The sequence below is a fragment of the Paenibacillus sp. FSL R7-269 genome (genome assembly GCF_000517865.1).
Classification (GTDB): domain Bacteria; phylum Bacillota; class Bacilli; order Paenibacillales; family Paenibacillaceae; genus Paenibacillus_AQ.
This window is the reverse complement of the sequence record NZ_ASPS01000076.1, coordinates 1-57,671: the sequence shown is the minus strand read 5'-3', so window position 1 is coordinate 57,671 and position 57,671 is coordinate 1. Positions and strand designations below refer to the sequence as shown.

The window sequence follows — 57,671 nt, the reverse complement described above, 5'->3', positions numbered from 1 at the left end:
CTTGGCAGCACCTTGAAGCCCGCCTTGCCGCCCGGCTGGCAGCCGCCTGTGAACAGCCCCGGCAGATCTCCCCAGGTTACACTGCACCCATGAAGCTGATGCACGCCTCTTGGGACAGACAGCAGCTCATACGAATATTTGAAGGAGCGCCGGAAGCCGGGAAACAGCAGCTCCTGATGGCTGCCCCCGCTCCAATAATCTGTAACAATCATCCAGGGCAGCGGGATTCTGGCGTTAAAAGAAATCTGAACCTCCACAATAGCGTCATCCCCCGCAGACAGACGCGCAGGAGCAATCGTGCGCTGGACACTAACTCTCCGGGGACCGCAGAGCTGCATCAGCAGGCCGCCGGACATGACCACTCCGCCAGCTGTCAGCAGCAGCAGGAGCGATTCTCCGCCGCGCCACATATACAGCCCTCCGGTAACCGCCATCAGGAGCAGCATTCGCCCCCACTCCTTGGCTGCGCGGCGGATGCGCTTCCGGGGGAACCCTGCAATCTCTGCATTCCCGTACCTGCCCAGCTGTGAATATACCTGTGATTTCGGATCTGTCAATGATGATGAGGACAAGGAGGACACCCTTCCATGGTCATAGACTAGCCCCCTGACAGCCCGTGGTTTCACTGGCTATACCGCTTGCTGAGGCCTGTTGCTATCTATTCTTTCCACGAAAAAGGATGCCCAGACATTCAGCAGCCGCTTTTCCCCGCTAGCTCTCCCTGTTCTCTGCTCTCCTTGCCGTTCCCTCCTCCCAACCGGATATCCGCCTTAAGCTGCGGTGACCCTGCGCTCCTCTGCATTTACAAAGGCTTCCGCACCCGGATGACCTGCCGCCTCCAGCAGCATACGCAGGGGTACCCAGAGGGAGGAGCCTTGGAGCTGTACCTGTGCCGCCTTGTACTCTGCTGTACCGTCCGGCCAGTGAATGCCCACCTCCTGCCTTTGTGAGTCTAACGTCATGCTGCGGCCGTTCCAGCTTACAGCTGCGCTGCGGGTAGCCACATCCCAGCCGACCCGTCCGCCCAGCCGTTCCACGGTGGCGCGTAGCGGAACATAGTACTGCCCGTCCTGTAGACGGTACTCTCCGGGCTTTAGCTTGGTTTCCATCCCGCCAATCTCAAGCGCAAGCGCCTTGCCTGGTGCAAACAACTCCGCATTCGGGGCAATATTGACCGATATCCAATCCTGTGACGGTTTGCCCCGATGAAGGGAGGCTGCCTTGGAAGACACCCTGAACTGTACGGGATCACTCTGCGCATCCAGAACACCGAATCCATAACCGGCTGCTCTGTAGCGTTCAATGATGGCGGGCAGCGCCTTGGCGCTCTGTTCATGGCCCGATCCGTCATGCAGCAGCAATACCACACTGGAAGAGGTCAAGTCAGCCACAGAAGCCTGTACAATCTCCGCAGCGGGCACTCCCCGGCGGCGGGAATCCCCGCTGTCCACAGTCCAGTCCATCACCCCGTAGCCTGCCTGCTTCAGCAGATTGAAATATGTACTGTCGAAATGGCCGAACGTGCCGCCCGGCGCACGGACCAGCTGCGGACGGACGCCTGTGATCTCACGTACCGTTTCCTCCGTCTGTTTGATTTGGCGCCAGAACTCCTTGAAGCCGCTATATAAATCATGATAGTTATGATTATAAGTATGGTTGCCGATAGCATGCCCTTGCTCCCAGATGGCCTTGATCAGCTCGGGACGGCCTGCGGCCTGATCCCCCAGCACGAAGAAGGTCGCCTTAACCCCCTGCTCCTGCAATATGCTAAGTACCTTGGGAGTAACTGCGCTTGGACCGTCGTCAAAAGTCAGATAGACCACCTTCTCCTTGCGGTGTCCCGCTGCCGGAGCAGCTTTTCCCGCAGCAGCGGATACTTGAGCAGGACGCTCCGCACCTGCTTTAGGGGCTGAACCGCCCGAAATGTGCAGCTGCCGTAATTCTGCGGTTGTCATTCTGGCCGCTGCCGGGCGCAAATCTTGCACCGGGACAGCCGGAGCATTATTCTTAGAGAGTAGAGGTAACGTACTGCCTGCTTCAGCCTGTAGGGAGTACTTACTCCGCGAACCGGAAGAATTCCCCTGCCCTCCATAAGCTGACACACCCAGACTTAGCACAACAGCAATAACAAGCAACCCGCAGATCATGATGCGGCGGATAGGATTTTCCCGGTTGTTCTTCATCTTCTCTACCTCCAGCATTCTATTGGCGCTTCCGCACCATTTGGTAGATTGTATGAAGACAAGCTTCAGAATAGAATTGGCGCGCAGCCTTTGGAGAGTGAAGAATTTATGGATATGCTGAAATGGATACAGGAATTGTTTGCGAGCTATGGATATAGCGTATTGTTCTTCGGGCTTTTGCTCGAATTTATCGCCCTGCCTTTTCCCGGGGAGACCACGATGGCCTTCGCAGGATTTCTCTCTTTCACGGGGAGGCTGGATTTCTTCACACTGGTGATCGTAGCCTTCTTAGGGACTACAATCGGGATGACCATCACTTATTTCATCGGACTGAAGGCCGGTCTGCCCTTTATCCAGCGGTACGGCAAATGGTTCATGTTCTCTCCCGCCAAGCTGGAAAAGACACAGCGCTGGTTCGAGAAATACGGCAGCGTGCTGATTTCCATCGGCTATTTCATCCCCGGCGTCCGACACTTCACCGGCTATTTTGCCGGGATTATCGCCCTGCCCTTCCGTAAATTCGCTATGTATGCCTATGGGGGCGCAATATTCTGGGTAGTGTTATTCCTCGGAATCGGCAAAATCTTCGGCCCGCAGTGGATGGGCATCTTCCACCTGATCGAATCCTACGCCCTTTGGATTGCGGTAGGTGTGCTGGCCATCGCCGCGCTGATTGCCGTCTACCGTTACCGGGCTGCCATTTCTCTCCGGCTGCGCCGGCGCAAGCCAGTGGCTACGCTTGAACCCAAGGTCCAAGTGAAGGTTAAAGAAACCTCCAAGACCCGTTAATCCACACCTTACCTAACGCCTGAAAGAAGGTTTTCCTGTGAAAATAGACCGTCTGCTCTCCATTGTCATTCTGCTGCTCAACCGGCCGCTGATTCAGGCCAAGGAGCTGGCCGATATGTTCGAGGTCTCCGTGCGTACGATTTACCGCGATATAGACAGCATTAACAGCGCAGGCATCCCTGTGGTCACCTATCAGGGATCAGGGGGCGGCATCGGCCTCATGCAGGGCTACCGGCTGGACCGCAACGTGTTATCGGAACGCGAGCTGGCCGATATTTTCAACGCGCTGCAAAGCGCCTCTTCCATCGGAGGAGGAGGCCATCAGCTATTGATGGAGAAAATCAGCAGTGTCGTCCCTCCCTCCCAGATCGCCGCCTTCCGCAGCCAAACCACCCGGATGATTGTCGATTTCTCCCCCTGGGAGCTGACAGGCCCGCTGGAGGAGCGGCTGAGCCTTCTTAAAGAAGCCTTGGAGAAAGAGGTTACGGTCACTTTTGAATACATAACTGCCGAAGGCAGGGTAAGTCTGCGTACGGTCGAGCCGTATACGCTGGTTCTCAAGGGACCGTTCTGGTACTTATACGGGTTCTGCCAGGACCGTCAGGATTTCCGCCTCTTCAAGCTGCTGCGGATGAAAGCGCTGGTGAAGGAGAACAGGCACTATATCCGCCAGGATATCCCGCTTACAGAATTGCCGTGGAGTAGTAGCTGGAAGGAACCGCAGAATCTCACGCCGGTCAAGCTGCGTTTCGCGCCGGAAGGCAAGCATCTCGCAGAGGAATACTTCGACTGTGAGACGCTCCAGCGGGATGATACCGGCGGATACACCCTAACGCTCCAGTACCCTGAGAATGACTGGCTATACGGCTTCCTGCTAAGCTTCGGGACCGTCCTGGAGGTGCTTGGACCGGAGCATGTCCGCCGCAGATTAGGCGAGGTGGCCCGCGGCGTCGCGGCGGCATATTCAGCAGATCTGGCGGAGACGCAATAACCGCCATGCCCGCATTCAAGCATGTACAATCTTTCTCCATCCGCATCCGAACCTGAATCCATGTTGTCAGGTTTGCCGGTATATACTCTAAGGGAGAAGCTGGTTATGGGCTGGATGGCTGGGAGGTGCAGGGCAGCGGGGCAGTTCTGCATCCTCTCCAGACGCAGGAAAGACGATCCGCTATAACCGTTAACGGTTATAGCGGATCGTCTTTTTTAAAATATAAGAATTTATCTGTTTCACACGATAAATCATCCTTCTATTTCTCGCTGAAACGGTACCGTCCCTTAAAAGGACGGTAAAGCCGTTTCCACTTGTACTGTAAACAGGATTATGCTCTCTGTGATTTCGTCAGGTTCGGCTGCGGCTGTCCGCCTTCCGCTTCTTCCGTCTTCAGGAAGTCGGGCTGCGGAGAGGTCTTGCGGATGAACAGCGCCAGCACCAGGGCAACAACAGTTACCCAGGTCGCTACAGCGAACGCATGGGTAATCCCGTTAATCGTTGCGTCCTGTGTAAGCTTGAGCATTGCAGCCTTATCGGTCTTCGACACCGCTCCGCTTACCAGCGCATCGGTAATGTTGCTCTTCGTACGGTTAGTCATCAGGCTGACGAACAGGGCCATCCCCAGTGCGCCGCCCACGGTACGCAGGGTGTTGGACATGGCTGTACCATGGGAAGCCAGACGCTGCGGCAGCTGGTTCAGACCAGCGGTGACGATAGGCATCATCAGCATCGACATCCCGAACATCCGGGCCGTATACGTCAGGATCAGGTGAGTATAGGTGGTAGTGGTGCTGATCTGGCTGAATTCCCAGGTCGTCACAGTGGTGATAGCAAGGCCGATAACCGCCAGCCATCTGGCGCCGATTTTATCAAATATAATTCCGGTGATCGGTGACATAACGCCCATCAGAATCGCACCCGGCAGCAGCATCAGTCCGGATTCCATCGGTGTGAAGCCTCGGATCGTCTGCAGATAGATCGGCAGCAGGATCATCCCTGCATACATAGCCATGGTGACGATAATGTTGATCACAGTAGTAAGTGAGAACATATTGTAGCGGAAAATCCGGAACTCAAGCAGCGGCTTATCCGCGGTCAGCTCACGCCACACGAACAGCCCCAGAGACACGATACCCAGGATCAGACAAAGAATAACGGTCTTACTTCCCCAGCCGTCTGTTCCGGCGTCACTGAAGCCGTAGAGCAGCCCGCCGAAGCCCAGGGTTGATAAGATCACACCCGGTTTATCCAGCTTCGGAGAAGTCAGCTTGCCGACATTCTGCATAGTCTTCATGCCGAGCAGCATTGAGAAGATGGCCAGCGGAAGCACGATGTAGAACAGCACGCGCCAGGAATAGTTCTGCACGACCCAACCGGATAAGGTAGGTCCGACAGCCGGAGCAAAAATCATCGCAACCGCCATCAGCCCCATTGCCTTGCCCCGTTCTTCAATCGGGAAGATGCGCAGGAACACAATGTTCATCAGCGGCATCAGAATTCCGGCACCCACGGCCTGAATGACTCTGCCGACCATAATCATCTCAAAGCCTGTTCCTATTGCACAGACTAGAGTACCTATCGAAAATAACATCATTGCTGTCGTAAAGAGCTGGCGGGTCGTAAATTTCTCCACCAGATAGGCGCTTATCGGCACAAGCACACCGTTAACCAGCATGAACCCTGTCGTCAGCCATTGCGCCGTATTGGCGAGGATATTCAGATCCTCCATCATTTTGGGCAGCGCCACATTCATCAGTGTCTGATTCAATAACGCCACGAAGGCGCCGATCAGGAGCGCTGCGATAATCGGGCCTCTGCGGACCGTCTTGGACGGTGCATTACCGGCTGTAATTGTACTCATAGCTTCTTGTTGTCTCTCCCTTGTTCTAGAATTCGGATAATTTCACCATGCAGCCGCAGCAGCTCCTGTACATCCTCCGCAGGAATATTTGCCATTGGCTGCAAATGTCTTCGGAGTGACTGTCTGCTGAGCAGACGGATCTCCTTGCCTTTCTCAGTCATCGCCAGCTTGAATATTCGTCTGTCGCTCTGCGAGCGTTCCCTGGTAATCAGTCCGGCCTTCACCATCCGGTCCACCACCCCGCTGGCTGCGCTGTTGCCCAGATGCAGAAGATCGGCCAGCTCCGTGATCCCGATATCGGGATGCAAGGATAATTTACGCAATACCATCAGCTGGGTAGATGTGATGTTAAGCTCCTCTGCATCCTTCCACAGAAGCTGCTGGAAATTATGAGTAATGCAGCGGAAAGAGGACAGAATATCGTCCAGTTGCTTTTCCTTTTCTTCCAAGCCTTATCCCTCCACAAACATAATGCACAATAATACTTCGCATACGAACTATTTTACAATTTACCTATTTATCCGTCAATGATTTTCTTGCAGAAATTTTCTGAAAAATTACGGAAAGCGAGGATTAAACATGAATACAGAACAACGAAATCACTGGAACAGGCAGCATAAAATTTTGCCCGGGATCATCACCAAGCCGGAGGCGCATACTGAAGCAGTCGCTATCATTCTGGAGCTGCATACCGCCCTCTACGCCTCTGAAGAAAACAGCGGGGAACAGGCAACCTATGAGGATTCCTTATGGGACAATCTGCTGGAGTCCACCGCGCGCAGCTATCCTGTGGAGACACCCGGCAGCCGTAATTCTATAGTCTGGCATCTGTGGCACAGTGCACGGATTGAGGATATCACCATGAACATCCTGGGGGCGGACCGTGAACAGGTGCTATACTCCGGTCAGTATGCCCGGAGGCTGGGGGTTCCTTACGTTCATTCCGGCAACGGGATGAGCGAACAGGATGTTGCTACACTCAGCAGAGAGGTGAATCTTGGAGCGCTGGCTGAGTACCGTCGCGCTGTCGCCCGCAGAACACGTTCCATCGTATCCTCTCTACAGCCGGGACAGCTCGGGATGAGGGCAACTCCGGCGCAGTTCGAGAGAGTCCGGGAAGAGAAGGCCGTACTGGACACCGAGCAGTGGCTGCTGGATTATTGGGGTGGCAAGACCTTTGCCGGGCAGGTGCTGATGCCGGCCACCCGGCATAACTTCGTCCATCTGAACAAAGCGATGCGGGTGAAGCAGAAGCTGCAGAAGTGAATCCGGGGTATTCGGAGGATTTGGCCCACGTGCTCCGCGCCTGCTCCATGTGGCCGGTTCTCCGCACACATGGGAGTTGAGCCCTGGAATTCAAAAAAAAAGCGGACCGGAGTTTCCTCCGGTCCGCTCTTCATTTACTCAACCGCTGCTTATTCGCAGGCGGCTTGCTCTATCCTTGGCAGCCCACACCTCCGGCCATGACAGGCACCAGCTGTGCCAGATCGTCCGCTGACGGCTGGGTACCGGCAGTAAGGCCGCTGGCAATCGACATCATCAGCTTGATCCGGTTGGCCTGGTTGACCACACTGACTCCGGCATCATAATCAATGGCGACGATGTTCGCACCAGGATATAGCTCCTTAAGCCCCTTAATCATCCCGCGCCCGGTAATGTGATTGGGCAAGCAGGCAAACGGCTGAATGCAAGCAATATTGTTCACACCGTTATCCAGCAGATCCATCATCTCCGCCGTCAGGAACCAACCTTCGCCCATCTGGTTGCCAACCGACACGAGGCGGCTTGCCTTCTCGGCCAGACCGTAGATGTTCTCCCGGCCTTTGGATAGTCCAGCCTGCTCCAGTGCTACCTTGACCGGCTTGCGGTAGATTTCAAGATAGGAGATCAGCATGGGATTGATATAGCCCAGCCGCTTGCTTTTGCCGAATTGCTCGGCCTTATAGATCGGATTGTAGACACAATAGAAAATGAAGTCCAGGAAATCAGGCATCACGGCCTCTCCGCCCTCGGCCTCAATCATGTCGATGATATGGTTGTTGGCATCCGGATGGAATTTGATTAGAATCTCCCCGACAATGCCCACCTTGGGCTTCTCTACCAGGATGACCGGCAGCCGCGAGAATCCGGCAACAATCTCACGGGTCAGCCGCTTATATTCGCGGAACGAGAAGTTTGACAGACTGCCCTTGCAGCGGTCCATTCCCTCGCGGAATAAGGCCTCTGCGCTTCCCGGTACTGCTTCATACGGTCTGAAGCGGTGCAAGAGACGCATCATCAGATCCCCGTAGCAGGCTGCGGCGATCAGACGGTTCGCCAGCTTCAGGCTGATGCGGAAGCCCGGCTGGTTCTCCATCCCGGAAGCATTCAGGGAGATGACCGGGATCTGCCCCAGATCAGCATCCTTCAGCGCCTTGCGCAGCAGGGAGATATAGTTGGTCGCCCGGCATCCGCCTCCAGTCTGCGACATAATCACAGCAGTCCGGTCCGGGTCGTAATCGCCGCTCTTCAGTGCCGACAGCATCTGCCCAATCGTGACAATCGCCGGATAACAGGCATCATTGTTGACGTACCGTAGGCCTTCCTCCGTCTCCTGCGGACCAGTCGATTCCAGAATTTTCAGCCGGTAGCCCGCATCCTGGAAGACCCGTTCGAACAGCTCGAAATGAATCGGTGACATCTGCGGGGCAAGGATGGTATAGCTATCCTTCATTTCTTTGGTGAACGGCACATTGACTTGCGGCTTGTAGAGCAGCTGCGGCTTAACCTCGCCTCTCTCGCGCTCACGCATCGCGGCCTGGAGCGAACGCAGGCGAATCCGCGCGGCTCCGAGATTGCTGATCTCATCGATTTTGATAAGCGTGTAGACCTTGTTGTGACGCTCCATAATCTCCTGAACCGCATCGCAGGTGATCGCATCGATCCCGCAGCCGAAGGAGGTAAGCTGGACCAGCTCCAGATCATTTCTTCCCGCCGCCAGCCGGGCTGCACGGTACATCCGTGCATGGTAGGTCCACTGGTTCACTACGCCAACGTCCCCTTCACTGTGGTCCAGATGGCAGATCGAATCCTCGGTCAGCACCGCAAGTCCCATACCCGTAATCATATCGGCAATCCCGTGGTTGATCTCAGGGTCGGCATGATACGGATGCCCGCAGAGCAGAATTCCCTTCGTGCCTGTCTCCGTGAGGAAGACCAGCGTCTCCTCGCCCTTGGTACGCACATCGTTCTTCGCCTGTTCCGCTTCCGCCAGTCCCGCCTGGACAGCAGCCGCAATCTCCTCCTTAGGCACCTCGGCGAAGGTTCGCGCCAGCACCCGGGTCAGCGCCGGAATATCGTCGAAGGTCAGGAACGGGCTGACCAGCGGAACCCCCTGCTCCTTCAGGCCGTCCATATTATTACGGATCACCTCGGGGTAGGAGGCAACCACCGGGCAGTTGAAGTGATTCTGCGCCGCATCATCCTCCTTCTTCTCATACACCACCGCCGGGTAAAAGATGAAATCCACGCCCTGGCCGATCAGCTGCTGCACATGCCCGTGAGCCATTTTGGCCGGATAGCAGATGGATTCCGAAGGAATGGTATCCATTCCACTCTCATACAGCTTCTTACTGGACTTCGGAGACAGCACGGTCCGGTAGCGCAGCGAGGTGAAAAAAGTATGCCAGAACGGGTAATTCTCGAACATATTCATGGTGCGCGGAAGACCAACCGTCCCCCGGATCGCCGCCACCTCAGGCAGGCCCTCGTAGGAGAAGAACCGCTCATATTTATATTGCATCAGATTCGGCAGCGTATTCTTCTCTTTCTTGCCGCCTGCGCCGCGTTCACAGCGGTTCCCCGTCACATGGAAGCTCTTGTCCGGGAACCGGCTGATAGTCAGCGCACAGTTGTTGGCACAGCGGCTGCAGCGGCCTGGAGCGACGGAATACTGGAAGCTCTCCAGCTCCTCCGGTCCGAGAATTGTGCTGATTCCTTCCAGCGCAGCTTGTTCTCTGGCAATCAGCGCACAGCCGTAAGCACCCATCACACCGGCGATATCGGGTCTGACTACCGTTCTTCCCGTCAGCAGCTCAAAAGCCCGCAGGACAGCCTCATTATAGAAGGTCCCGCCCTGAACAATGATATTCCGGCCCAGATCTTCAGGATTACGGATCTTGATCACCTTTTGCAGCGCATTCTTCACCACGGAATAAGCAAGCCCCGCCGAGAGATCAGCAAGTGTCGCCCCCTCCTTCTGGACCTGCTTCACCTTGGAATTCATGAACACGGTACAACGCGAGCCGAGATTCACCGGCCCCTTCGATTCGAGCGCAGCAGCGGCGAATTCCTCTATTCCAAGCTCCAGCGCGGAAGCGAAGCTCTCCAGGAAGGAGCCGCAGCCCGCCGAGCAGGCTTCATTAAGCATCAGGCTGTCGATGGCTCCCCCGCGGATCCTGATGCACTTCATGTCCTGGCCGCCGATATCGAGGATGAAGTCGACCTCCGGCATGAACCGGGAGGCTGCCTTGTAGTGGGCCACCGTCTCTACTTCCCCGCCGTCCATCCGTAGCGCTGCCTTGACCAGACCCTCGCCATAACCGGTTGCGTAAGCTCCCGCAATGTAGCAGCCAGAGGGCAGAATTCGGTAGAGCTCCTTCAGCGCGTCCGTAACCGACTGCAGCGGATTGCCTCCATTGCTCCCGTAGAAGGTATGCAAAATCTCATCCGCCGCTCCGGTAACCACCAGCTTTGTCGTGGTCGAGCCGGCATCAATGCCGAGATAGACCGGCCCCTGGTAAGCAGCCAGCGCGGAGCGCGGTGCTGTAGCCTGACTGTGACGGAGTCTGAACTGCGCCAGATCCTCCGGCGCTCTGAACAGCGGCGCCAGCTCTGCATCCTCCGCGCGGTCCTGTGAGAAGTCTACCGCCATGATCCGCGCAATCCAGCCGCTCAGCGGCAGGAACACGGGATCTGACTCGGCAAGCGCTGAACCGATGGCGACGAAGTATTGCGAGTGCTCGGGGAACAGCACCTCGTCCTCCTTCAACCCCAGCGTCTCCGTGAACCGGTCCCGCAGAGCGGACAGGAAGGTCAAAGGTCCCCCGAGAAAAGCAACACGCCCACGGATTGGCCGTCCGCAGGCCAATCCGCTAATTGTCTGGTTCACGATGCTCTGGAAGATCGAGGCCGCCACATCCTCGCGCCGCGCCCCTTCATTCAGCAGCGGCTGCACATCGCTCTTGGCGAATACCCCGCAGCGCGAAGCGATGGGATAGATCCGCTCATGCTTCACCGCGAGCGCATTCAGCCCGGCAGGGTCCGTCTGCAGCAGAGAGGCCATCTGATCGATGAATGCCCCTGTACCGCCTGCACAGGCTGTGTTCATCCGCTGCTCAATGCCGCCGCTGAGATAGATGATTTTGGCATCCTCTCCACCCAGCTCAATCGCGGTATCACATTCTGGAATCCGTCCGCTGATCGCCCTCGTGCAGGCAATGACCTCCTGGACAAACGGAATCTCCCCTAGCTTAGACAGGGATAACCCGGAGGAGCCGCTTACGGTGAGCGCTGCTTCACTGCCGGGGAACCTCTGCTGAACCTCTGAGAGCAGGGTGACCGCCGCCTTTTTTATATCACTGAAATGACGCACATAATCCTGATATATAATGATATCCCGCTGCATAACTACCAATTTGGCCGTAGTTGATCCGACGTCAAGCCCAATACGCAGTCTCTTCATGCCATCCCCCATACCTTGCTCCAAATTTGAAGTAATATGAGGCAACTATATCACGAGTGAGCGTGGCTATAGCTGTTAGAAAAGTAACAGACAAATACAATTAATTCCCAGCATACTTAATTATTTCACGATTTGTTCTAATGCGGCCTCTACATGGCCCTTCACTCTGACCTTTCGCCACTCCGCTCTCAGAATGCCTTCCTCATCAATTAGAAAAGTAGAACGGACAATGCCCATGAATTCCTTGCCGTAGAGCTTCTTAAGCTGCCATACGCCGAATAATTCACTCACCGTATGCTCCTCATCGGACAATAGCGGAAAGGGCAGGCTGTTCTTGGCAATAAATTTGCTGTGCGAGGCCAGAGGATCGGCGCTGATTCCCAGGACAACTGCCCCATTCGCAGTAATCGTATCGTGGGCATCACGAAAATCACAAGCCTCTTGAGTGCAGGCCGGAGTACTGTCCTTGGGATAGAAATAGAGCAGCACCTTCCTGCCGCGATAGTCGCTTAAGCTGATGCTAGCCCCTGTTGAGACAGGGAGTGTGAAGTCCGGAACCTTGTCGCCTATAGTGATATTCATTTATTATTCACTCCTTGTAATATGGTTAATGATTTCTGAAATTGCGTGTCTTCCCAAAAGAAATTATAATGTAGAGAATGTGAACTGGAAAGGACGAACGAAATGCCGCCAAGAAAGAACCGGCACGCAAAAGCCGGCAAGTCAAAGAAGAAAACGCTGCTCTGGACTCTGGCAATCATACTCCTTTTAATTATCGGAGGTCTGGTTTACTATTTCACTGCTATTTACAACCAGCTCGATAACCTCCACAAGACAGGCGAAGATTCTCCGTGGGCCAATGTACCGACAGCCTCGGCAGAAGCCGTAAAACCTCCCGAATGGGAAGGCACAGAGCCGGTCAACATCCTGCTTATGGGCGTGGATGGCCGCGGGGTGAAGAAGGGCGAGGTGCCGCGTTCCGACACCATGCTGGTAGCCTCACTTGATCCGGTAAAGAAGAAATTCTATGTCTTCTCTATTCTGCGTGATACGTATGTTGATATTCCCGACCACGGGACCCAGCGGATCAATGCCGCCATTACTTACGGACCCAATACGGCGATGCAGACGGTAAGCGACCTGCTCGGCATTCCGATTCAATATTATGTCTATACCGATTTCCAGGGCTTCATTAAGCTGGTGGATGCCGTGGGCGGTGTGGACTATGAGGTCGAAAAGGACATGCGCTACACCACTAAGGCAGACGGGCCTGAATACGATATTGATCTCAAAAAAGGCTTCCAGCACCTGGACGGAAAAATGGCGCTGCAATATGTACGCTTCCGCCATGATGCCACCTCCGACTTCACCCGGACCGAGCGCCAGCGCGGCTTCCTTAAGGCGGTGGCGGACAAGGTGATCAGCACCACTTCGATCATCAAGCTGCCGAATATTCTCGGTCAGGTTACGCCTTATATCGACACGAACCTTGACGCGAGCGACATGTGGAAGCTGGGCGCTGTAGGTTATGACAGCTCTATGGGCGGCAGCGAGCAGATTCCGCCGATGAAGCTGATCCGGGAGAAGACCCTCAAGGACGGCTCCCAGGTGATAAGCTTCAGCAGCGAGAAGGCACTGAGGCAGTTCGTAGAGGATACACTCACTGCACCAGAACCATCGCCAACTCCTGGAGCAGAGGCTTCACCAGGCAGCAGTCCTACAGCATCACCGGGAACAAAGTAACATCCAATATAACCATGCTTGGCACACGGGGCGGGCGGACAGCGGGAATCAGCCGCGGTTCGCCCTTTCCCATGGGCGCAAGCCAAGAAGAAAGGAACATTATCTATGAACCGCAGCACATCAGAACAGTTATACGAGGAAGCTCTCCAGCATATTGTCGGGGGTGTGAACAGCCCCTCCCGCTCCTTTAAGGCCGTAGGCGGAGGAGCTCCTGTCTTCATGAAACGCGCCGGAGGCTCACGCTTCTGGGATGAGGACGGCAATGAATATATTGATTATCTGGCCGCCTACGGCCCGATCATAACCGGACATGCCCACCCGCATATCACCACTGCCATTACAGAGGCCGCGCAGAACGGCCTGCTCTACGGAACACCAACCCGGCTTGAGATCAAGCTGGCCAAGATGCTGAAGGAAGCCATTCCTTCGATGGACAAAGTACGCTTCGTCAACTCCGGTACAGAAGCCGTCATGACGACCATCCGCGTCGCCCGTGCCTACACCAAGCGCAGCAAAATCATCAAATTCGCCGGCTGTTATCACGGCCACTCTGACCTTGTGCTTGTAGCCGCAGGCTCAGGCCCGTCGACCCTGGGCATTCCAGACAGCGCAGGCGTTCCGGCCAGCATCGCCCAAGAGGTCATCACCGTTCCCTTCAATGATCTGGATGCCCTGCGTGAAGCTTTGGAGAAATGGGGCCAGGATGTAGCTGCCGTTATGGTTGAGCCGATTGTCGGCAACTTCGGTATGGTTATGCCGCAGCCGGGCTTCCTGGAAGGCCTGTGCAAGCTGACGCACGAGAACGGCTCCCTGGTTATCTATGATGAAGTCATTACCGCCTTCCGTTTCCACTATGGCTCCACCCAGACCTATACGGGTCTTGCGAATCATGAGGAGATCATTCCCGATCTGACTGCCCTTGGCAAAATCATCGGCGGCGGGCTGCCGATCGGCGCTTACGGCGGCCGCAAGCATGTCATGGAGCAGGTCGCTCCGCTCGGTCCTGCTTATCAGGCCGGCACGATGGCCGGTAACCCCGCCTCCATCTCAGCAGGGATCGCCTGCCTGGAGGTGCTTAGCGCAGAAGGCGTCTATGACGAGATGGAGCGGCTGGCCATCCGCCTGACCGAAGGACTTCAGGCATCCGCGGGCCGTCACGGCATTCCGCTGACCATCAACCGGATACGCGGCGCATTCTCTACGCATTTTTGCAGCCATCCTATTACGAATTATGAGGAGGCGCAGGATACCGATGGTGAAATGTTCGCCAGCTTCTTCCGGCATATGCTGAGCCGGGGCATCAATCTGGCCCCGTCCAAATATGAGGCGTGGTTCCTGACCACAGCCCACACAGACGCCGACATTGACCTCACCCTCGAGGCGGCAGAGGCTTCGTTCGCGGCTATGGCTGCGGAGAAGTAATCGATTTTGACCGTATAGAAATGCCCCCCATGCCTGGCATGGGGGGCATTTTTGATTATTGCAAAAATTTAAATTTACTTTGGGTTCTTCCGTGCTCGAATTAAACGCATGGATTGTGGTTTCCACATCGGTTTAATCACGCTCTGATATAACTGGTAATTTTCTCGTTTATATCATTTAATTCAATAAAATGTTAAAATAATCAAGTGATTAATTCCAATATGGGAAGGGTGTCTGCTCTTGAAGAGCAAAAAAGATCGGGTTTCTTTACTTACCATACTTTTGGCACTTTTACTTATCAATCTATTTGGTGATTCTTTAAATTCGTTGATTTGGATGCATTTTACGTTATTCATGAACTGCATCTTGGTTCAAGCTGTTTTTCTTCAATTATCGAAGATATTGAACTCAAAAACAAATCGTGTCCTGCGTTTTGTACTGACCCTTTTAGCGTTATTGACTGGTCTAAGTACATTTGTTGTTATACTCTATTCCCCCATGGGATCATTCAATCGAGTTTTCTTTTTTATTTTACAGCTTGTCATCACCTATGCTGAAGCAATCCAGCTTAAAGATGAATATAAGAAACAAGCATAAAAGAAAAACAAGTTGATTGAAATAGCTTCTTTAGAATAAAAAAAGCCCACTGCAAAAAGGGAAAAAAGCGTCGTGCAGCTAGCTGCACGACTTGTACTTTTAATTAATATCCTACTGCTTCATAAGATGTAGTTGTATAGTAAGTCCAATAGCTCATAGTAGGATTGACAATTAACTTTTCCCAAGTTGTTACGGTAACTTTAATTCTACCGAATGATCCGGAATTATCGACTAAAACATGTAGGATTTCAGCAAGTCTGTTTTGGTCTGTGTAATTAATGATCTGTTCAATAAGTTTTGTTGTAGTCACTACGAGTACAGCTAGACTTAAAAATCCAGCAACTTGAGGTGGAAGTTTTGCCGCAAGAATTTGTTTTATGCGACCGTAACCGTAGGTGGCAATAGCCCATCCAAGTCCCGTTACGCTTTGACCTACACTACTTTCAATCATGGCATTAATTTGGTCTTTCGTAAAATAAACTGTTTCCGTTGAACGAACGTTTGGACTGACTACACCTGCTACATTTGAAGAGGTGATTGCTTGTTGATCTGACATTGTAAATCCTCATTTAGGTTTCAAATGAAGACAATAAGGGAGTCAGAGAAAATAGGCTACTCCCAAGCCTACATACTCTGTTATTGCCTTTCACTATTAAGGGTATATCTCGCAAGTAAAAAACAACCTGATTTATTAAATACTTTATTTCCTTCTGAAAGCAGCTCCGTGGATCTTACCGGCGTCGTCCCCCTCGGAAGGCGATAGCCATCCTTTTTTTGCTTCCGTTATTCTTTGAAACGAAACAGCGGCAGTCTAAGACTTAATCAATAAAGTCTTAGACTGCCGCCGATTATTGTTGTGAAGAAAAGCTAATCGAACAATTTGCTCTGGATGAGTCCGCGAAGAAGTTACTTAAGTAATAACCTGTTGGCCATCTCCATGGTATACTTATTCACAAAAAGTAGATCTGCTTGTCCAAAGTGACCTACTTGAGATGGGGTCGTCTAATCCCCCACCCCTCAGATGGAAATCCTCACTACTCCCCACTCTTCCGCCGCCCATACACAAACAGCGCCGCCACCACAAGCGGGGTCACCAGCCGTACGGCAAGCGGCATGCTCCCGCCCGTAAAGGCGACCACTACATAGCTTATCACGATGGCTGCTTCGGACATCAGATGCTTGTGAAAGGTTCCTTGTCTCATCCTGTAGATGAACACCAGGGCGATGACTACGGCCAAGCCTGTGTAGAGAAGGGTTAACGGTAATCCATCAATATTCATATCCCGCCGCTACTTGCCCTTCTGCTCATACAGGCTGCGGATTTCCACATCCTGCGGAAGCTTGAACGGGTTCTGCGGATTGATCCGGTCATAGAACATCATTCCGTCCAGGTGATCCATCTCATGCTGGATGATGATCGCCTGATAGCCCTTGAATTTCTGGGTAATCACCTCGCCGTTCAGATCAAAGCCCCTGACCTTCACAGACTCATAACGCGGTACGAAGCCGTGCACCGGCCGGTCCACAGACAAGCAGCCCTCGCTCTCCGGCAGATAGACCATCGCCATCGAATGGCTGATAATCTTGGGATTCACCCAGGTATATTCCACATTCTTGCCATTATCGTCCTTCAAATACATGACAAACATCCGCTTCGATAGTCCGATCTGGTTAGCGGATAAACCTACCCCTGAACGCAGCTTATATTTGGCAGACATTGCCGCATCCTGACTGTTCTTCAGAAACTGCATCATGCTCTGCAGCGCACCGCGGTCCTCCGCCTGCAGCGGCAACTGTACCGGTTCCGTCACCGCACGCAAGACAGGGTCGCCTTCCCGTATGATATCCTCCATCGTGATGATGTAATCAGCATTATACTTTGTACTAGACAACTAGGTTCATCCACCTTTTCCACTACGGGACTGATTTGATGATGCTATGGTTAGATTATGCGCAATTACGGATTAATAAAAGCTGTCCGCAGCTTACTGCTGTAATTCACATCGAAGCCCAGTCCGGTAGCAAGCGCGGCGAGCGGAAGATAGGTTTTATCCTCTTTGCCAACCTTATGCAGAAATGCCGGGGTATCGATCGCCACATCCGCACCGTTAACCTTCATAGTTTTCGAGCCGATAGTAATAACTACCGTTTTTCCGCCGTAAATTACGGTCGCACTGGAGGTTTTGTTATCCCATTTGCCTGTTGCCGAGGCCGCATTCAGAATATCCTTCAGCGCCAGAAAATTCTGCCCATTCTTCAGAATCGGCTTATTGGGCGTATTCAGTTCTTTCCCCTTCACCACGATGGACATTGGCACCGTCTCTGAAGCCATCGCCGTTACTGCTGGCATACGGTATTCCCCCCATTGCAGTTCAGCGAATACAGTGGCAATCCGCTCATAACCAAGCTGCGTAGGATGGAAGTCTGCCGCCCCTGCTCCGATGATATGAGTTAGCGATCCCTCTACACCGGCGAACTTTTCGGCTACATGAGCTACCTTAAGAGGCGCGCCTGCCTGGTTCAGGGTAGCCGCGATATTCTCAGCCGCGATGGTGAACTGTGCAGCCGCATTCATCAGTTTGTCATACGAAGCCCCCAGGGCGATTCGCGGAGCAGGCTGATACTGATCGGCCAGCAGAATGGTTGCCTGCGGATTCACTTCCCGAATATTCTTCAGCAGTGCTGTTACATTATTGCTGTATTCCGTCAGACGCTCCGCAAGCTGGGAAGCGAAATCGGCATCGGTCAGCGTCTTGTAATTCAAGAACAGGCTGCTGACATCATTACCGCCGATGGTAATGGTGATCAGATCCGCCGCAGCGAGCTCCGTTCTAATCTGCGGGGCCAGCGCAGCAAATTGCAAGGTACGCGGATCAGACAGCCCCGGCTGAATGGCCTCCGGCGTAATAGCCGCACTGTCCTTAATAGCTCCGGTATATTGAAGCAGCCCCGCTGTCTTAAGGCCCAAGATGCCGTAATTCTGAAGCTCACTTCTCCCGTGATACCAGCCCTGCTCCAACAATCGCTCAGCGTATCCGTACGGCTTCACGCTGGGATCAGTCATCCCCGGCTCATACCCGGCAGTAATGGAATCTCCAAGTGCTACGATACGAAAGACATCCTGCTCCGTTCCTTGCGCCACGGCTGCTGCAGCGGCATCCGCCGGACCTGCATGCACATTGATTAATACGGTGAACAACAGCAGTCCGCTAGCAGAAGCTGATATTAACCTTCTCCATGTCTTCAGCATCGTATTCCTCCTAAATTAGTATAATTCTATTCTAACATCCCGCTCCGCAGCACAAAAGAGCGGTCTTCCGATTATTCGGAAAACCGCTCCTGTGGATAACAGCAGCTTATTGCTCCCCGCTGCTAGATTCTGAAGATTTCTTCGGTCGGCCAGTGCTTGGCGGACCGCTTGCCTGGTCTGAGCGCTTTACATATTTATCATACCGGTCATCCAGCTCATAGGCGATTTTGCGGTAACGAAGCGTCTCTTCGACTATAGGGTCAAGTGTAGTCTGAATGCGGATCTCATACTTGGGGGAAATTTGACGAATCTCCTTGGCTTGCTGATCGGCCTGTTCCATCTCGCCGTCCTCCAGAAGCTCGCTTAGCCTCCGCTCCAGATCTTCCTTCTCATTCATACGTTGTAAGCCCCCCTACTGCTTCTTGAAGCCTGTGGCATCTGCAGCCTGCAGGGACGTAACCAGATAATCATGAATTCGTCCATTGCTTGCGACCACATGGCGTGTGCCGATATCGTAGGGATCGCCCAGCGTATTCGTGACCTTGCCGCCGGATTCCAGCACCAGCAGCACTCCCGCCGCACAGTCCCAAGGGCTTAGTCCAACCTCCCAATACCCGTCCACTCGTCCGGCAGCAACATAAGCCAGATGCAGTGCCGCCGATCCTCCGGCACGAATACCGCGGACCTGCGGCATAATCTGCTGCAGCCCGGCCATATTCGCCGGCTGGGCCAGCACGCGGTCCGGCGGGAAGCCCATGGCGATCAGGCTGTTGCCCGGCAGTGTCTCCGCTGATACCTTCGTAGGAATCCCGTGCATGTATGCACCCTTCCCCTTCTCGGCCACGAACATCTCGTCCCGGATCGGATCATAGATAACGCCTACCGTAAGCTCTCCCTTAACTACCAGAGCAATCGATACGCAATAGAACGGGAAGCCATGCACGAAATTGGTCGTACCGTCTATCGGATCGACGATCCACAGATACTCATGCTGCCGCGCTTCATCCAAGGCAGCCGTCAGTGCCTCGGCACCGGGCTCAACACCCTCCTCGCCAAGGATGGCATGGTCGGGATAATGGGTCAGGATCAGCCGGCGGATCATCTGCTCCACACCCTTATCGACCTCCGTGACCAGATCCTGGGCCGATGTCTTACTGCCCAGCTCCTTCACCTGGCCTTGTCTGCTCTTGATCCATTCCCCCGCTTTGGCTGCAGCATTGATGGCTGCCGCCGTATGTCCCTTGCTTGTAACTACATAGGGCTCCCGTTCATTTCGGTTATCAGGACTTACAGGACTCATCTCTTCACTCCGCTTTCTTTGAGCATGATTGTTCTCCCGGGGAACGCTGTTTCCGCAGGATACCATTTCTCTGCCTTAGAACATGATTGCTCAACTTTCTTTCAACGTACCTCATTTCGGCCGGTTTATCAAGTCATGACTGGTGCCGCTAACGGGCCTGGCCGGCAAGTTTTTTGCCAGTTATGGTTCAAATATAAGAATGTATATGTTTCACGCTATACATTATCCTTCTATTTCTCGCTGAAACGGTACCGTCCTTTAAAAGGACGGCAATGCCGTTTCCACTTGTATATTCACGCTGGCTCCGTTTAGTACCATAATTCCATTCCCGCCCTCTGCCAGTCCCTTCATCTCCTCCATCAGACCAAACAAGGCGCCATCCTTGTGCTTCGCCTCAATCATCACATCTACAGCCGGAGTATCCGCAGCAATCCGCTTCAGGAAAGCAACCAGCGGTGCCGGCTCCACCCCATCGGCATGGCTGCGCGGATCAGACGGGCTGCGCGGGCTGGACACATGGATCTTCGGCGGCAGATGACCACCGGGCGGCACATCCTTCAGCGCCAGAGGGCTTGTCCATGTCTTAAGAATCTCCGGCCACAGCTCCCAGGGGAGCTCGCCTTCATTGTTGACCCATTGGTGATGGATATCCAGCACCATCGGCAGTCCCATTCTGCGGCAGACCGCAAGCGTCTCCACCGCGTTGAACGTCTTGTCGTCGTTCTCCAGTGTCATCCGCTCTCTAAGTGCAAGCGGCAGTGCAGAGCATTGCACGCAGAAGCGTTCCGCAGACAGAGGCTTGTCCCCGTAAGCGCCGCCGATGTGAATATTGCTCTTAGCCGTCGCCGGCAGCCCCATCGCGTCCAGCATGTCCGTATGATGCTGCAGATCACGGATCGAGCTTGCAAGCACCTCCGGCCGCGGCGTACTCAGCACCGTGAAGTGATCCGGGTGGAAACTGACACGCAGCCCGTGCTTCTTCACATAGCTGCCCACCACAGCGAATTCCTCCGCAAGAGCATCGAGAGGATTCCAGTCTGCGAGATCAGGATGGGTTGCCAGCGGAACAAGCTTAGAAGTAAGCCTGTAGACCTCAATATCCGAGCCGACATTATGCTTCAGCAGACGGAGCGTATTATGCAGATTCATCCGGGCAATGGATTCCAGCTTACGAAGTCCCGCTTCCCGGTCGCCCAGCTTGTTGAAGCTTGCCATAGTCATCGTTTTGGAGGGAGAACAGTCCGGAATCACCGTAGACATGGCGACATAGCCGAAGCGGACAATCATCCCTCTTCCCCGAAGAACATCTCGTAGGCAAGAGCCGTCTGAACGCGCGACTCTTCCTCATTCAGCTTACGGACCAGATCCATTTCCACCGCCGTAACCTCATTGCCCTGAAAATTAATTTCTGCAATCGACGCGGAAATTTTGACAATTGCCACCGCAACATTCTGCGGATTATAGGCGATAACCTTCTGGCCGGTCGGATAGACACGGAAGCCCTGCTTCACCATCTTGGTACGTCCGTACTCCAGCAGTTCGTACAGCTCCTGCTCATTCTTGAACTTGCACACCGAATTGAATTCTGATTGAAACCCCATGCTTCTCTCTCCTTCCCGGCCGGAATGCTCCCGCCGATCACCGTGGTTTATTCATTATCGTACTTCAGGCCCTGTCTGAACCGGTAACGCTCCAGCGCCAGCGCGATCATACGGTCCAGCAGCACTTTATAGGACACACCCGTCTCACGCCACAGCAGCGGATACATGCTGAACGGGGTGAAGCCGGGCATGGTATTCACTTCATTAATAAGAATCTTGCCGTCAGACCTCCGCAGGAAGAAGTCGGCCCGGGTAATTCCGCTGCCCTCAATAGCCTTGAAGGCCAGTATCGCCGACTCGCGCAGACGGTCCGCTACCTCGGGATCGACAGGTGCAGGGATCAGCATCTGTGATTTGCCGTCAGTGTATTTGGCCGCATAATCATAATATTCACCGGAAGAGACGATTTCACCCGGAACCGAAGCCTCCGGCTCCTCATTGCCGAGTACCGCCACCTCCACTTCCCGCGCATCCACGAACTCCTCAATAATCACCTTCGTGTCATAGCGGAAGGCATAGTCCACAGCCTTGATCAGACTTTCCTTGTCGGTGGCCTTGGAGATCCCTACGCTCGAGCCCAGGTTGGCAGGCTTGACGAATACCGGGTACCCCAGCTTATCCTCCAGATCTACAATCAGCTCGTGCTTGTGCTGTCTCCAGTTCACAGCATTGAAGTAGCAATAGTCACATTGCTCAAGCCCCGCCTCGCCGAACAGCTTCTTCATGACCACCTTATCCATGCCCGCCGATGAAGCCAGCACACCTGCACCGATATACGGGATATTCGCCATCTCGAACAGTCCCTGAATGGTGCCGTCCTCGCCGTTCGTACCGTGCAGCAGCGGGAACATGACGTCTATTACCTGCTCGCCTCCGCTAAGCCCGCTGAACAAGGTATTCAGGGCCGAGCCCATATCTCCGGCCACCCCAGACAGCTTAAGCTGCTCAATCGCGGAGAAGGGAGCCTCCAGCACTGCACCTACCTTCCATACCCCCTGCTTGGAGATATAGAACGGAATAATCTCATATTTATCGTAGTCAAAAGCGTTCATAACCGCATAAGCCGTCTGCAGCGATACCTCATGCTCTCCGGATTTGCCGCCGTACACCAGTCCTACGGTAGTTTTAGCGTTCCCCATGCATTAACCTCTTTCTGAACTATAAATAGTCATTAATATGAAAAAAACGATAAGCCGTCCGGTCCGTCCAGGCGTAGGAATCCTTGTAATCCCAGAAGCGGTGACGGCTGCTAACCGTCCGCGCATTCACCAGCGGCTGCCCGCCCGCATCAAAAGCGGTAACGATCGTGCTGTGCTGATAATGTCCGTTGCCGTCCCAGTCATACTGAATAATGTCGCCCAGCTGAAGCTGCTCCGGCCGCTCGACAATCTCCGCACGCAGCCCGCTGCCGCGGCTCCCGCTCAGATAACGCTGCAGGCTGTCGGAGACCGCCCAGCTGAAGCTCCACCATTCCTGGGCTCCATTATAGCCCTTGTACCACCAGCCCGTTTCTCTTTTACCAGTATAGTTGATAGGTGCTCCCCCTGCAAAGAGACATTGGGAGACATAATTGGTGCAGTCCACCTCAAAAATCTCGAACTCCGGATTCCCTTCCTTCCACCAGAGGTCGGCATAGGCTGCGGCTTCCTCCCGGCGGTAGCGCACCTCCCTTGCACCGCTTGCGCCTTTCAGGACACGGCGGTTCAGCAGCGGCTGGGACGGACGCGGATCGGGCAGAGCCTCCCCCCACTCCGAGAGCCGCAGTGCCGGATCTTTCTCCACTACCTTGCGCACCCCGCTCCGTTCAGGCACACGGTGCTCCACATTCACAATCTCCCAGCCGCCCTTTTCACGTACAAAGGTCAGGCGCTCCGACTCCACCACATCCTCACGGTGGGTCATCCCGCCCTTCTCATAATAGAAGGCGCTGTGCAGCGCCACATCGGCGACCACCTCTGCTGGATTCTGCCGCACGGTCCGCAGCGTCCGCACCCCCGTCTCCCCGCGCAGCGGAGTAATGCCCCGGGAGGTGTACCACTGGGCGATCCGGCGGGAGCGCGTGCGCTGTTCGTCAAGGAACCGGGGGTCCCTGATCGTGGTATGGCGCGGCTCGGCGCCAGGTGCAACCCGCCCCTTGTTCAGCTGGTCCACATAGACATAGAGACTTTTCTTCCACTGCTGCTCCATTCATACTCCGCCCTTTCGTTCACAGATAAGAATGTATATGATGTAAGCTAAGAATATTCCTTCACGGTTTCACCGCCATAATGGCTGCTGTCCTATGTATATGAAGGATTGCTTGCACCTATACGGAAGCTGGAGCGATTTAACTGCAAGGAAGTCAGGGGCTGAGGGTTCTATGCATCCGTGTGAACCCTGAATATACCTTACATCAAGGAGCAAAAAAAACTTTACTCCCCCCATTGTAAACGTTATACTTAAAGTATAGTAATTATGAAATGTAGTTTCACCAGATGAAACGAGGAGGCGCATATATGCCAAGCAAGGACCATTTTTCATTGGCCAAGAACCTGAACTCAGGTGGCAAAACTTATCGCTACTATCATTTGAACGCTCTGGAGGAGCAGGGTGCAGGCGACATTTCCTCCCTGCCATTCTCCATTAAGGTATTACTCGAAGCGGCTGTCCGCCAATATGACGGACGGGCGATTACAGAAGAACATGTTAAACAGCTGGCTAACTGGTCTGGCGGCATTGACCGCAATAAGGAAATTCCGTTCATTCCTGCCCGGATTGTCCTGCAGGACTTCACCGGCGTGCCTGTAGTTGTCGATCTCGCGGCTATGCGCGATACCGTCAAGAAGGCGGGCGGTGACCCGAAGAAGATCAACCCGCTTGTACCGGTTGACCTTGTTATTGACCATTCGGTTATGGTTGATGCGTTCGGAACGGCAGATGCCCTTGAATATAATATGAACGTAGAATTTGAGCGTAATGAGGAGCGCTACCGCTTCCTGCGCTGGGCACAGACCGCCTTCAATAATTTCCGTGCGGTTCCTCCGGCAACCGGAATTGTGCATCAGGTGAACCTGGAGTATCTGGCTTCTGTAGCGGCCACTAAGACCATTGACGGAGAAACTGTTGTCTACCCGGATTCCCTGGTTGGCACGGATTCCCATACTACAATGATTAACGGCCTTGGCGTAGTGGGCTGGGGCGTCGGCGGAATCGAGGCTGAAGCAGGAATGCTGGGACAGCCGCTGTATTTCGTTACCCCGGATGTCGTAGGCTTCAAGCTGACCGGAAGTCTGATGGAAGGCGCTACAGCTACCGATCTGGCCCTTACCGTTACCCAAATGCTGCGCAAAAAAGGCGTAGTCGGCAAGTTCGTCGAATTCTACGGTCCGGGTCTGGCGAACATCAGTCTGGCAGACCGTGCGACAGTAGCCAACATGGCTCCTGAATACGGTGCAACGATCGGCTTCTTCCCTGTAGACGATGAGACGCTGGCCTATCTGCGCAGCACCGGACGCCCGGATGAGCTGGTAGAGCTGGTGGGGGATTATTATAAGGCGCAGGGTATGTTCCGCACCGCAGAGACACCGGACCCGGCATTCAGCGATGTCATTGAGCTGGATCTGGCTTCAGTGGTTCCCAGCCTGGCCGGACCGAAGCGTCCGCAGGACCGGGTAGAGCTTACCCATATGAAGGAGAATTTCGAAGGCATTATCCGTACACCTGTTGACAAGGGCGGCTATGGCCTCAGCGATGAGAAGATTGCCGAATCGGTGGAAGTGCAGCATAAGAACGGAAGCAGCAGCAAGCTCACTACAGGAGCGGTTGTCATTGCAGCCATCACGAGCTGTACGAACACCTCCAACCCGAGCGTAATGCTGGGCGCAGGACTGCTTGCCAAGAAGGCTGTAGAACGCGGTCTCACCAAACCTGGCTATGTCAAAAGCAGCCTCACTCCCGGATCGCTGGTCGTTACGGAATACCTGCAGAAGGCTGATCTACTGAAGCCGCTGGAAGCGCTCGGCTTCTACCTGGCCGGCTACGGCTGCGCCACTTGTATCGGTAACTCCGGCCCGCTGCCGGATGAAGTCAGCGAAGCCATTACAGAGCATGATATGACGGTTGCCGCAGTCATCTCCGGGAACCGTAACTTCGAGGGCCGCGTGCATGCCCAGGTTAAAGCCAACTATCTGGCTTCACCGCCGCTGGTTGTCGCCTACGCCCTGGCCGGCACAGTGAATATTGACCTGAAGACCGAGCCGCTGGGCTATGACCCGCAGGGTGAGCCTGTCTTCCTGGCCGATATCTGGCCGACTACAGCCGAGATCCGCGAAGCCGTAGCGCTCTCGCTCAGTCCGGAAATGTTCCGCAGCAAATATGAGAATGTATTCACGGCCAATGAACGCTGGAATAACATTCCGGTACCGGAAGGCGAGCTGTATGAATGGGATAACAACTCCACTTACATTCAGAATCCGCCATTCTTCGAGCATCTGGCAGACGGTGCCTCTGACATCCAGGATATCAAGAGCTCGCGCGTGCTTGCGCTGCTTGGCGATTCCGTCACTACCGACCATATCTCACCAGCCGGGAATATCTCCACTTCCGGTCCAGCCGGAGAATATCTGCGCGGTCATGGCGTGGAACGCGCTGACTTCAACTCCTACGGCTCACGCCGCGGGAATCATGAGGTGATGATGCGCGGTACCTTCGCCAACATCCGTATCCGCAACGCAGTGGCTCCTGGGACAGAAGGCGGCGTAACCACCTTCCTGCCAAGCGAAGAGGTCATGTCGATCTATGACGCCTCCATGCTGTACCAGTCGGCCGGACAGAACCTGATCGTTATCGCCGGTAAAGAATACGGCACAGGCAGTTCCCGCGACTGGGCTGCGAAGGGAACACTCCTACTCGGAGTCAAAGCCGTCATCGCTGAGAGCTTCGAGCGGATTCACCGCAGTAACCTTGTCGGCATGGGTGTGCTGCCGCTGCAGTTCCAGGAAGGCCATGGCTGGAGCAGCATGGGGCTGACCGGACGCGAGACCTTCGACATTACCGGTCTTGACAACCATGTCCTTCCCGGACAGGAGCTGACAGTCACTGCTACCCGTGAAGACGGCACCCAGTTCGACTTCCCGGTCATTGCCCGTCTCGACAGCAGCGTAGATATCGATTACTACCGCAATGGCGGTATTCTGCAGACAGTACTCCGCCAGATGCTGGCTGATGCTACAGCTTCGGAAGCGGCTCAACCGGTAGAATAAGTTGACTTCATAAGGATAGTCATTATACAAGCTGCGCCGGTATCAGATTTCAGTCTGATACCGGCGCAGCTTTTTGTCTTATTCAGGAATGCCCTATTTGACTGACAGCAGGCTGTTCGTAATGAAATCCAGCTGTTTCTCCAGGGAGATCGGGTCATTGTACGTATCGGCAGCAGGATTCAGCATGAACACATTCCCTGCCTTGACTGCCGGAAGCCCCTTCCACAGCGGATTGTCATAGACAATCTTCGGGTCTGTATTATCCCCTGACCATTGGCAGGTGAAGATAATGTCTCCGGCAAAGTCCGGCAGCTTCTCCATGGAGATGGTAGCCCAGCCTGTTCCGCTGTCGATGGCCTCCTTCTGCGCTTCAGCAGGAGCCTTCAACCCGAACTCACCATACAGAATCTCACCACCCCGGCCATAGTTATGTCCAAAGACAAACAGCCCCTTGGCATATGGATTCAGGATAGATACCGTCTTATTACCCACAGCAGCCTGCACCTGCGGCTTCAGCTCAGCAATACGGGCCTCCCACTGGGCGATCCAGGCCTTAGCTTCATCATTCTTGTTCACCAGCTTGCCGTAGTCGAGCATCTGATCCTTATAATTTTTGGCGCCATATTGAATCTGTACCACAGGCGCAATTTCCTTCAGCTTATCGATGCCTTCTGTTCCGGTATACACAATAATCAGGTCAGGGTCCAGCGCCAGGATATTCTCCGGGGTGACATCGTCACCCAGCCCTTCTGCACCTCCAAGCATCTCTGCAAGATACGGACTATCCTTGGCTCCTTGCATGACCCCTACCGGCTTCACGCCCAGCGCCAGAAGATATCCTGTATAAAAGGCTGTAGTATCCACGATTCTCTGCGGATTCTTAGGTACTTGAACCTCACCGGCGCTATCCTTGAAGGTAACCATCTCTGCTTCAGCGGAGGGTTCACCAGCAGCCGGAGCAGCCGTGGGTGCTTCGGAAGGTGCAGGTGCATTCGCTGCCGCCCCGGAGCCAGAGCCGGAGTTATCCGATGAACCGCAGGCTGCCAGCAGGACAGCCATGACGAGAGTAAAGACAATCAGGACAAGACTTTGTTTAGAGTATCGCAAGATAATCCCCCTATGTATATATGATATTGATAATCATTATCATTAGTAATATATCACAGAGTTTTCAGGCTGACAACTCTCCCGGAATTTTCCGCAGCAAAAATCCCCTTTCACTGGAAAGGGGATTTCATTTCTCCTGGCATACGCAGATAAATTTTCGCAGCCTCAGGAGGCCTTCAGGACATCTCGATACGTTCGGAATCGAATATTCTTTTATAGACCAGAGCTATGATCTGTGAACGGTCCGTCACGTCCATTTTATTAAAAATGCGGCTTAGATGATTCTTGACGGTATGCTCGCTGATAAACAGGGCACTGGCAATCTCCTTATTCGTCTTGCCCAGAATAATCAGCTCCAGCACTTCCTCCTCGCGCGGTGAGATTCCCCATTCCTCCTTGGGCGTCTTCAGCGCTGTACTGTTCAGCAGCTTCCCTGCCGACACGCCTCTTCTGGCAGGCATCGCTTCCGAGCGGCTGCGCAAGAAGGATTGGAAGGTAGTGCGCGGCTCACTGTAAAGCTCCCCGACCACATGATCATCCAGATAGAAGCGGGAGGGGGTCAGCCACTCCAGATCCGTGTCCGCCAGCAGCTCCTTGTCCGCGCCTCGGCCTGCATGATGAAGCACCAGCACGAGCAGTTGGGCCGTGACAGAGACCGAAGGCTTATTGATCTCAAAATAGAACGAAGCAAACTGGTCCACCTGCTTCAGTAAAGAAAGCTCCTCCGGGTAGAATCCGTACCCATGCAGGAATTCCAGCCTGAACGGTGCCAGCAGGGCAGACGTTCTCATCTGCTCTGACTCCCGCTCCGGCAGCCCTGTATAGCGGGCAAGCTCATACGCCATAGCAGAAGCCTCCGCCGACAGGCGGTGCAGCTCGGGATTACTGAGCCGGAGATAATGAAGCGTCTGCCCGGTGAAGACCCCTGCCTGCTTCATATGTCTGGATTCCTTCTCGATCAGACGGATCGAAGTACTCGCCAGACTGGCCAGACAGCTTGTTAAGGACAGCCACTCCTCAGCTTCGCTGCGGCGTCTGAAGCCCACGGACAGAATGCCCTTAAATACCTTCTCGGCAATCAGCGGACATTCGAGCAGGACCTGCCCCTCCGCCTCCCCGTTGAGGATCGCAGAAGAGAGAAAGGCCTGCGAGGAGTACCGGGACTGGAGGTCATAGATATACGGCGCAATTTCCTCCGGCCTCCATCCCTTGGCGTAATGGGTCTCCCCCGGCTGCTCCTCGAAAAATACGAGTACCGATGACGGGAAGAACGGCATGCCCATAATCATATCCAGCAGCCCGGTGCCCAGCTCCTGGGTGGATGCGGCCTGCGGCAGCAGGCGGGCAGCTTCCTTCAAACGCAGGGTGGCCTCCCTGCGCAGGGCTTCACGCTGCACCAGTTGCTCTCCCCGTCCGGATAAGCCCAGGAGCGCAGTAACATTCTGCTCATGCTGAGCATAGTCCTGTATCGGGCGGCTCTTCCCAAAGCCCACAGCGAGCAACAATGCTCTCTTCCCGCTGTGAATTCTCACCGGATAACATGACAAATATTCCGGCTGCGTCATCCCGCGCTGGGTGAAGAATAACGATCTTGAATCTTGGGCAACGCTCTGCCAATGCCTGGGCTCCATGCCTAGAACTGCCTGTCCCAGAAAACCGTCTCCTTGCTGGAACCCGGCATTCATGAGGAGTCCTGCTTCTTTGCCGGCAGAATATTTCACCTTGAACTGGCCGGCCTCCTCCTCTTGGGCAAAGGCATACAGCTCTGCATCAGATAACGTACCGGCCATCTGCTGCAGCACAACCTCTATCTTCAGGAACTCACTCTCCAGATTGGATAACAGCTGGGAAATCAGCAGACCCCGTCTCTGTTCCAGCGGCTTCACTGCACACCCCGCCAGCAATTTGGAGAGCACATTCCCGAGCACACTCAATTTCCCCCTGATGCTGGCGATACCTTCCCGGCTAAGCTCAGGCATGGCGGCCAGTACATCCTTCAGCATCTCATAATCCGGGTGATTCCGCATCTTGGCCTCGAACGCCCGCAGTACAAGCCCGCGGGTGCCTTCTTCCATATATAAGCCGGACCATAAATAGTACGTCTGTCCATAGTCAGGAACCAACGGACTGACCACATACTTCAGCCCGGGGACCCACTCCTCAAGTATGGCAGGATATGATAAGGGGCCCAGTCTGAGCAATGCAGGCTCGAAGGGCCGCTCTATGTCCTCTAAAGATTTAAACATCTTCTGATAGAATATTCCGGACAGCGTGGGGCGGGTAACCACATTCCCAGCCTGATCCGTAAGCACAAGCGCCTGACCCGTAACAGAGCCGAACGTATCCTGGAGCTCTTGAATTTCTCCCATCAGTGAATCGGGTATAACTACTTTCATCCCATCACCTCGTGCACTGGATTCCTCTTATTTCTTCAATCTCAATTTAGCTAATCATTACTAATGATAGTCCATTTTAACTAGATATACAATGAATGTCGAAGGCTGAATAGCCTTCATTTCCTAAAGTTTTCCTGCGCCGATCTGCTGCCGGAGGCCTCCAGCTCAGCTCATCATTAGGCCCATTTCAGCAGCGGCCTCAGCCAAAATGACAGCATATTCCTCCAGAGTCTCCCGCGACAGACGACTGACCGGGCCGGACAACGAGAGCGCTGCTACCACGCCCCCGGCCCGGCCGGCGATAGGCACAGCCACGGCTGCCGCTCCCGGCTCCCGTTCCTCGAAGCTGGTCGCATAGCCGCAGCGGGTAATCTCCTTCAGCTGCTCCAGGTACAGGCTGCGGTCTACGCTGTCCGGCCATGCGGGGTCGGCCAGCAGCCTGACCTGCACTTCCGGCGGCGCGTAAGCAGCCAGCACCTTGCTGGATGCGCCTACCGAGAGCGGCAGCCTTGCACCGATCTGGGCTACCCGGCGGATAGCCTGGCGGCTCTGCACCGCCTGAATGCGCACACGCTCCAGATTGTCGCGCAGATACAGGCTGACCGTCTCGCCCAGGCGGTCGCGAAGCCGCTCCATGGCGGGCAGCAGAAGCACCGCCGGCTCGTTCAGCGTCGGAAGATGTGTGGACAGCTCCCAGATGCGGATACCCAGGCGGTATTTGTCAGTCCCGTCGTCCCGCTGCAGGAAGCCCTTCTCCTCCAGTGTGGTCAGCAGGCGGTGCACCGTGCTTTTATGCAGGCCAATCTTCGCAGAGATCTCCGTCAGACTAAGGTCGTAATCATCATTATCCTGAGTAAAGCACAGTAATATATCCAGTGCACGTTCTACGGCGCGTACAGTCAGCTTCCGGTCTTCCACCCCGATCTCCCCTTCACATGTTTCACCTATTGAAACCCGGTTACATAATTATTAAGATATCCCTATCTTAGTGCAAAAGCCTAAATAAAGTCCAGCAGATTCCGTATCCATAATCAGCCGCCGCAGTTTACAGTTACATTACAAAAGGACCATTTCCATTGACTTTGTAAGGGCATAAATTTACGATTAAATATATGAACTATTCATGCTCTGAATCATGAAACTTTCCAGGAGGGGACCTTATGAATCTGGCAACTAGTCATCCCGGCGCGCCGGTCTCCCGTATGCCTAACGAGGATAAGCCCGCTTCGTCAACCTTAATTCCGATTCGGATGATACGTGTCAAGCACATCATTGTGGCACTGCTGTTATCCGTATTCTTCTTCTTTGTATTCTGCTTCATCGCCCTGCATGCCTATATCGCCTGGGTGCTCTCGAATCCTACCGTAGCCCCGCTCTACTCCAATCCTTATCAGGCCAAGGGGCTCGCCTACGAGGATATCAGCTTCCCTGCCAAGGACGGCAGCCGGATGATGGAGGGATGGTATATTCCTTCCAAAGGAGCTACCAAAACCATTGTCTTCAGTCACGGCTACGGCGCGAACCGCGAAGAGAGCTGGGTTCCCATGTATGATCTTGCCCATTATGCACACAGTCTGAGATTCAATGTCGTCATGTTCGACTACGGCTTCGCCTCCAAGACCGACAGGGACATCGCAACCGGCGGCAAAAAGGAATCCCAGCAGCTGCTCGGAGCCATTGAGTTCGCCAAGGAGCAGGGGGCAGATCAGATTGTGGTCTGGGGCTTCTCGATGGGCGCAGGCACCGCCCTGCAGGCAGGACTTGTAACCAAAGATGTGGATGCGATGATTCTGGACAGCACCTTCCTGCTGGAGCCGGACACCCTGTACCATAATATCAAGCAGAACATCAATCTTCCCCGCCAGCCTTCGCTGGAGATTATGGAGATGCTCTTCCCGGTGCTGAACGGCACAGGACTGAATCAGATTCCTTACTCCAAGGTCAAATCGGAGGATTATCCGTTCCCGGTGCTGTTCATGCACGGCACTAAGGACGATAAGGCACCTTATCCGATTGCCGAGGAGCTGGCGGCGAATCAGAGCAATCCGTATTCGGATTCATGGATCGTGGAGAACAGCCATCATGAGCTGCTGTTCCGCGAGCACCCGCGCGAGTATCTGCGGCGGGTATCCGCTTTTCTCGGGAATGTACAGCTGGCCCAGATCAGCGGGAGCCACAGCAATCCAACCGCAAGTAAATAAGCTTCTTATCGTTACCCTAAGGCATGTGCAGATGTATCTTGTGATACATTCTGTGCATGCCTTTTTACTGTGCGTGGCACCAGGTCCTCCAGTCCACCGCGATTCCCCGCACAGGCTAGTCTCATAAGCTGTTCCTCTCTGGCATATAATGGACCGATGAAACTTTAGGACGGGAGGACTACATGTCATGCCATATGTATTCGTTGCACCGCCGCCAGTACAGATTCTAGGGGAAATCGCCTTCTGGAAAAAACAGGAGAAGGAGCATGCCGAGGTTCTAATTCAGATCATCCCACGCCTGGAGGAGCCTTATGTGAAGCTGCTGGAGGACTGGGCCATTGTATTCCTGGCTACAGAACAGGCGGCCCAGCATCTGCTTTCCACTCCGCAGGCACCGGACACTGGCGGTCCCGGGAGTCCATCCGCCGAAGCCGGGCTGCTGCTGCACACCGCCTGCGACCAATCCGCCGAATTCATCAGGCACCTTAAGGCCATGAAGGAGGCCAGCGCCGCCGTCAATGCCTTCCCCCTGGCAGGAACCACGCTGCTGCACTTCATCCGGGAGTCTGAATACTTCCTCGCTGTGCTGGCCGCTCTGACCCCTGCGGACTACGGGCCCGGGATGCTGCGGATGAATCCGCCGGAGCAGGCTGAAGCCGCTCCTTCACCCGATCCGGCTGCAAGCGGAGAAAGTCTTCAGGGAACAGGAAGCTTCGCAGTTCCGTTATGGGAATCCCGCGAGGCAGGCCCGGTTCCCATCGGCGGGCATACGCTTCCCCCTCTGCCTTATGTTTATAATGCACTGGAGCCGTATATTGACGAGAAGACGATGATCATCCATCACGACAAACATCATCAGAGCTATGTAGACGGACTGAACAAGGCGGAGAAGAAGCTGGCGGAAGCGCGCCTGAGCGGCGACTTCGATCTGGTTAAGCATTGGGAGCGGGAGCTTGCCTTCAACGGGGCTGGCCATTATCTGCATACAATCTTCTGGAATGTCATGTCCCCGCAAGGCGGCGGCCGTCCCTCCGGTGCGCTGCTGGACGCCATAGAACGCAGCTTCGGAAGCTATGAAGCCTTCAAGGCCCAGTTCACTGAGGCCGCGGGTAAAGTCGAGGGCGGCGGATGGGCCCTCTTGGTCTGGAGCCCGCGCAGCCGCAGACTGGAGATTCTGACGGCTGAGAAGCATCAGAATCTGTCCCAATGGGATGTCATTCCGCTGCTGGCACTAGATGTGTGGGAGCATGCTTATTACCTCAAGCATCAGAACAACCGCGCCGATTACATCCAGGACTGGTGGAGAGTCGTCAACTGGCCTTATGTCGCCGAGCGCTACGGGGCTGCCCGCAAGTTGGTCTGGGAGCCTTTTTGAGGCTCTTCGGTGTATTCGGTTTTAAGCATACAACTAGCCCGTGTACCCTCAGCGCGGCATATTGTATTCGGTTTTTCGCGTTCCGGTTCCGCGTATCTCTCGCCCATTCTGAGGGTTTTCACGCTCACCGACCGCTTGTATGGAGCGGCCATTGTTGCACTTTTTGCAAGATTTCTCTAAAAATATTGCTGGTTGCAGTACATTGTTGCATCATTTGCAGGAACTTCGGTGTTTAGAGCCAGTTAGCACTGACTTTGTTGCATTTCGTGCAGAATTTCCACATAGGCAGCTTTTATTGGGCTGCAATGTTGCACTTCTTGCAGAAATTTTCTAAATTTTTAGAAGGTGTGGAGTATTGGGTGACGCACCTTCGCGCGAGCACAATGTATGCTGTATTTCATATACATTTGGTCCATATGCCTGCTTGCGAGCACAATGTATGCTGTTTTTCACATACATTTGGTCCATGTGCCTGCTTGTGGGCATAATGTATGCTGTTTTCCACATACATTGTGGCCATATGCCTGCTTGCGAGCATAATGTATGCTGTTTTTCACATACATTTGGTCCATATGTCCCTGTACCAGCCAATTGTATTCGGTTAGAAGGACACTATAGTTTCCTATATAACAAATATAACAAAAAAAGCCCGCCGCCACTGTTGCAGTGGCAGGCGGGCTTATCCATGGCAGTTCCGGTCCAAGTGCAGGGATAACCTGCTCTATTCCTTGATCAGGGCCAGGAATTCGGCCCTTGCCGCAGCATCCTCACGGAAGGTGCCGCGGGTGGCCATCGTAACCGTCTTGCTGCCTGGCTTCTTCACGCCCCGGGCACACATGCACAGATGCTCCCCTTCGACTACAACCATAACACCGTGCGGATTCAGCACCTCGGTCATGATGTCGGCGATCTGGGCCGTGATACGCTCCTGCACCTGCAACCGGCGGCTGACCGCTTCTACGAGCCGGGCCAGCTTGCTGAGTCCGGCAATGCGGCCGCTGGGAACATAGCCGATATGCACCTTGCCGAAGAATGGAGCCATGTGATGCTCACATTGGCTATAGTAGACAATATCCTTCACAATGACCAGCTCTTCATGAGACTCGTCAAACGTTACGCCCAGTGCTTCGCGCGGATCAATGGAATAACCGCCGAAGATCTCTTCATACATCCGCGTCACTCTGGCCGGTGTTTCGAGCAGACCTTCGCGGCTGGTATCTTCACCGATTAATTCCAGAATCTTCTCTACATGATACTCAATCTGCTCCCGGTTTACAGAAACCTTCCCGTTCTTGTACTCCTTGATGCCTCCCATGAAAGCTCCCCCCTTCCGCACCTGCAGCTGACTCTTATCTATTTCATACGATCATCATTATTACTTCTTGCGGGAATGTCCTTTACCCGCAGCAGGACGCCCCGGCGGATTACCATTCTTCATCATCTGCTGGGCACGCTGCATTTGCTTCCCGTTCAGGTTATACCCCATTTGCTTGGCAACCTTCTGCAGCATTTCAGGATCATTCTGCATCGTTGTCATCTGTCTGCGCAGATAATACACACCGATGAAGAATCCGCCGATCAGCCCTACCACAAGCGTAATAATAGGCAATGCAATATTCATCTGTAATCCACCTTTGTACTCTATTGTCTGGCGATAACCCTGTTCAGGCACGCGAATCTATCATAGCATTTCAACAACTGGACAGCAATTGGCAAATCCCGCTGTCAGCCGGTTCATGTCACGTCGGCTGCTCCCTGTTCCCGGAGCTTCCCTACAGCCTGCTCCAGCATGTCGCGCACCGCAGCGTCCTCTTCGCTCTCCAGCGCCTGCTCAACAGCCGCAAGCGCTTCTTCGCCGCCGATGCGGCTAAGCGCCCAGGCCGAGGTTCCGCGCATTTCCGGCCGAGGCTCCTTCAGCAGAAGCTCCGTCAGCTTCGGCACCGCCGAAGCCTCCTTGAAATTGCCCAGGGCAATGACAGCGTTACGCTGAATCGGCTTCTTGCCGCGCCAAGCCGCCGAGCTACTGCCGAACTTCTCCTTGAACTCCCGGTTGCTGAGGTCCAGAATCGGCATCAGCAGCGGCTTAACCACCTCAGGGTCAGGCAGAAGCTGCGGGCGGTGGTTCCAGTTCTTGCCCCGGTTATGCGGACAAACAATCTGGCAGGTATCACAGCCATACAGCCGGTTGCCGATCTTGGTCATATAGTGATCGCTCAGGAAGCCCTTCGTCTGGGTCAAGAAGGAGATACAGGCCTGGGCATTGAGCTGGCCCGGTCCGACCAACGCTCCGGTAGGACAGGCGTCGATGCATTTGGTGCAGTCACCGCAGCCTTCCTGCACAGGCTGGTCCGGGGGAAGCGGCAGATTCGTCACCATCTCCCCCAGATAGATCCATGATCCCCACTTGGGGGAGATGATCGCGCAGTTCTTGCCGCTGAAGCCGATCCCTGCCCGCTCTGCCACAGCCCGGTCTACAAGTGCCCCCGTATCCACCATGCTCTCCAGCACGGCATCCGGGACACGCTCACGGATGAAGCTCTCCAGCTTCGCCAGCGCCTCACGTAGGACATGATGGTAGTCCTGGCCCCAGGAGGCGCGGGCCAGAATACCCCTGCGCGCACCCGGCTCGGATTTGGGCGGGTCCTCCATTTTGGAGGGATAAGCCACCGCAATGGCAATGATGGAGAGCGGCTGCTCCCCGGACTGCAGGGCCGGAACCGTCCGCTTGTCCAGATCAGGCTCCTCGAACCCGGATTCATATCCGTTGTCCCGGTGCTCCTGGAGAATGTTCTTCAAATATAAAAACGGCTCTGCAGTGGTGAACCCGATATCATCGATACCGAGCGCAGGTGCAGCCGCCTTAATCTCAGCCTTAAGCTCCTCCCATTTGGAAGGAGGCGGAGCGTAACCTTTCTGGATGTTGAGGTGCATATCCGCCTCTCCTTTATAGAATGAATAAGGTAACTCTACAGGGCCTTCATCTTAGAGAAAGGCCACCAGATCAGGGACACCTTACCCACGATACTCTCCCCTGCGACAGCGCCGAAATAACGGCTGTCCTTGCTGGCTCCGGCATGCCGGTTGTCCCCCATGACGAAGTAGGTCCCCGCCTGCACGGTCAGGCTGTTGAAATCGGGATCTTCAATAGATGTATCGATATAAGGCTCATCCAGCAGCTTGCCGTTGAGATAGAGCTGCTGGTTCCGCACTTCAATGATGTCGCCGGGAATGCCGATCACCCGCTTGACCAGATATTCCTTGCGGCTGGGTCCCGTACTGGGATCATGAAGGACGACAACCTCCCCGCGGCCCGGATTCCCGAAGCTGAGGGCGATTTTATTAATAATCAGCTTCTCTCCCTGATACAGGGTAGGCTGCATGGATTGCCCGATTACAGTAGACACATTGAACACATAGATATTAAGCAGCGACATCACAGCAAACACAATCCCCGCCGTAATGATCCACTCCCGTATATCCTTGATCCACGTTCTTCCAGACTTCTGTCTGGACTTATTATGCGTCACTGATCTGTATCTTTGTCTGCGGCTCCGCATGAAATCTTCTTCAAGCTCCCGGTTCATAGGCCACCTACTTGCTTCGATTGGGTTATCCGTTCCTTAACAATAGAAAAGCATATCTCCCGCCCATTTGCAATGGACATAGGGAAGATATGCTTTAGTATAATGAAACAGACTATGCAGGAATATCCATATACTCGAAGTTCCGGCCCTGCAATAGCTCTCTACTCTAACATTTGATTCCGCTTACAGCAGCGGTTCAGCAACAGTTACCCGACAATGCTCAGCTTGCGCACGGATTTGAAAATGTGGTTCTCGTCATAACCCATGGCCTCATAGAGCGGCATTGCAAAAGAATTGTGTTCATCCACGGCAACATAGATACCGCTGACCTTCCGCGCCTGAAATCTGTTCTCCATAGCCGTTACAAGACTCTTGCCGACTCCTCTGCGGCGGTAATCAGGATGGACGGCAATGCGGAAATAACAGCCGTGATTCTTCTCAATCGTACCAATCAGCGCACCGATGATTTCTCCTTCATCCTCAGCAACTACAATGAGATCAGAATCCCATGACAATTGCCTGGAGAAAGGCTCGATCGTGCTCTCGAAACATTCTTCCGATAATGCGGTCTGCAGCAATTCAGTCACTGGAGTAACATCGCTTAATTGAAAGGAACGAACGTGCATACTTAAAAGTCTCCCTTTTCTATGGCTTATGATTTTACAAAAAGAAGGGGTTTCCATAACAGTATAAAGTGGAAAAAAGCATCAAAAACCGAGGAATACCTGCTTTTGTCTCTATTAAAGCACACTTTTCTCGCGTTATCATCATTTTTCTTTTGAAAGCGCTTGATATGAAGCGTTTTCATTCAATATAGTTTCATATTTAACATGTATTAGGAGATTTCCTAGTCAAAACGTCCCAGTTACTAAGCCTTATTAGTTTAACATAGCCTTAACACTTTCTGTGTACGGAGGACAAGAAAATACTTTTTAAACATTTTTGTTTATTTAATGTTGCATTATTGTTCCAGATGCGTTTTAATAATAGTATCTCAACGGATATATACCAAAACCAACATATAATCAGGAGGGATTTTTCCATGGCTTTTCAATTACCGGCACTTCCGTACCCGAACAACGCACTTGAACCACACATCGACGCATTGACGATGGAGATTCATCATGACAGGCACCATAACACTTATGTGACGAACCTGAACGCCGCACTGGAAAAGGCACCCGAACTGCAAAACAAAAGCATCGATGAGCTTCTGACCGACCTGAACGCTGTACCTGAAGCGATCCGCACAGCGGTCCGCAACAACGGCGGTGGACATGCCAACCACACCCTGTTCTGGGAAGTGATTGGACCGAACGGCGGCGGCGCACCTACTGGCGCACTGGCTGCTGCCATTGACAGCGAACTGGGCGGCTTCGATAAATTCAAGGAAGACTTCGCTACTGCGGCTACTACACGCTTCGGCAGCGGCTGGGCTTGGCTCGTTGTGAAGGACGGCAAGCTTGCTGTAACCAGCACTCCTAACCAGGATAACCCGATCAGCGAAGGCGCAACTCCAATCCTCGGCCTCGATGTATGGGAGCATGCCTACTACCTGAACTACCAGAACAAACGTCCTGACTACATCAAGGCATTCTGGAACGTAGTGAACTGGGAAGAAGTCGGCAAACGTTACGAAAGCTCCAAATAAGCATCGGCCTTCAGCATGATGCTGTAAGCAAACAGGTTCACCTCTGCTGTAATGGCAAGGGTGAACCTGTTTTTGTATACCGTCTCCGTTCAACGTGCACGCTAGGCCAGGCCTCAGATCATTGCATGAACTTGGCATTCAGAGCGTCGTATTCACGCCGGGTAACCGGAATTACCGTTCCATGACGGGGGCTGGCCGGCAGCTCATAATCAGAGGATACCGTCCACTTGCCGGAATCCAGATCTTCCGTCTCCAGCGGGATGTACCCTCTCCCTCCGAATTCATCCACAAACAGATACCACTTCTGCTCCGTATTGGATTTGAACAGGGTTGGCCCTTCAATGCCCTTCAGTCCGCCGACACTCCCGCTTAGCAGCTTCACCGCAGGGGCAAATACCGAATCCAGGGACTCCTGGAACACCATTTTGCCAAAAGGGGATTCCGGGCCTTGCTCGCGTTCATCCTTGGTGAATCTGTAAATCTTCCCGTTATACGCAGCCATAGTGGTATCGATGATCGAATGCCCGTAGTCCATATAGACCTGCGGCTCTGTGAACGCGCGGAAATCGCGTGTCTTGCTGTACATAATTTTCTGGTAGGCGTCCCCGGTGTGAGTGGAATCGGTGTACATCCGCGAGGCCCAGAATACGATATATTCCCTGCTCTCCTGGTCATAGATCACCTCAGGTGCCCAGGTATTCCCCGCTTCCTCAGGTGAGACCTGGGCTTCCCAAGGCTCCGACCAGTCCACCAGATTATCCGATTCCCATACAATAATCGCCCGGCTGCCTTGTGTCTGGGCTGCACCCCAATCCCAGTTGCCGTTGATCTTCAGATCGGTGGCGATGAGATAGAACCGGTCCCCTTCAGGTGAACGGATGATGAACGGGTCCCTGACCCCCTTGTTGCCCAAGCTGGACCTAAGCACGGGCTTCCCGGCATTCAGCTCCTTCCAATGCAGCGGGTCATTGCCTTCGCTGAGGGCGAAATATACCTGCTCGCCGTCCCCGGTCCCTTCGCCTGTGAAATAGCTGAATAAATAGCCCGCATAGTCCCCCGCAGCCGGAATTTCCTGCGCAACCTGAGTCTGCGCAGCCTGAGTCTGGACAACCTCACCCGGCAGGTTAGCCTCCTCCTCTAACTCCGGCCCGCCGGCCACCAGGGTCACCACCGACTTGGCCGGGATAACGGCCTGGAATACCTGCTCCCCAGCTGCTGTCCCATCAGCAGCTGCATCAGCGGCCACATCCTCGCCGCGCGCCAGATCCAACTGCGCATTGGTTACATAGGAACGCAAGGCAGATGCCTTCAGTCCCAGTCCGCTCAAGGTGAGCTGCACCTGCTTCTCCTCCAGGCTGTCATTCACCAGCACCGCCGTCATGCTCTGCTCCTCCTCGTGCAAGTAAGCCGAGCCGAGCAGCTCGCTTCCGGCTTCCTGGCTCAGACCGGAGAGTGCAATCCGCACCGCTCCGGGGCGGATGAACTTGCTGTAGTTGCCGAGCGACCAGAGAATCTTCGAGGTCAGGATGTTCTGCTCATCCCCAGGCTGAGTGTAATCGGTGTACAGCAAGCCGTCCTTGTAATCCACCTTGGACACTGCAGTCCACCACTGCCATGCGGCTGCATCCGCCTCGGTCAGATCAAAGTGAATGGTGCGCGCCACCTGTAGCGCCGGCTCCATTCCCAGATCCCGTCCCGGGCCATAATCGCCCATAATGCAATATTCGGTAACCCAGTACTTGGCCTCAGGATCATATTGCTTCAGATTACCGTCCAACAGCTGTCTTAGCTTAACCAGGCGGTCATCGCCGGGATGGCTGTAATCAGACCAGTAGGAATGCGAGGCGATCTTATTGCCTACTGCTTCCTTCAGCACAGGATCACCCAAGAGGTCCTTAATATATTCACGGTATTTTCCCAGCCCCAGGCTGTTAGCCCCGCTGGAATAGACACCGCTGCCCGTGAATTCCCGGTAGTGCTCATCATCCAGCAGAGAGGTAATCTCTACCCCGTCCGGAGCACTGATCTGCGCTTCCAGCCCGCTGGCGCGGAGCTGGGCGTGCAGCTCCAGAATCACCCGCTTCAGGTCGTCATTGTTGTACCGGCTGGCTTCCTGCTGCGCATGATTCCAGTCCCAGGTCGGCTCGTTAACGGGGCTGATATAATTGAACTCCAGCCCTTCCTGCTTGAAATGCTCCAGCACCTCAATCAGGAAGGCGGCGAAGGCAGCTTCAGAGCCTTCCTTCAAATTACTGGACCCCACCTCTGGGTCAGGCTGGGCATGACCGCTACGGGTCATCCAGACCGGCGGGCTGTTGACGAAGGCAATCAGAGATTCGACTCCGCGCTCCTGGGCTGCCCGCAGGAACCACTGCTGGCCTGCCTGCCTGCTCCAGTCGTACGGCCCTTCCTCCGTTATTTTGAAGGCTTCCGTTCTCCGCCATGGATCTGGAATGATCGCCTGATCGGTCTCCGCCGAGCCTGCGCCTATATTGAAGCGCCAGGCCGACAGCCCGATCCCTCTGCTGCGTGAGAACAGTAAATCTGCCACCTTGTTCTTATTCTCTTCGGTCCACTCCTTCCCCAGGGGGTCCATGGACCAGGCGTCGGACGCGCCAAAGTTATCGATAGTCTGATAGCGGAGATTACCGTCTATCGTCACTGCCGCATCCGGCGGTTTCTGGTGCTGCACAGGGATTTCCTCCTCTTTCCTATTACTGAACAGAATTACTACAACAACAACACACACTAGAACAATGCCGATAACCGCCGTAACTGCCAGCCGCTTCATGCTCCTATCCTCCTCCTAACCAACCAGACCGGAACGCTCCACACTCTCTACGAAATGCCGCTGAACGAATACATAGAGGATAATCAGCGGCAGAATCGCCATCAGCACACTCGTATTCATCATCATGGACATGAAGAACGGGTCCTGAACGAGCGAATTCGCCGCTTGGCCCCCGCCGGTCATGTAGGTAGCAATACCGTAGCCCGCCGAAGACATCATCGATGACATGACCTTCGGTTCGTTCAGATACATATTGGTGAAGAATGAATCATTCCACTGCCACACGAAGGAGAACAGCATCACCGTTACCATTGACGGAATAGCATTGGGTAGAATCACCCGCGCGAAGGTGGTGAAATAGCCGGCTCCGTCCACATAGGCCGCTTCCTCAATCTCTCGTGGAATACCCTTGAAAAACTGGCGGAAAATATAGACATACAGCCCTGTCTTAACACCCATCCCGAGCATCGAAGAAATTATAAACGGCCAATACGTATTGATCAGGTTCGCCGGCTTCCCCGTGAACAGCTCAATCAGACCGAACAGGTCAAAGTTCTTGAAATGCAGGTACAGCGGGATCATGATCGTCTGGGACGGGACAAGAATCGTAAAGATTACTGCGGCGAACAGCAGCCCGCTCCCCTTGAACTTAATCCGGGCAAAGCCGTAACCGGCCAGCACACAGATGATCGTCTGAAGCACCATGACCGCTGATGACAACAGCATGGTGTTACGCAGAACTGCCGGATAGTTCATCGCCTTGAAGACCAGCCTGAAGTTCTCCAGGGTGAAGGCCTGCGGGACCCAGATCACGGTGGAATCATACAAATCATCCATACTCTTGAACGCAATCGACAGCTTTAGCAGGATCGGGTACAGGATGACGAACGAAATGCCGAAGACCAGCACAAAGCGGGCGAATACCCACAACCATTTTTTTGAAAATTCCACCCAATAGGCGGCCGAGGCCAGCCTGTGCAGCTGCTCTTTCCTGGATCGGTGCGGCATTGCTGCGGTCTCTGTCTTCATGAATGCTCCTCCTTCCTAACCGCTAGTCTTGATAAAAGACTTTACGTGAGATCAGCGCCGTCGTTATCCACAACAGCAGTGCAATGATGACAAAATACATCCAGGACATGGCTGCGCTCAGCCCGAAATTGAAGCTCTTGAACGCTGTATCCACCACCATGCGGCTGGTCTGGTCGCTGATGAAGCTGTCGATGATGGTGTAGACCAGATTGGTCAGAATCAGCGGGCCGATCATCGGAAACGTAATTTTCCAGAACGCCTCATAGCCTGTGGAACCTTCAATCTTCGCCGCCTCATACAGGGAAGGTGAGATCGATTGCAGCCCCGCTAAAAAGATCAGGATCTGCACGCCCGATTGGCTGACAATCTCATAGATCCGGCTCACCGCTCCAGTCAGATACTGCACCACGGTAGGGCTCAGGCCAGATTCGATCAGCAGCGTGGTCAGCTCCAGATTCTTGATCACCGACAGGCCTCCGCCTGTGGAATCACTGGCGCTGCGTACAACGGACTGCATCAGGTCCCCGTTCTCGATGCTGGCAATAATGCCCGAGGCCAGAATGACCGGCAGGAAGAAGATCGCCCGGGCCAGCACTCTGCCATGGAACTTCTGATTGAGCAGCACGGCGAAAAACAGGCTGAAAATCAGAATAAGCGGGGTGTTCAGCACGATATTCATCACAGATTCCGTTAATGTCCGGACATAGGATTCATGGGAGAACAGCGCCTCCCGGAAGTTCGCGAGTCCGATATACTTCAGCGTGAAGCCCTCATCATTGACCTGCAGGTTACTGAGGCTGAACCGCAGGGAAGACAGTAGCGGCGTCAGGAACAGGAAGCAGAAGCCCGCGAACCAGGGAAGAATGAAGTACAAGCCGTAATATCTGTTTTTTTGCTCCAGGGACAGCTTCTTAAGCTTCATTATTGCTGCTCACCTCCTACCCGGTAATTCCGTCCGTCTATGGTTACTCCGCCCACACTCACCGGCGTACGGTTGTAATTGACTATAATCGTGGTGCCTGCTTCATAAGTCGTCTGATAGACACCTTCCGCCAGCTTCTTATGCTCTCTGATCGTCTGGGACTGGACATTCTTCAGCACGAGGCTCAATGCCTGATACTGACCGGCTGCCTGGTCAATCCAGCTGCGGTAATCGGCGGAGTAGAGGCTGCCAAAGCCCGTCATTTTAATCGCGGAAGGATCAGCATAGAACCAGGTGTAATACGGTGCGCCCCCGGTCTCCAGCGCCTTGAGCAGACTGAGCGATGCATCCTGATCGTCAGCCATATTCCAGGCAGTTCCGGCATATTGCAGATAACCGTGGTACACCATCTGGAAGAAGGGGATGCTCTCATCCGTAATATTGAACCCGCTGCTCTGCATGGGTGCAGCCAGTATATGGCGGGCGAAGGGAGCCGCGTACGCATTGCCGCCCTCTACCATCAGGCGGGGCACCGAGCTGCTCATACGCTCCAGCTGCTCCTTGACGATTCCCTCGGCCTGCTGGCGGTCAACCAGTTCCTCCGCATTGAAATCGGAATTCAGCCCGCTGCCGAGATCCCGCAGGGACAAGCCGTCTACTCCAAGCTCTGCATAATCCCCGAGGAAACCGTCTACCACACCCGGCAATACCCGGGGGCTGACGACATAACCGGAGGGCTCCTGCACATCCAGCTTCAGCATGGAGAAGTCGAAGGGATACGTATGCGCCAGCTTACCCGTAATCAGCCGGGAGGCCTGTGACTTGCGGAGGCCCTTGGCTTCCGGGAAGGTCTGTAGGAACGAAGCATCGGGATACAGTGTAATCCCCTTATCCTGTGCGTAGGCCTGCAGCTCCTTAAGCCCAGCGGTCCCGCCAAGCTTGCTGTCTACAGATACGCCCTTCGGGTAATTATGGTTGATGCCGCCGTTGAACCATCCGGTATACCGCAGTTGAATGTCCCCGATCCCCTTCTCCTGCATCTGCTCCAGAATGGCCTTGGCCTCCTTGAAGGAGGTAAGCGGCTCATAAGCGCTGTAAGGAATGCCCAGGAAGAATTTCTTCTTCGGAATGCCGCCGATCAATTCCAGATAAAAGGGAACGTTCTCTGTCCTGTCCAGCCTTGCCATCCTGGTATGTTCGATTAAGTACTCCCGGTAATGCGCGGCCATACCTGAATAGCTGGCTTCCTCCTGATCAAGGAAGCTGTACGCTACAGTGATATCTCCGGGGTAGATCCCCGCCTGAAATTGCTTCACTGTACTGGAGCGCCAGCCGTTGGTCAGTGTCACTTCCTCCAGACTGCCTAGCGTATAGCTGGAGAAGACATTGTTATACTGATTCAGCCGCCCGCTGACATCTGCCTCCACAGCCGCAACCGCGTCCCCGCTCTCGATCACCGCCAGGAAGCCCCGGTCCTCAACCTTCATGCCGAATACAGGCAGCCGTGCGGTCTCCTCCTTCTGCACTTGCCCCAGCTGGGTCAGCGCAGCATCCGGCCCGTACATCGCTGTACGGTAAGGGGTAGCATAGAGCTTGTTATTATTGAAGTGTATCAGTGACCCGGAGCCGTCCGGCACCAGGCTGTAGCCTTCATCCTTTGTCCCGCTCGCCCCAAAAAACGGAAGCAGCGACAAACTCTGAATGTGCATATTATCCGGATAACGGACCTTATCGCCCGGGATGCTTACCTTCAGCTGCTTCCCGTCCAGCCGGTATTCCAGGGGAAGTGTCACCAGGGCGGCTCCGTCATCCTCTTCACCGTAGGCGGCTTTATCGATGGCGATTTGCGCCTCATCATAGCCGATCAGCCCGAACAGGGTGGTTACCTTCTTCAGCCCCACTCCCTTAAAGGAGGTGTCTCTTCGTTCATACCGCTTACTCAATTCATCGTACCTGAACCGCTTCTCAATCTCCTTCTTGTCACTTTCCTTCTCAAGACGGCCGATGATCAGGGTACGGAAGCGTTCTTCACTGATGTATTTGGGAATTCCGTCGATATTGCTCTTGACCTCCCCCAGCGTGTACACGATGTTCAGACTGTCACCCGATTCCTCAATGGTGAATTGACTGCTCTGTACACTGTGGGTGTAGTTGTCGTAGTTCATGAGATTACCCTTGCTGTCATAGTAGGTCAGCTCTACCTGCACATTCAGCTTGGATTTGTTATAGCCGGTGGCAACGGCGTCCTGTTCACGGTCCTGCGGGTTAGAATACCAGATCGCTCCGCTCTTCTTATCCTTAACGGCAACCTCCGTAGTCGTCTGATTCAGATACAGGGTCAAATACTCGTTGTCCAGGGCCGCCTTCAGATCTGCGGATAGCTCCGGCGCTTCCGGGGTACGGGTATTCTGCCCGCTCTGCACTTCAGACTGTACCGCCGCTTCCGCTTCAGGTGCGGATTCCGCCAAGTCCGCGTAAGGCAGAACGGCTGCCCCGCTGAGCATAAGTACAATTGCAATGATGGTTAGCTTCTTCTTCAAAGCCTGGCTCCTCCTTTCTTATCCGCGAAGTGAAAGCTCCTGGTAGACGGTGTAGACAAAACTGACAATTTGCTGGATCAGATTAAAGAACAGCAGGCCCAGGAAGATGATGATGCCCACCACGGCCAGTGTCAGCAGCATGGTTGTAATCGTTTTGAGCACCGTGTACTGATGAACGGTCATGGTTCCGATGAACAAGAGCCACACGAACCAGAGCGTGGCCAAAGCATCCAGCAAATGATAGAAGGAAGCCTCCCGCAGCGTGATCACATTACTGAGCAGGATATTGGGAATGTTGATCAGAATCAGCGGAAGCAGGGCGTACCCGGTCGTAATGACGATCTCCTTGAACTTCCCTTCCCCGTCCATCAGCGTCGTCAGGGACCAGTTCGCCAGGCACCAGAGCAGGAACGGGAAAATAATATACTTGAGCTCATTGATGCTGTTCAGTGCAAGCGGGTGATTATAATTGACCACATAGCCTACATATTGGCGCTTCACAATCATGGTCAGGGTAAGGGCCATAAGAATGCCCAGTGCCATGCGCAGCTTGCCCTTATTCTCGTATTTCAGATCCCAGAATCCGTCGAAGGGGTGCACTGCTACATGCAGTGAATATTTAATGTCCTTAAGAAACGACATCCTGAACCCTCCCTTCCTTTCTCGGCCGCTTCACCAGGCGGACGATGACGCAGCCGCCCAGCAGCACGGCTATTATTCCAGTCATATAGAGGCTGAAATAATCGCGCATATACTCCCTGCGGTATTTCCCAAGCGCCTTGGAGTAATATTCGCGGTCATTACCCAGCTTCAGATAAGTCATAGCCTCCTTATATTCGCCTTGGCGGAGCAGCGATTTGCCGATGCCGACATACGCCATCTCATAGTTGGCATCCAGCTTCAGCACCTCCCGCCACAGCTTAGCGGCTTCATCATGCTTACCGGAGCTGTACAGGGTGTTGGCTTCATTGACCATGCTGCCGAACTGAGTCACTGTGAACTCGGTAATTCTCCCCAGATCACGGTCCAGTACATAGATTGCATCCTCATAGCTCTCCACCGCCGCCGGGTTCTTGAAGGTACCGAGCTGGCTGCCTAGTTGACCGATGACATACAGCAGCTTGCCGTCCTCATTGTAGGTGAACACCCGCCCGCGCGTAGAGTCCAGTACCCGGTAGACTCCGTTTCCGGTCACATCAATATCAATGAAGGCGGAGCGGTCCCGGCTCAGATCGCCGATGGGCGGGATCTCTTTGCTGACCCGCAGGACATCGATGCCGGAGGGATTCAGTCTTTTTACCGGAGAAAAGGTCTTCTTATCCACCGTAGTAGTATAGATGAAGCCATCCTCATCGACATCGGTATTATTGAATTCCAGCGGAATGAACTGCACCATCTTCTCGCGCTGCTCCTTGGTCGATACCGACTTCCAGAACAGATCCACAGGATCAAACTGCACCTTATTCGTGCCCATGAAGCCTGTGAACTGCCCGTCGCTGTCGAACTCGATCAGCCCTTCATAGACCCCTCTGCCAACCACATAGATGCGGCCAGCCTTATCAACAATCACCTTCCGCGGAAAATACTCAAAACCCGCTCCGATCACATCCGCCTTCGGCGGTCCAATCTCCCGCACGAAGGTCCCTGTGCCGTCCAGCTCGACCAGCCGCCCATTCTCCGTATCTGCCACGTAGATCCGGCCGGCGTCCGTAACGAAGAGTCCCTCCGGGTTATTGAAGCTGTCCTTCTTCTCCCCGTTCTGGAAGCCTTCGATAACACGGAGTGTGTTCCACTCCTTATCCAGCACCACAATCCGCCCGTTCCCGGAATCGAGCACGTACAGCAGCCCCTCCGCCGAAACGAACAGGTCCCCCGGAGCATTCCAGGCTCCTGTTCCTGCCTCTAGCCCGCCGATGGCCCTCGAAGGAAGATAGGCAATCGGCGACTGAACCGCCTCGCCCCAGTAGGAATAGGTATATCCTTCATACGGCGCAGCCCCGGCCGGCCTTGGACACAGGCTCACAAGCAGCAGCACGGATACAAGCACCAGTATCGATGACTTTATTCTCAACCCTAACGCCTCCATCGCTTCAGTCCTTCATGCCGGACGAAGCCATCGTCTGAATCACATTGCTCTGTGACAGAATGAACGTCACAATCGGCACGGTCATCATAATCACCGCTACCGCGGCCCCGACTCCTGCACGGGCGATCCCGCCCTGAATAATCTGGCCCATCGCGTAATGCAGCGTCTTGAGCTGTTCGCTGTAGATGAAGCTGCCGCCGTCCGTGCCCCATAGCATCTGCATCATCAGGATGAGCAGCGTCAGCCAGGCCGGCTTCACCAGCGGCATAACGACCTGCCAGAAGATGCGGTATTCACTTGCCCCGTCAATCTTCGCCGCCTCCAGCAGCGCATCCGGGATCTGCTCCATAAACTGCTTCATTAGATAGAGTCCCAGCGGATAGGCAAAGGCGGGAACGATAACCGCCTGGTAGGTGTCCATCCAGCCTAGAGCGGACATAATCATATAGTTCGGTATCGCGGTAACATGCGGCGAGAACATCAGCGACAGGACAACCACGGTGAACAGCACCTTAGAGCCGCGGAATTTATGCTTCGCCAGCGGGTAAGCCGCCGCCGAGGCCAGCAGGATATGCCCGGCTGTACCGGCAGCGGTAATGAATACCGTGTTGAATATATATCTGGAGAACGGCACCCAGGAATTCTTCATCACCTGAAACAGATTGGCGAAGTTCTCAAGCGTTGCATTGCGCACAAACAGCGTAGGCGGGAAAATAAACAGCTCATCCAGCGGCTTGAACGCATTGTTAATGACATAAATTAACGGAATCGCCATGAATGATCCGAATCCGGCCAGGGCCAGGAACAGCAGGGCGTCGACCTGCCAGGAACGGTTTACTTTTTTGTTCAGACGTATTGCCAGCTTCATCCCGCTTATTCACCCACCCTCTTCAGCAGCTTTTGGACAATCAGATTGCTGCCCAGCATCATCACGAACAGCACGGTGGCAATCGCCGAGGCATAGCCCATCTCGAAGCGGATCGTACCGTAGTCCACCAGATGGGTTACAATCGTATGCGCCCCGTACTGCACACTCGGGAAGCCTGCCAGCGCCATAGCCACATCGGCAACTGCCAGTGACGCAGTGATCTGAATGACCGCACCGAACATCAGCTGCGGGCGCATGGAAGGCAGCGTAATGAACCACAGCTCCTGCCAGCGGTTTTTGACACCGTCCACAGCCCCTGCTTCATATAACGTCTTGTCAACGGTCTGCAGTCCGGCGATGAAGGCCAGGAAGCTGGTCCCCAGACTTAGCCAGAGCTGCACCAGCATAATGATCCCCAGCATATACTTGGGGTCCTGCAGCCATTGGATCGGCTCATAAATTACGCCAAGCTGCATTAGGAAACCGTTGATAATCCCGTAGGAGTCACTGGAGAAGATAATCTGCCAGATGAAGAATACATTCCCCGAGATGGACGGCGCAAAAAAGATCAGGGTCATGAACGCCCGCAGCTTGGGATTCAGCTCATTGATCAGCCAGGCAAACAGAAAACAGGCAATATAGCTGACCGGTCCGGTAACGACTGAGAAAATCAGCGTATTCTTGACCCCGATCAGGAACACATCATCGTTCCAGAGCAGCTTGGAATAATTCTCCCAGCCGATCCAGCGCGGCATCTCCAGCATGTTGAAGTGCGTGAAGCTGAAGATGATCGAAATCACTACCGGCAATACGGTAAACAACAGAAACAGCACCATATATGGAGCCAGCAGGATATACAAGTGCTTATCCCGCCGCACATCCTTGCCGAACAATGCCCAGTAATTACGCAGCCCGGAAGGGGACAGCCGGGGCTGAATCAAGGGTTCGGCCGTATTTTTCACTTTCTGCACAAGAGTCCCTCCCTATTCCCTTCGTTTCAAATCGAACTCTGCTCTCTTTTGATCAATCTCATAGTCGATCTCCTGCACATAATCGTACAGGGCATCGGCGGTATTCGTTCCATTGTTGATGACCTCGCGCAGAGCATTGTCCAGATGGCGGCCCGTGAAGTAACCGCCCGGCACCTCAGGCACACCCTGCACCCATTGCCACTGCTCCTCCAGATGGCGGTAATCGCTTGTCGGCCACGGCAGCTCCTTAAGCGCTTCAACGTTAGCGGTCGGATACCGCGCAGCCGCGCCCATGAGGCCCTCCATCTCCCGGCCGAAGCGGACCTGCGAATCCTTGTCTACCCACCACTTCATGAATTCCCAGGCGGCAGCCTTGTTCTTAGCCTGCTTGAGCATCAGGGCGGCGGTGCCCCCGCTGGCCACATCCCTGCGGATACTGCCGTCCGGCTGCTTTGTGCCCGGAACCGGAATGAATTCCCATAATCCCTTAATCTCCGGCGCGGATACGCTCAGATAGTTATAAAAGGTATAGTCCTGAATGCCGACCGGCATCTCGCCGGTGCGGAACCGCATCGGGAAGTCGAAGATCAGCGGCAGCTTGTAGCTGGTATAGAAATTGGTCCAGTCCTTGAAGGCAGCCAGCCCGGTCTCTGTATCGAGTCCGCTCTTCGCTCCGTTATTCAGATAAAAGGATCCGCCCATCTGATAGAGCAGCATGGCATAGGCGCGGTTGACCTCCAGCACCGGCACGCCTGTCGTCTGCGCGAGCGGCAGTGCCATATCCATCCGGTGCTTCTGCAGCACCGGAATCATTGCATATACCTCATCCCAGGTCTGCGGCGGCTCAAGATTCAGCTCCTGCAGAATATCCTTCCGGTAGAACAGCATGTTGAAGATCTGCTGCTCCGGCAGGGCAAAGACCTGATTCTCGAACCGGTACGGCACGAGCGCACTGTCTCTGAACTGCTTCACCACTTCCTCATAGCCGGGATACTTCGACAGATCCTCCGCCGCCTGGCGCATCCCGAAGTTCACCGGCATATCATTGCCGACCTGCATCGCCACATCCGGGCCTTCCCCGGCCAGCGAGGCGCGCAGCAGCACATTCGGACTCACCAGCTTCAGATTGACACCGATGCCGGTGAGCGGGGTAAATGTATCATCAATCATTGCCTTCAGCACCTGCGCCTGGTCGCGGCCGGTTCCGATCCATACATCAATGGTCTCGCCGTTCTCCGTGGTATTGCCAATGGTGTTGTAATCCTCGAAGAACGAATGGGTGAAGGACGACACCTCATGCCCGATCTTCCGGAATACGGAAGCATTCGCCTTTGGCAGCTTCACATCCGGCGAAGACAGCAGCAGGTAATCAATTTCCAGCGGCTGCTCCCGTACCTCCAGAATCCAGGAGCCTACGCTGCCCACGTTGATTTTGAACTGCGACAGCCGCTTTTGCACCGTTTCCGGCTTATCGGCCATGTCCGCCAGCTGATAGGCAGTTTTATTCAAGGTTGCGGTTTTATCACTCTTTTCCCCTGTAAGCCGGACCAGCTCTTCCGATACGCCATATAGAATCTGGCTCTGCTCACGGAAGACCGCCGTCATATCCGGGATTTGCTCCTCTAGCCTGTAATCGCGGTACGGATCTGGCACATTGCCTGTAATCATCAGGATTTTGCGGTACATCGCGTTAATGTCCAGCACACTGGCCTCCACCTGGCGCAAGAGCGGTGCAATGGCTCCGAGGCTGACCTCCAGCTGCAATTCGTGTTTTCCTTTGCTTAAATAGAATAAATAAGGCTCCTCATCGTTCCCCAGCCGGTTCATCTGCCAATCCGAGTCATAGTAGAACGGAATCTGCAGCATTTCCCGGAACGGAATCTCTCCGTCAATCCGCATAGAGCGTGTGGAATATATCCCTCTTAGCAGCTCCTGCCGGCCTTTGATGGTGATGTTGTACAGACCGTCCTCCGGCGCTTCCACCTCCCAGGCGATCCATTGGCCCGGTACCCGCCAGTTGTTGCCGCCAATGGTGTTCATTCTGATCTTGGAGACATCGTACGGCTCTGTTGATGGGCTTGAGCGGTCTGTGACCGGATACAGGGTCGGGGAGGATTTGTAGGCCGCCGCTTCCCCCTGCACCTTCACCGCGTGCCCGCTGGTGGCCTTATATCCCTTGGCCTCGTAGCTCTGCTTCACCTCTGCGTAGGCAGCGGGTGCAGCGTAGCTGTGCAGCTTAATATAGTCGATGACCATCGGTTCTCTGCTGGATACCATCGTCAAGGTGTGCCTTCCGGCCGACAGATAGAATTGGTAAGGCTCCTCATAGTAGCCTTCCGTATCTCTCAGCAAAGTCTCCTGCCAGGCCGGGGCCTCAATCTGGCGCGGCCGGAGATCGTTATCCCGGTTATCCTGCTGGATCTCCGGGTTCTCATTGACCCAGATCCGCCCGAAGGACAGATTGCGGGCGCTGGTGAACGGCAGCTTGCCGTCAATCAGCAGCTCACGTTCAATCGCCGAGCTTTTGCCCTTCACCGGATAATACCGGACAGAGATGTGGTACAGCCCGGACTTCGGCACATCCAGCTGCCACTCCACCGAACCGCTCTCCTCCGTTCTGACGTATCTTCCCGTCTCACCGCCAAGCTCCGTCAGCACCTCCGGGCTCATCCCCTCGGCCCCGGTATAATCGGCTCCATTCAGCATAATTTCTTCACGGGGCTGCTCCTCGCCCTCGTATTGCTGCAGATAATGCTCATAGCTGCCCTCAGGCGGCTGCCGCATCTCCTGCCCGTTCCCCGTCTCACCTTGTGCCTGGGCAGCAGGCAGCTCTGCACTTGCCGCAGGCAGCGCCATCATGGAGATCAGCATGACGGTTACAAGTGTCCGGTTCATCATCCGCCGGGATAATGATATTCTCACTCAGGTTCCCTCCTCTAGCAGACTTGCAAATTAAGAGTGATACAGGTGCACACGGCTACGCCGCCCTATAAGGGCGGCTGCCGATTCTGCGGACTAACACAGCAGGTATTGCGCAGGACAAGCAGGTATTACGCTTGTTATAAGCTGTCCTGTTCCCTATTTCTTCTCTTTATCCTGCTCACCGCTCAGTACCTTCTTGGCTGCGGCCTGCGCCGTTCCAATGACTTGGGCCACCCCGGTGGACGGTGTAATCTCGCCCTTCAGGAATTTCTCAGTTACCTTATCCAGCTGATCCTTAACGCCAAGACCGCCGTAACGTCCGCCGAAGACCCGCTCCACCTTACCTTCATCATTCATCGCATTGGCGATAGAGGCTTCATCCGGCAAAACATTCTCCATCGACAATCTGCGGTTCTCCTGCCAGCTGTCGAACGGCTGCAGATCCTCCCAGATCTTCACGATGGTATCCGCATCCTTGACCCCTTTGGGAATGGCATAGGCTGCTGTCTGGCCCAGCGGATCGTAGTACTTATCGGCCTGCGGGCCTTTTGGAATATAGACATATCCCCATTCATCCTTCATCTTGCCGAGAATACGCCCCTCGATTTCCCAGAGACCGCCCGGATACATAGCCACCGTTCCTTCTCCAAAATACTTAGCCGGATCTTCCCAGTCATTGCCCTCGTTAGGCTTGAATACCTTATCCTGGGTATAGAGCTTATGAAGGAAGTTAAGCGCTTCCATGGATGCCGGTGAATCAAAGACCGCCTTCTGGGTAGCTTCGTCATAGATTTTGCCGCCGTTGCTGGCGATCAATAGCTCTGAGATTACATAATGGGCTCCGGCCAGACCGTACTGGTCCATCTTCCCGTCCCCGTTCTTGTCAATCGTCAGCTTCTTCGCCGCATCAAGCATCGTATTCCAGTTCCAGTTATCCTCATCCATCAGCTGCTGCGGGTCCTTCAGGCCTGCTTCCTTGAAAATACGCTTGTTGTAGAACACGCCGCTGTCGTTCGGGCTGTACCAGCTCTCCAGGCCATAGACCTTGTCGCCGCCGAAACGCATGGAATCAATCACGCTCTGATCGATGAGTGAGTCCTTCAAATAATCATCCAGCGGTGTAAGGAAGCCGCCATGCATCAGGCCCCAGATGAAGCCGTCCGGCAGCCGGACAATTTCGGCAAACGGATCGCTTGCCATAACGGAAGAGGACAGCTTCTCGGCGGTGGACCAATACTCTGTATTCAGGTATTTAATCTTGACGTTGTATTTCTCTTCCACCGCTTTGATCCGCTCGCGGGCAAGCTCATCTGCCTCTGAATCCCCGACAGGAGTGGCATCCCACCAGTGGGAAATGCGGATCTCCCGCCCGTTCAGATTGGCAGCCGGTGTTGCCGAAGGCGCTTCCGTTGCCGCTGCTGGCGTTTCACTGGCTGCCGGAGCCTGTGTCGCCTCCGCCGCCGGTGTTGCCGGTGCAGCCGCATTATTCCCGCCGCTGCAACCGGTTACAAGTGTAACTACGGCTGTCAACAGCATGAGCCAAGCCGAGCTTTTCTTCTTTAACTGTTTCACTGTTCGCCACGCTCCCCTAATTTCAGTGATGTTAAACTAATCCAAGCCTGTATGCGTCCGTACACTGCTCCTTCCCCATGTCATATTTATATAGTGGCGTATGCCAGCATATAAGCCCTTAAGATAATCCTCGAAATAATAGGTTACGGCTGCGATTTCTAATACTTTTCAAATTATCAGTAAATTCGAAAACTCCCCTTATTCCATATGTACCGCCAGAGTAACCGCTTACTCAAAACCAAAAAAATAATGAAATGGGTTTCATGAAATCCATTTCATTATAACTTCTGCTTATCCTCTGGTCAATCCTACTTTACACAAATTTCATGCTTCAATCCAAAAACTTTCCAGAATACAGGCCCCCTCATGCTGAGGCACTCCACATACGCCTGGAAAGTTCTTGACCGCCCCTGGATGAACATACTTGAATGCTTGCGCGGCAGACTTGTCTGGTAAGCAGCTTCCGGCGGGAGATATTGCGGGCTATTCTGAGAGCTATTCTGCAGAATTTTTCGGGCGTCCCGTGCTGTCGCGTACCACCAGCTTTGGCTGGAGCACCGTCCGTTTCTTGGGATTCCTGCCGCAGATCAGCTCATGAAGCATCTCTACAGACAGCTCCCCCAGCTGGTTGGTGTTCTGCGAAACCGTGGTCAGCTCCGGAATAACCGCTCTGGACAAGGGCGAATCGTCGAACCCGACGATCGACAGATCCTCCGGTATCTTCAGCCCATGCTGGGTGGCAGACTTCAACGCCCCGATAGCTGTAAAATCATTCACACATAGCACCGCTGTCGGCCGGTCCTCCTGCTCCAGCATCCGGTCCATCAATGCCCGCCCGCCCTCGATCGAGAAGTCGTGGAACATGACCCAATCCTTGCGCAGCGTAAGCCCCTGTTCTTTCAGCTTCATCCTCACCGACTTCAGCTTCACTTGGGTTGTGGAGGTCTCCTCCATTCCCCCGAGGAACCCGATTCTCCGGTGCCCCAGGTCCAGCAGATGCTGGGTAGCCAGTGCGGCCCCTTCCTCTTCATTGGTATATATGCGGTGCAGGCCGCTCCGGGGCAGATTGCCGTTGACCAGCACGATCGGCACATGCTTCGACAGCTCCACGACCTCCTGCGACAACGCCGGCGGGCACTGGTCCAGGTTAATTCTGCCGCCCAGGAAAATAATCCCGTCCACTCTTTTCTCTCGAAGAATGCTAAGGTACTCCGACTCGCGGCTATGCTCACCCGCCGTATCGCAGAGGAAGAAGGTATAATGCTTCTCTCTGGCTACATTCTCGGCTCCCCAGAAGACTTCCGGGAAAAAGGGGTTGGTGATGTCAGGCAAAATCATGGCGATCGTGCCGGTCTCCTTCTTGAGCAGACTGCGGGCAAGCGCGTTCGGCTGAAACTGGTGCTTCTCAATCACAGCCATGATGATCTCCCGGGTGCTCTCCTTGACCGGAGCTGTATTGTTGAGGACACGGGAGACTGTGGCTACGGACACCTGGGCCTCCTTAGCGATATCATATATGGTAATCGTCTTCATCCTTTACCTCCTTAGTCTCGCGTTCCTGGATTATGGCTTTTGGCAACTTATATCCGGGGCGGATGGGTGCGGGGATTGGGGTGGGGCGGGAGTTGGGGCGGAGCAGGTGTTGCGGCATGGGGCAGGGCGCGGTTAGGGTTGGTAGGGCGCGAGGGAATGGCTCGGCGAATTCAGGGGTATTTGTGCTCCTCATTTTGCTCAACCGCCCGCTTTTGGCGAATTCAGGGGTATTTGTGCTCCTCATTTTGCTCAACCGCCCGCTTTTGGCGAATTCAGGGGTATTTGTGCTCCTCATTTTGCCCAACCGCCCGCTTTTGGCGAATTCAGGGGTATTTGTGCTCCTCATTTTGCTCAACCGCCCGCTTTTGGCGAATTCAGGGGTATTTGTGCTCCTCATTTACGCCTGCTGCCTACTTTGGATACTTTTAATAAGATTCATCCCTTTGATTTCACCGTGCGGCTTCACTTTCGGCACATTCAATGGGATTTATCCCTCTGATTTCACCGCGCGGTCCACTTTCGGCACATTCAATGGGATTTATCCCTCTGATTGCGCCGTACGGCTCCACTTTCGGCACATTTAATGGGATTTATCCCTTTGATTTCAACGTGCGGCGGCTCACTTCCGTTAGTGGTGCACATATACTATACTTTCGGCTGTTGAGGTCAGGTAATATATAGTTCCAGTTTGTCCACATCCGATAGCCACACATTTGCTCAACAGCACACGGAAGCGGAGGCACTCTCTTTAGAAGGACGGCAGCCGTTGCAGCGTTGGTGAGAAGATAAGAGAAGCACTCCCGTCTAGCACTAAACATACTAATCTTTACACTGCAACCGGCAGCAGTGATACTCATATCTCGGTGGAGTGTATCGCTCAGCGGGTAACAGCATCACAGCTGTGGCTTAGAGCCTACGTCTCTTGCTCATCGAAATAGCTGTTCAGCAGCTTGAGGAACACATTCGGAAAGGCATAATTCTTCATGTCCTCGCGGCTGATCCAGCGCTGCGCTCCGCTGTCTGCCGCATCGGCTGCGGCATCCCCGCTGTCGAACAGCGCCAGCGGTGCGTCTTCCGCTGGCTGTATCCCCAGCGCCGCAGCCACGCGCTCCGCATGTGCCGCTTCAGCGTCCGCGTCCAGCGGGCTGTCGCCGCGCTCCGCAGGCGCCGCCCCATACATGGCGCGGCCCTCCGCTGCCAGCGGCAGCGCCGCCTCTTCCCTGCAGCGGTACACCTGCAGGGTCCACACAATATGGCTGAATGTATGCTCCGCAGCCATCCAGTGCCCCTCAGGCCGGGCGTGAATCCCGGCCTGGCTCATGGACCGGCGCAGCCGGTCCAGCGCTGCCGCTTCCGGCAGCAGCGCACCGCGCGCGCCGCCAGCCTCAGCAGGCGGCGCAGGCCAGTGCGGCAGCTCCCCC

The 57,671-nt window shown here is 54.3% G+C and carries 44 protein-coding genes and 2 pseudogenes (1 of these 46 running past the window's edge); 10 read left to right on the top strand and 36 right to left on the bottom strand.

The features are described 5' to 3' along the window. Both C162_RS28025 and C162_RS28020 read right to left on the bottom strand, forming a co-directional pair. Nucleotides 1-626 carry the 5' end (the start) of a DUF58 domain-containing protein gene (locus C162_RS28025; protein WP_156949727.1) on the bottom strand. Its footprint begins 916 nt before the window's first position, so 626 of the gene's 1,542 nt are visible here — the first part of the coding sequence; its start codon is at nucleotides 624-626; its stop codon lies beyond the left edge, outside the window. A gap of 144 nt (nucleotides 627-770) precedes the next feature. Next, entirely contained in the window at nucleotides 771-2,183 is a 1,413-nt protein-coding gene (locus C162_RS28020; RefSeq protein WP_036700120.1) for a polysaccharide deacetylase, read from the bottom strand. Between the two features lie 108 nt (nucleotides 2,184-2,291). Between C162_RS28020 and C162_RS28015 the strand changes: the two genes are divergently transcribed. Then, the gene (locus tag C162_RS28015; RefSeq protein ID WP_036700090.1) at nucleotides 2,292-2,972 is read left to right on the top strand and encodes a DedA family protein; all 681 of its coding nucleotides are present in this window, start codon (nucleotides 2,292-2,294) and stop codon (nucleotides 2,970-2,972) included. A gap of 37 nt (nucleotides 2,973-3,009) precedes the next feature. After that, on the top strand, nucleotides 3,010-3,963 hold the full coding sequence (locus C162_RS28010; protein ID WP_036700087.1) for a helix-turn-helix transcriptional regulator: 954 nt from the start codon (nucleotides 3,010-3,012) through the stop codon (nucleotides 3,961-3,963). Between the two features lie 331 nt (nucleotides 3,964-4,294). Here the strand turns inward: C162_RS28010 and C162_RS28005 are convergent, their stop codons facing one another. Both C162_RS28005 and C162_RS28000 read right to left on the bottom strand, forming a co-directional pair. Further along, on the bottom strand, nucleotides 4,295-5,827 hold the full coding sequence (locus C162_RS28005; protein ID WP_036700084.1) for a DHA2 family efflux MFS transporter permease subunit: 1,533 nt from the start codon (nucleotides 5,825-5,827) through the stop codon (nucleotides 4,295-4,297). Continuing rightward, on the bottom strand, nucleotides 5,824-6,276 hold the full coding sequence (locus C162_RS28000; RefSeq protein WP_036700082.1) for a MarR family winged helix-turn-helix transcriptional regulator: 453 nt from the start codon (nucleotides 6,274-6,276) through the stop codon (nucleotides 5,824-5,826). The genes C162_RS28005 and C162_RS28000 overlap by 4 nt, the downstream gene beginning before the upstream one ends. Nucleotides 6,277-6,406: 130 nt before the next feature. Between C162_RS28000 and C162_RS27995 the strand changes: the two genes are divergently transcribed. Beyond that, nucleotides 6,407-7,093, top strand: a complete 687-nt coding sequence (locus C162_RS27995) for a hypothetical protein (RefSeq protein WP_036700080.1) — start codon at nucleotides 6,407-6,409, stop codon at nucleotides 7,091-7,093. 169 nt (nucleotides 7,094-7,262) lie between these two features. Here C162_RS27995 and C162_RS27990 read toward each other — a convergent pair whose 3' ends face one another. Beyond that, on the bottom strand, nucleotides 7,263-11,549 hold the full coding sequence (locus tag C162_RS27990) for a 2-hydroxyacyl-CoA dehydratase (protein WP_036700118.1): 4,287 nt from the start codon (nucleotides 11,547-11,549) through the stop codon (nucleotides 7,263-7,265). 120 nt (nucleotides 11,550-11,669) lie between these two features. Continuing rightward, nucleotides 11,670-12,131, bottom strand: a complete 462-nt coding sequence (gene bcp, locus C162_RS27985; protein WP_036700078.1) for a thioredoxin-dependent thiol peroxidase — start codon at nucleotides 12,129-12,131, stop codon at nucleotides 11,670-11,672. Nucleotides 12,132-12,233: 102 nt separating this feature from the next. Between bcp and C162_RS27980 the strand changes: the two genes are divergently transcribed. The 3 genes from C162_RS27980 to C162_RS27970 all read left to right on the top strand — a co-directional run bounded on the left by C162_RS27980 (nucleotide 12,234) and on the right by C162_RS27970 (nucleotide 15,311). After that, entirely contained in the window at nucleotides 12,234-13,292 is a 1,059-nt protein-coding gene (locus C162_RS27980; protein ID WP_036700076.1) for an LCP family protein, read from the top strand. Nucleotides 13,293-13,397: 105 nt separating this feature from the next. Beyond that, complete coding sequence (locus C162_RS27975; protein WP_036700074.1) at nucleotides 13,398-14,714, top strand: glutamate-1-semialdehyde 2,1-aminomutase; 1,317 nt, start codon at nucleotides 13,398-13,400, stop codon at nucleotides 14,712-14,714. Nucleotides 14,715-14,954: 240 nt separating this feature from the next. Beyond that, on the top strand, nucleotides 14,955-15,311 hold the full coding sequence (locus tag C162_RS27970) for a hypothetical protein (RefSeq protein WP_036700072.1): 357 nt from the start codon (nucleotides 14,955-14,957) through the stop codon (nucleotides 15,309-15,311). Between the two features lie 103 nt (nucleotides 15,312-15,414). Here the strand turns inward: C162_RS27970 and C162_RS27965 are convergent, their stop codons facing one another. From C162_RS27965 to C162_RS27920, 10 genes are all read right to left on the bottom strand, one after another. Then, nucleotides 15,415-15,867, bottom strand: a complete 453-nt coding sequence (locus C162_RS27965) for a hypothetical protein (protein WP_051493986.1) — start codon at nucleotides 15,865-15,867, stop codon at nucleotides 15,415-15,417. A 478-nt stretch (nucleotides 15,868-16,345) separates the two neighbouring features. Then, on the bottom strand, nucleotides 16,346-16,591 hold the full coding sequence (locus C162_RS27960; RefSeq protein ID WP_036700069.1) for a hypothetical protein: 246 nt from the start codon (nucleotides 16,589-16,591) through the stop codon (nucleotides 16,346-16,348). 9 nt (nucleotides 16,592-16,600) lie between these two features. After that, on the bottom strand, nucleotides 16,601-17,164 hold the full coding sequence (gene def / locus C162_RS27955; RefSeq protein ID WP_036700114.1) for a peptide deformylase: 564 nt from the start codon (nucleotides 17,162-17,164) through the stop codon (nucleotides 16,601-16,603). 104 nt (nucleotides 17,165-17,268) lie between these two features. Beyond that, nucleotides 17,269-18,561 (bottom strand): stalk domain-containing protein, encoded by a 1,293-nt coding sequence (locus C162_RS27950; protein ID WP_036700067.1) that lies wholly within the window; start codon nucleotides 18,559-18,561, stop codon nucleotides 17,269-17,271. 106 nt (nucleotides 18,562-18,667) lie between these two features. Further along, on the bottom strand, nucleotides 18,668-18,958 hold the full coding sequence (locus C162_RS27945) for a hypothetical protein (protein ID WP_036700064.1): 291 nt from the start codon (nucleotides 18,956-18,958) through the stop codon (nucleotides 18,668-18,670). 15 nt (nucleotides 18,959-18,973) lie between these two features. Next, nucleotides 18,974-19,861, bottom strand: coding sequence for an inositol monophosphatase family protein (locus tag C162_RS27940; RefSeq protein ID WP_036700061.1), 888 nt, complete (start codon nucleotides 19,859-19,861; stop codon nucleotides 18,974-18,976). 258 nt (nucleotides 19,862-20,119) lie between these two features. After that, nucleotides 20,120-21,148 carry a UV DNA damage repair endonuclease UvsE gene (uvsE, locus tag C162_RS27935; protein ID WP_036700059.1) on the bottom strand — a complete coding sequence of 343 codons (1,029 nt, stop codon included), beginning with the start codon at nucleotides 21,146-21,148 and terminating at the stop codon, nucleotides 20,120-20,122. Further along, entirely contained in the window at nucleotides 21,145-21,462 is a 318-nt protein-coding gene (locus C162_RS27930) for a hypothetical protein (protein WP_036700056.1), read from the bottom strand. The genes uvsE and C162_RS27930 overlap by 4 nt, the downstream gene beginning before the upstream one ends. Before the next feature lie 47 nt (nucleotides 21,463-21,509). Beyond that, complete coding sequence (locus tag C162_RS27925) at nucleotides 21,510-22,601, bottom strand: D-alanine--D-alanine ligase (RefSeq protein ID WP_036700054.1); 1,092 nt, start codon at nucleotides 22,599-22,601, stop codon at nucleotides 21,510-21,512. Nucleotides 22,602-22,620: 19 nt separating this feature from the next. After that, complete coding sequence (locus C162_RS27920; RefSeq protein ID WP_036700052.1) at nucleotides 22,621-23,649, bottom strand: amidase domain-containing protein; 1,029 nt, start codon at nucleotides 23,647-23,649, stop codon at nucleotides 22,621-22,623. A gap of 308 nt (nucleotides 23,650-23,957) precedes the next feature. Between C162_RS27920 and acnA the strand changes: the two genes are divergently transcribed. Then, nucleotides 23,958-26,702, top strand: a complete 2,745-nt coding sequence (gene acnA / locus C162_RS27915) for an aconitate hydratase AcnA (RefSeq protein ID WP_036700050.1) — start codon at nucleotides 23,958-23,960, stop codon at nucleotides 26,700-26,702. A 93-nt stretch (nucleotides 26,703-26,795) separates the two neighbouring features. Here acnA and C162_RS27910 read toward each other — a convergent pair whose 3' ends face one another. From C162_RS27910 to C162_RS27900, 3 genes are all read right to left on the bottom strand, one after another. Further along, nucleotides 26,796-27,809, bottom strand: coding sequence for an ABC transporter substrate-binding protein (locus C162_RS27910; RefSeq protein WP_036700048.1), 1,014 nt, complete (start codon nucleotides 27,807-27,809; stop codon nucleotides 26,796-26,798). A gap of 176 nt (nucleotides 27,810-27,985) precedes the next feature. Continuing rightward, nucleotides 27,986-30,205, bottom strand: a complete 2,220-nt coding sequence (locus C162_RS37495) for a response regulator transcription factor (protein ID WP_327196397.1) — start codon at nucleotides 30,203-30,205, stop codon at nucleotides 27,986-27,988. Nucleotides 30,206-30,370: 165 nt separating this feature from the next. Further along, nucleotides 30,371-31,123 (bottom strand): IclR family transcriptional regulator, encoded by a 753-nt coding sequence (locus C162_RS27900; RefSeq protein WP_036700045.1) that lies wholly within the window; start codon nucleotides 31,121-31,123, stop codon nucleotides 30,371-30,373. A gap of 284 nt (nucleotides 31,124-31,407) precedes the next feature. Between C162_RS27900 and C162_RS27895 the strand changes: the two genes are divergently transcribed. Both C162_RS27895 and C162_RS27890 read left to right on the top strand, forming a co-directional pair. After that, a complete protein-coding gene (locus C162_RS27895) occupies nucleotides 31,408-32,406 on the top strand; it encodes an alpha/beta hydrolase (protein WP_036700108.1) in 999 nt (332 codons plus the stop codon). Between the two features lie 187 nt (nucleotides 32,407-32,593). Further along, nucleotides 32,594-33,781 carry a Fe-Mn family superoxide dismutase gene (locus C162_RS27890; RefSeq protein WP_036700043.1) on the top strand — a complete coding sequence of 396 codons (1,188 nt, stop codon included), beginning with the start codon at nucleotides 32,594-32,596 and terminating at the stop codon, nucleotides 33,779-33,781. A gap of 721 nt (nucleotides 33,782-34,502) precedes the next feature. On the opposite strand, the gene folE is transcribed toward C162_RS27890, so the two are convergent. The 5 genes and pseudogenes from folE to C162_RS27865 form a co-directional block, all read right to left on the bottom strand. After that, entirely contained in the window at nucleotides 34,503-35,096 is a 594-nt protein-coding gene (gene folE / locus C162_RS27885; protein ID WP_036700041.1) for a GTP cyclohydrolase I FolE, read from the bottom strand. A gap of 60 nt (nucleotides 35,097-35,156) precedes the next feature. Continuing rightward, the gene (locus C162_RS27880) at nucleotides 35,157-35,402 is read right to left on the bottom strand and encodes a YneF family protein (protein WP_036700040.1); all 246 of its coding nucleotides are present in this window, start codon (nucleotides 35,400-35,402) and stop codon (nucleotides 35,157-35,159) included. Between the two features lie 122 nt (nucleotides 35,403-35,524). Beyond that, nucleotides 35,525-36,712 (bottom strand): annotated as a pseudogene (gene queG / locus C162_RS27875) (tRNA epoxyqueuosine(34) reductase QueG); the annotation flags it as partial. A gap of 35 nt (nucleotides 36,713-36,747) precedes the next feature. Then, the gene (gene lepB / locus C162_RS27870) at nucleotides 36,748-37,365 is read right to left on the bottom strand and encodes a signal peptidase I (protein ID WP_083678144.1); all 618 of its coding nucleotides are present in this window, start codon (nucleotides 37,363-37,365) and stop codon (nucleotides 36,748-36,750) included. 206 nt (nucleotides 37,366-37,571) lie between these two features. Further along, nucleotides 37,572-37,991, bottom strand: coding sequence for a GNAT family N-acetyltransferase (locus C162_RS27865; protein ID WP_036700038.1), 420 nt, complete (start codon nucleotides 37,989-37,991; stop codon nucleotides 37,572-37,574). A 416-nt stretch (nucleotides 37,992-38,407) separates the two neighbouring features. Between C162_RS27865 and C162_RS27860 the strand changes: the two genes are divergently transcribed. Further along, nucleotides 38,408-39,016 (top strand): superoxide dismutase, encoded by a 609-nt coding sequence (locus tag C162_RS27860; RefSeq protein WP_036700036.1) that lies wholly within the window; start codon nucleotides 38,408-38,410, stop codon nucleotides 39,014-39,016. A gap of 118 nt (nucleotides 39,017-39,134) precedes the next feature. Here the strand turns inward: C162_RS27860 and C162_RS37125 are convergent, their stop codons facing one another. The 12 genes and pseudogenes from C162_RS37125 to C162_RS36425 all read right to left on the bottom strand — a co-directional run. After that, nucleotides 39,135-41,807, bottom strand: a complete 2,673-nt coding sequence (locus C162_RS37125) for a glycoside hydrolase (protein WP_084649068.1) — start codon at nucleotides 41,805-41,807, stop codon at nucleotides 39,135-39,137. A gap of 15 nt (nucleotides 41,808-41,822) precedes the next feature. Next, the gene (locus C162_RS27845; protein ID WP_083678142.1) at nucleotides 41,823-42,836 is read right to left on the bottom strand and encodes a carbohydrate ABC transporter permease; all 1,014 of its coding nucleotides are present in this window, start codon (nucleotides 42,834-42,836) and stop codon (nucleotides 41,823-41,825) included. A 22-nt stretch (nucleotides 42,837-42,858) separates the two neighbouring features. After that, the gene (locus C162_RS27840; protein WP_036700035.1) at nucleotides 42,859-43,758 is read right to left on the bottom strand and encodes a carbohydrate ABC transporter permease; all 900 of its coding nucleotides are present in this window, start codon (nucleotides 43,756-43,758) and stop codon (nucleotides 42,859-42,861) included. After that, nucleotides 43,758-46,298: a DUF5696 domain-containing protein gene (locus tag C162_RS27835; RefSeq protein WP_051493984.1), complete on the bottom strand. Its 2,541-nt coding sequence runs from the start codon at nucleotides 46,296-46,298 to the stop codon at nucleotides 43,758-43,760. Before C162_RS27835 ends, C162_RS27840 begins: the two co-directional genes overlap by 1 nt. A gap of 18 nt (nucleotides 46,299-46,316) precedes the next feature. After that, nucleotides 46,317-46,940 (bottom strand): Yip1 family protein, encoded by a 624-nt coding sequence (locus C162_RS27830; protein WP_036700034.1) that lies wholly within the window; start codon nucleotides 46,938-46,940, stop codon nucleotides 46,317-46,319. After that, a complete protein-coding gene (locus tag C162_RS27825) occupies nucleotides 46,927-48,369 on the bottom strand; it encodes a tetratricopeptide repeat protein (RefSeq protein WP_162174499.1) in 1,443 nt (480 codons plus the stop codon). The genes C162_RS27830 and C162_RS27825 overlap by 14 nt, the downstream gene beginning before the upstream one ends. A 19-nt stretch (nucleotides 48,370-48,388) precedes the next feature. After that, the gene (locus C162_RS27820) at nucleotides 48,389-49,252 is read right to left on the bottom strand and encodes a carbohydrate ABC transporter permease (protein WP_036700030.1); all 864 of its coding nucleotides are present in this window, start codon (nucleotides 49,250-49,252) and stop codon (nucleotides 48,389-48,391) included. 5 nt (nucleotides 49,253-49,257) lie between these two features. Next, complete coding sequence (locus C162_RS27815; protein WP_372238099.1) at nucleotides 49,258-50,163, bottom strand: carbohydrate ABC transporter permease; 906 nt, start codon at nucleotides 50,161-50,163, stop codon at nucleotides 49,258-49,260. Nucleotides 50,164-50,235: 72 nt separating this feature from the next. Beyond that, nucleotides 50,236-53,094 carry an extracellular solute-binding protein gene (locus tag C162_RS27810; protein WP_442792480.1) on the bottom strand — a complete coding sequence of 953 codons (2,859 nt, stop codon included), beginning with the start codon at nucleotides 53,092-53,094 and terminating at the stop codon, nucleotides 50,236-50,238. Between the two features lie 207 nt (nucleotides 53,095-53,301). Then, nucleotides 53,302-54,717, bottom strand: coding sequence for an extracellular solute-binding protein (locus C162_RS27805; RefSeq protein ID WP_036700024.1), 1,416 nt, complete (start codon nucleotides 54,715-54,717; stop codon nucleotides 53,302-53,304). Between the two features lie 495 nt (nucleotides 54,718-55,212). Then, nucleotides 55,213-56,250, bottom strand: coding sequence for a LacI family DNA-binding transcriptional regulator (locus C162_RS27800; protein WP_036700021.1), 1,038 nt, complete (start codon nucleotides 56,248-56,250; stop codon nucleotides 55,213-55,215). A gap of 913 nt (nucleotides 56,251-57,163) precedes the next feature. After that, nucleotides 57,164-57,671 (bottom strand): annotated as a pseudogene (locus tag C162_RS36425) (A/G-specific adenine glycosylase); the annotation flags it as partial.

Coding starts and splice junctions, on each gene's coding strand:
- C162_RS27890 (WP_036700043.1), top strand. CDS start 32,594: ATGCCATATGTATTCGTTGCACCGCCGCCAGTACAGATTCTAGGGGAA.
- C162_RS27950 (WP_036700067.1), bottom strand. CDS start 18,561: ATGCTGAAGACATGGAGAAGGTTAATATCAGCTTCTGCTAGCGGACTG.
- C162_RS27980 (WP_036700076.1), top strand. CDS start 12,234: ATGCCGCCAAGAAAGAACCGGCACGCAAAAGCCGGCAAGTCAAAGAAG.
- C162_RS27925 (WP_036700054.1), bottom strand. CDS start 22,601: ATGGGGAACGCTAAAACTACCGTAGGACTGGTGTACGGCGGCAAATCC.
- C162_RS37125 (WP_084649068.1), bottom strand. CDS start 41,807: ATGAAGCGGCTGGCAGTTACGGCGGTTATCGGCATTGTTCTAGTGTGT.
- C162_RS27920 (WP_036700052.1), bottom strand. CDS start 23,649: ATGGAGCAGCAGTGGAAGAAAAGTCTCTATGTCTATGTGGACCAGCTG.
- C162_RS27940 (WP_036700061.1), bottom strand. CDS start 19,861: ATGAGTCCTGTAAGTCCTGATAACCGAAATGAACGGGAGCCCTATGTA.
- C162_RS28015 (WP_036700090.1), top strand. CDS start 2,292: ATGGATATGCTGAAATGGATACAGGAATTGTTTGCGAGCTATGGATAT.
- C162_RS27860 (WP_036700036.1), top strand. CDS start 38,408: ATGGCTTTTCAATTACCGGCACTTCCGTACCCGAACAACGCACTTGAA.
- C162_RS28005 (WP_036700084.1), bottom strand. CDS start 5,827: ATGAGTACAATTACAGCCGGTAATGCACCGTCCAAGACGGTCCGCAGA.
- C162_RS27960 (WP_036700069.1), bottom strand. CDS start 16,591: ATGAATATTGATGGATTACCGTTAACCCTTCTCTACACAGGCTTGGCC.
- C162_RS27895 (WP_036700108.1), top strand. CDS start 31,408: ATGCCTAACGAGGATAAGCCCGCTTCGTCAACCTTAATTCCGATTCGG.
- C162_RS37495 (WP_327196397.1), bottom strand. CDS start 30,205: ATGAAAGTAGTTATACCCGATTCACTGATGGGAGAAATTCAAGAGCTC.
- C162_RS27995 (WP_036700080.1), top strand. CDS start 6,407: ATGAATACAGAACAACGAAATCACTGGAACAGGCAGCATAAAATTTTG.
- C162_RS27845 (WP_083678142.1), bottom strand. CDS start 42,836: ATGAAGACAGAGACCGCAGCAATGCCGCACCGATCCAGGAAAGAGCAG.
- lepB (WP_083678144.1), bottom strand. CDS start 37,365: ATGAACCGGGAGCTTGAAGAAGATTTCATGCGGAGCCGCAGACAAAGA.
- acnA (WP_036700050.1), top strand. CDS start 23,958: ATGCCAAGCAAGGACCATTTTTCATTGGCCAAGAACCTGAACTCAGGT.
- uvsE (WP_036700059.1), bottom strand. CDS start 21,148: ATGATTGTCCGCTTCGGCTATGTCGCCATGTCTACGGTGATTCCGGAC.
- C162_RS27990 (WP_036700118.1), bottom strand. CDS start 11,549: ATGAAGAGACTGCGTATTGGGCTTGACGTCGGATCAACTACGGCCAAA.
- C162_RS28020 (WP_036700120.1), bottom strand. CDS start 2,183: ATGAAGAACAACCGGGAAAATCCTATCCGCCGCATCATGATCTGCGGG.
- C162_RS27945 (WP_036700064.1), bottom strand. CDS start 18,958: ATGAATGAGAAGGAAGATCTGGAGCGGAGGCTAAGCGAGCTTCTGGAG.
- C162_RS27880 (WP_036700040.1), bottom strand. CDS start 35,402: ATGAATATTGCATTGCCTATTATTACGCTTGTGGTAGGGCTGATCGGC.
- C162_RS27800 (WP_036700021.1), bottom strand. CDS start 56,250: ATGAAGACGATTACCATATATGATATCGCTAAGGAGGCCCAGGTGTCC.
- C162_RS27865 (WP_036700038.1), bottom strand. CDS start 37,991: ATGCACGTTCGTTCCTTTCAATTAAGCGATGTTACTCCAGTGACTGAA.
- C162_RS27965 (WP_051493986.1), bottom strand. CDS start 15,867: ATGTCAGATCAACAAGCAATCACCTCTTCAAATGTAGCAGGTGTAGTC.
- C162_RS27830 (WP_036700034.1), bottom strand. CDS start 46,940: ATGTCGTTTCTTAAGGACATTAAATATTCACTGCATGTAGCAGTGCAC.
- folE (WP_036700041.1), bottom strand. CDS start 35,096: ATGGGAGGCATCAAGGAGTACAAGAACGGGAAGGTTTCTGTAAACCGG.
- bcp (WP_036700078.1), bottom strand. CDS start 12,131: ATGAATATCACTATAGGCGACAAGGTTCCGGACTTCACACTCCCTGTC.
- C162_RS27930 (WP_036700056.1), bottom strand. CDS start 21,462: ATGGGGTTTCAATCAGAATTCAATTCGGTGTGCAAGTTCAAGAATGAG.
- C162_RS27820 (WP_036700030.1), bottom strand. CDS start 49,252: ATGAAGCTGGCAATACGTCTGAACAAAAAAGTAAACCGTTCCTGGCAG.
- C162_RS27810 (WP_442792480.1), bottom strand. CDS start 53,094: ATGCTGATCTCCATGATGGCGCTGCCTGCGGCAAGTGCAGAGCTGCCT.
- C162_RS27975 (WP_036700074.1), top strand. CDS start 13,398: ATGAACCGCAGCACATCAGAACAGTTATACGAGGAAGCTCTCCAGCAT.
- C162_RS27840 (WP_036700035.1), bottom strand. CDS start 43,758: ATGAAGCTTAAGAAGCTGTCCCTGGAGCAAAAAAACAGATATTACGGC.
- def (WP_036700114.1), bottom strand. CDS start 17,164: ATGGAGGATATCATACGGGAAGGCGACCCTGTCTTGCGTGCGGTGACG.